This window comes from Paraburkholderia metrosideri (genome assembly GCF_904848625.1).
Classification (GTDB): Bacteria; Pseudomonadota; Gammaproteobacteria; order Burkholderiales; family Burkholderiaceae; genus Paraburkholderia; species Paraburkholderia metrosideri.
Genome location: NZ_CAJHCP010000019.1, coordinates 55456 through 104245 on the forward strand (window position 1 = coordinate 55456; position 48790 = coordinate 104245).

The window sequence follows — 48790 nt, forward strand, 5'->3', positions numbered from 1 at the left end:
GGCGGCGTCATCGGTGTCGCCAGCGCTTTTTACCTGTGCCAGCAAGGCTGCGAAGTCACGGTGATCGAGCGCGAACCCGACGTCGCGCTGTCCACCAGTTTCGGCAACGCCGGCGTGATCGCTCCGGGCTATGTGACGCCGTGGGCTGCGCCCGGCATGCCGGCAAAAATTCTCAAGTATCTGTTCAAACCCGCGTCGCCGCTCATCTTCCGGCCGACCTTCAATCCGGCGCAATGGCGCTGGATCGCGCGCTGGCTGCGCGAATGCGACCTCGACCATTTCCGCGTCAACAAGCAGCGGATGCAACGCATTGCTTACTACAGCCGCGATTGTCTGCACGAGTTTCGCGGACGCCATCCGTTCGACTACGGCCGCAGCCAGGGCTATCTGCAACTGTTCCGCAGCGACTATGACGTCGAGTTGGCGCAGCCGGCGTTGACCGTGTTGCGCGACGCCGGTATCGCGCATCGTGAGGTCACGCCGGCGCAGTGTGTCGAGATCGAACCGGGCTTGCGCTGGGCGCGTGAAACGCCGGTCGCAGGCCTTTATCTTCCCGACGACGAAGCCGGCGATTGCGCCCGCTTCACGCGCGAACTGCGCGCCGTCTGCGAGCGCAACGGCGTGCGCTTTTGCTTCGACACCACCATCACCGGGCTCGATGTGCGAGGCGCGGCGGTGCACGGCGTGCATGTCGACAGCGAGCGTGGCGCGGAGACGTGGCTCGCCGATGCCGTCGTGGTCGCGCTGGGCGTCGACAGCGCGGCGCTGCTCGCACCACTCGGCGTGAAGGTGCCGCTCTATCCGGTAAAAGGCTACTCGGCGACACTGCCCGTCACGGACGAAGAAAAAGCGCCGCGGGCCGCGTTGATGGACGAGTCGCTGAAAACCGCAATCACGCGATTCGGCAACAACCTGCGCATTGCAGGCACGGCGGAACTGGGCAACGGCCAGACAACCTTGCGCGAGCAGGCCTTGCAAACGCTGATGAAGGTGTTGCGCGACTGGTTTCCGCATGCGGCCAATCCGACTTCTGCGCATTTCTGGGTAGGGCGCAGGCCGATGACGCCCGATGGTGCGCCGTTGCTCGGACCGTCTGGCGTGGACAATCTCTGGTTGAACCTCGGGCACGGCTCGACCGGCTGGGCGATGTCGATGGGTTCGGGGCGTGTGGTCGCGGATCTGATCACGCAGCGCGACCCGGAGATCGATCTTGATGGGCTGACATTGGCGCGATACCGGAAGTAAGCATGCGCGCCGGCTCAGCGTGCAACGTCGCGTGAAGTTGCACGCCGTGCCGGCGCGCTCGCTTACGGCAACTGGCTCGGCAGCTTCTGACGTTAAAAAGCCGGGTCCACCCTCTCAGGTGGCCCGGCTTTGTTTTTTTCACCGCTTTGATGTACCGCTTTAAGTGCCGCTTTTAAAGCTGTCGCACATTGTCGTCTCCACCTCTTCCCGCAAGCAGTAGCCGGTTTCCGCTTTTGTGCTGACAGCGAAACCCGGCAATAAGACGAACGACGATTTAACGCGGCAGTTCCGAATGACCCATCAGGAACGCATCGACGGAACGCGCGCACTGACGGCCTTCGCGAATCGCCCACACCACCAGCGACTGGCCACGACGCATGTCGCCCGCCGTGAACACCTTGTCCACCGACGTGTAATACGCCTTGTCGCCTTCGGTCGCAGCACGCACGTTGCCGCGCGCATCCTTGTCGACGCCGAACGCTTCGAGCACCGGCGACACCGGCTGCGTGAAGCCCATCGCGAGCAGCACCAGATCGGCCTTCATTTCGAATTCGGAGTTCGGCACTTCCACCATCTTGCCGTCCTTCCATTCGACACGCGCCGCGATCAGCTTCTCGATCTTGCCGTTCTTGCCTTCCAGACGCTTGGTCGCCACCGCCCAATCGCGCTCGCAGCCTTCGTCATGCGACGACGACGTGCGCAGCTTGATCGGCCAGTACGGCCACACGAGCGGCTTGTTCTCTTCTTCCGGCGGCTGCGGCAGCAGTTCGAATTGCGTGACGCTCTTCGCGCCATGACGATTCGACGTACCCACGCAGTCCGAACCCGTATCGCCGCCGCCGATCACGACGACGTGCTTGCCCTTCGCGAGCAACTGGTCCGTGACCTTGTCGCCGGCGTTGACCTTGTTCTGCTGCGGCAGGAATTCCATCGCGTAATGGATACCTTCCAGCTCACGGCCCGGCACCGGCAGATCGCGCGGCGTTTCCGAACCGCCAGCGACCACGACCGCGTCGAACTGTTCTTTCAGTTCAGCCGGCGTGATGGTTTCCTTCGCCGTATTGCCGATGTATTCCGGCAGCGATCCTTCCTTGCCGATGAAAACGTTCGCGCGGAACGTCACGCCTTCGGCTTCCATCTGGCGCATGCGGCGGTCGATCAGCCACTTTTCCAGCTTGAAGTCGGGAATGCCATAACGCAGCAGGCCGCCGATGCGGTCGTTCTTTTCGAACACCGTCACATCGTGCCCCGCGCGCGCGAGTTGTTGTGCGACAGCCAGACCCGCGGGGCCAGAACCGACCACCGCGACCTTCTTGCCGGTCTTATGCTTCGGCGGCTGCGGAGCCACCCAGCCTTCGGCCCAGGCTTTGTCGATGATCGCGTGTTCGATCGACTTGATGCCGACCGGATCGTCGTTAATGCCAAGCGTGCAGGCTGCTTCGCACGGTGCCGGGCAGATGCGGCCCGTGAACTCCGGGAAATTATTCGTGGAGTGCAGCACTTCAATCGCGTTCTTCCAGTCCTGATGGAACACCAGGTCGTTGAAGTCCGGAATGATGTTGTTCACCGGGCAGCCGTTGTTGCAGAACGGAATGCCGCAGTCCATGCAACGTGCGCCTTGAATCTTCGCTTCGTCGTCGCTCAATGCGGCGACGAATTCCTTGTAGTGCTTCACACGCGTGAGCGGAGCTTCGTACGTCTCGTGGCGACGTTCGAACTCGAGAAAACCGGTTGCCTTGCCCATGTGGTTCTCTTCTCTATCTGTATCAGGTGGGGTGATCTACACCCGCCGCGCGTCGAATGATCGAGAGGCGGCGGGTACGGCTAAATGTGACGTCTGCTGTCGGCGAGGAGTTAGCGCTTCGCGCTTACTCCCGTTCCATGCAAAGCATCTTGAGCGGCAGTCTGGGCTGGCTTAAGCGGCGAGAACTTCCTTGTTCGCCTTCTTCGCTGCCATCTCGCCCAATGCGCGCTTGTATTCGGTCGGGAACACCTTCACGAATTGACGGCGCGATGCATCCCAGTTTTCGAGCAATGCTTTCGCACGCGGCGAACCGGTGAACTGGAAGTGACGCTCGATGAGGCCCTTCAGCAACGCTTCGTCAGTCGTCTCGCAATGCCACAGGCCCTTGTCGACCGTGCGTTCCTGTTCGGCCTGTTGCAAGACCGGGTCGAGCGCAACCATCGACTTGTTGCACTTGCTTGCGAACGTGCTGTCCGGATCGAACACATAGGCGACGCCGCCCGACATGCCGGCCGCGAAGTTACGGCCCGTTTCGCCGAGCACGACCACCGTGCCGCCCGTCATGTATTCGCAGCCGTGGTCGCCCGTACCTTCGACAACCGACGTCGCGCCCGAGTTACGCACGCAGAAACGCTCGCCCGCGACGCCGCGGAAGAATGACTCGCCTTCGATCGCGCCGTACATCACCGTGTTGCCGCAGATGATGTTCTCTTCCGACTTGCCGCGGAAATCGTTGGTCGGACGGATGATGATGCGGCCACCCGACAGGCCCTTGCCCACGTAGTCGTTACCGTCGCCGACCAGATCCAGCGTGACACCCTTCGCGAGGAACGCGCCGAAGCTCTGACCTGCGGTGCCCTTCAACTGGATGTGGATCGAGTCGTCAGGCAGGCCGTCGTGGCCGTACTTCTTCGCGATCACGCCGGACAGCATCGCGCCGACCGTACGGTTCACGTTGCGCACCGGCTGGATGAACGACACGTGTTCGCCCTTGTCCAGCGCGGCCTTTGCCTTCTCGATCAGCGTGTGGTCGAGTGCCTTGTCCAGACCGTGGTCCTGCACGTCGACGTGCTTGCGTGCCACTTCCGCACCGACTTGCGGCAGGTAGAACACACGCGAGAAGTCCAGACCCTTCGCCTTCCAGTGCTCGATACCCTTCTTCATGTCGAGCAGTTCGGCGTGACCGATCAGGTCGTCGAACTTGCGGATACCCAGTTGCGCCATGATTTCGCGCGCTTCTTCCGCAACGAAGAAGAAGAAGTTGACGACGTGTTCCGGCTGGCCCTGGAACTTCGCACGCAGCACCGGATCTTGCGTCGCAACGCCGACCGGGCAGGTGTTCAGATGGCACTTGCGCATCATGATGCAGCCTTCGACGACGAGCGGAGCCGTCGCGAAACCGAACTCGTCCGCGCCGAGCAGCGCGCCGATCACGATGTCGCGGCCGGTCTTCATCTGACCGTCGGCCTGCACGCGGATACGGCCGCGCAACTGGTTCAGCACCAGCGTTTGCTGCGTTTCGGCGAGACCCAGTTCCCACGGCGTACCGGCATGCTTGACCGACGACAGCGGCGACGCACCCGTGCCACCGTCATGACCGGCGATCACCACGTGGTCGGCCTTCGCCTTCGCCACACCGGCTGCAACCGTACCGACGCCCGATTCCGACACCAGCTTCACCGAGATGCTCGACGACTCGTTGACGTTCTTCAGATCGTGGATCAGTTGCGCCAGATCTTCGATCGAGTAGATGTCGTGGTGCGGCGGCGGCGAAATCAGGCCAACGCCCGGCACCGAGCAGCGCAGCTTGCCGATGTACTCAGACACCTTGTGGCCCGGCAACTGACCGCCTTCGCCCGGCTTTGCTCCCTGCGCCATCTTGATCTGGATCTGATCGGCCGACGCGAGGTATTCCGCCGTCACGCCGAACCGGCCCGACGCCACCTGCTTGATGCGCGAACGCAGCGAGTCGCCTGCCTTCAGCGGAATGTCCGCGACCACTTCGTCGCCGATGATCGACTTCATCGTGTCGCCGTTCTTGATCGGAATGCCGCGCAGTTCGTTGCGATAACGGTTCGCGTCTTCGCCACCCTCACCGGTGTTCGACTTGCCGCCGATGCGGTTCATCGCGACCGCCAGCGTGGCGTGCGCTTCGGTGCTGATCGAACCCATCGACATCGCGCCGGTCGCGAAACGCTTGACGATGTCCTTCGCCGATTCGACTTCGTCGAGCGGGATCGCCTTGGTCGGGTCGAACTTGAATTCGAACAGGCCGCGGAACGTCATGTGGCGCTTGGTCTGATCGTTGATCAGATGCGCGTATTCCTTGTACGTCTGATACGAGTTGCTGCGTGCCGAGTGTTGCAGCTTGGCGATCGCATCCGGCGTCCACATGTGTTCTTCGCCGCGCACGCGGTACGCGTACTCACCGCCCGCGTCGAGCATGTTCGCGAGGATCGGGTTGTCGCCGAACGCGTCGCGGTGCAGACGGATCGCTTCTTCCGCGACGTCGAACAGGCCGATACCGCCGACCTTCGACGACGTGCCCCGGAAGTACTTCATCACGAGGTCTTCAGCCAGGCCGACTGCTTCGAAAATCTGCGCGCCGGTGTACGACATGTAGGTCGAAATGCCCATCTTCGACATGACCTTCATCAGGCCCTTGCCGACTGCCTTCGTGAAGTTATAGACCGCCTTTTCTGCCGACAGGTCGCCCTTCAGACCGCCTGCGAGCTGGCCGAGCGTTTCCATCGCGAGGTACGGGTGAACGGCTTCAGCGCCGTAGCCCGCGAGCAACGCGAAGTGGTGCGTTTCACGCGCCGAGCCGGTTTCGACGACCAGACCCGTGCTCGTGCGCAGACCTTGCTGCACCAGGTGCGTGTGGATTGCGGCGGTAGCCAGCAGCGCCGGGATCGCGACGTTGTCGCGGTCGGTCTTGCGGTCCGACACGATCAGCATGTTGTAGCCGGACTTGACGGCATCGACCGCTTCCGCGCACAGCGACGCGAGACGCGCTTCGATACCTTCCTTGCCCCAGGCCACCGGATAGCAGATGTTCAGTTCGTACGAGCTGAACTTGCCGCCCGTGTACTGATCGATCGCGCGGATCTTCGCGATGTCCTTGAAGTCGAGCACGGGCTGCGACACTTCGAGACGCATCGGCGGGTTGATGTTGTTCGTGTCCAGCAGGTTCGGCTTCGGACCGACGAACGACACCAGCGACATCACCATGTTTTCACGGATCGGGTCGATCGGCGGGTTCGTGACTTGCGCGAACAACTGCTTGAAGTAGTGATACAGCGTCTTGTTCTTGTTGGACATGACCGCCAGCGGCGAGTCGTTGCCCATCGAGCCGACCGCTTCTTCACCGGCTTGCGCCATCGGCGCCATCAGGAACTTGAGGTCTTCCTGCGTGTAACCGAATGCCTGCTGGCGATCCAGCAAAGCAGCGGCTTCGCGGCGTTCCGTCACGACGTCTTCGGCCTTCGGCTCGATCTCGTCGAGCTTGATCCGGACCGCGTCGATCCAGCTCTTGTACGGCTTCGCGTTCGCGAGGTTGTCCTTCAGTTCCTTGTCGTCGATGATGCGGCCGTGCTCCATGTCGATCAGGAACATCTTGCCCGGCTGCAGACGCCACTTCTTGACGATCTTCGACTCGGGGATCAGCAACGTGCCCGCTTCCGACGCCATGATGACGAGGTCGTCGTCCGTGACGATGTAGCGCGCCGGACGCAGACCGTTACGGTCGAGCGTCGCGCCGATCTGACGGCCGTCGGTGAACGCGATCGCGGCGGGGCCGTCCCACGGCTCCATCATCGCGGCGTGGTATTCGTAGAACGCGCGGCGGTTGTCGTCCATCAGCGTGTGCTGTTCCCAGGCTTCCGGGATCATCATCATCATCGCGTGGACGAGCGGGTAGCCGGCCATCACCAGCAGTTCGAGGCAGTTGTCGAACGACGCGGTGTCGGATTGGCCCGGGTAGATCAGCGGCCACAGCTTCGGCAGGTCGTCGCCGAGCACGTGCGACGCGATTGCGCCGGTACGGGCGTTCAGCCAGTTGACGTTGCCCTTGACCGTGTTGATTTCGCCGTTGTGGGCGATCATCCGGTACGGGTGAGCCAGTTCCCATGCCGGGAACGTGTTGGTCGAGAAGCGTTGGTGCACCAGCGCCAGCGCCGAGACGGTGCGCTCGTCCTGCAGGTCGCGGTAGTACACGCCGACCTGACCGGCCAGCAGCAGGCCCTTGTAGACCACCGTGCGCGCCGACATGGACGGCACGAAGTATTCCTTGCCGTGCTTGAGCTTGAGCGCCTGGATGCGGTGGCTCGCGGTCTTGCGGATCACGTACAGCTTCCGCTCGAGCGCGTCCGTCACGATGATGTCCTTGCCGCGGCCGATGAAGATCTGACGGATCAGCGGCTCGCTCGCCTTCACGGTCGGCGAAATCGGCATGGTGTGGTCGACCGGCACGTCGCGCCAGCCCAGCACGACCTGGCCTTCGGCCTTCACCGTACGTTCCAGTTCCTGTTCGCAGGCGAGGCGCGATGCGTGTTCCTTCGGCAGGAACACCATACCGACGCCGTACTCGCCGTACGGCGGCAAAGTCACGCCCTGCTTGGCCATTTCCTCGCGATAGAAGCCGTCCGGGATCTGGATCAGGATGCCCGCGCCGTCGCCCATCAGCGGATCGGCGCCGACAGCGCCCCGGTGGTCGAGATTCTCGAGAATCTTCAGACCCTGCTCGATGATCTCGTGGCTTTTGTGGCCCTTGATGTGGGCAACGAAGCCGACGCCGCAGGCGTCATGCTCGTTTTGCGGGTCGTACAGACCTTGCGCGGCGGGAACCGGATGAGTCGGTTGCAGGTGGTCGTTCATGGGGACACCGTCTGTAGGGGGCCTGACAGGCCGTTAAACCATTTTTCTATTGCCGCAGTTTGCGAAGCAACTGCGACGGCGCTACCTACGCGGGGGATGCTACGCGTATCAAAAAAGCGCCGGAATTCGAAATATACGCGACGAATCAATGGAATAGCAAATAAAACCGTATGATTGAACCCCAATTATCAAATTGGTGCATCGCACTTAATTTTTAATGGTGCCACATCAAAATGGGGCAAAAGAAAACGGCATGCGCGATGCCGTTTTCATACAGCCCTTTGATGCAAAACGCTTTATTGGGTATGAGGCGTCTCGCGGACCTTGCGCGGCCGGCCTCGCGGCAGCGGCGATACGCGCCGATTTGCGGCCCGCGCGGCCCATTCGCGGTAGGTGTCGCTGCCCAGAACCCAACCTTTTAACGTGGCCTGCTGAAGTTGACTGGCTTCGCGTTCGTCGAGCGGCTGCTCACACAACTCGCGATACGCGCGCTGACGTTCGAACGGCGTATTGCCAAGCGACCAGTACAGCGGGTGATCGGTAATCAGGCTGTCGAGCGTCAGGCCGATGTGATGCCGGTAGCTGGACCACCGGTAATCCTCTGGCGCGCTCACCAGTTGCGCACGCACCGGACACATTTCGACGACGCGGCTCGCCAGCAGAAAGTATCGCTCTCCCTCAATGACCGTGGCACGATAGCGCCCCTCCCACAACGTTCCGCGACGCGCGTAACGCCGGTTGAAGTGCGCGACGTAGCGACGCCCTACCGCCTGCATTGCTTTAGGCAGGCTCGATTCCTCGGTGGGCGTGACGAGCAGTTGCACGGCGCCGGGCATCAACGCGTATGCGTGGATGGACAGGTGATGGTCGCGCGAAGCCGCCTTCAGGCAGTCGATGAAGAGTTCGTAGTCCTGGTCGTCGACGAATGCGGGCTGCTGATCGAGCCCGCGAAGGATGACGTGCTGCGGCTGGTCAGGGACATAAAGACGTGCAAGCCGTGCCATGCTGGATTATCCGATAGTCGCGTTGGTACATACCCGAAGGTCCGAAGAGCCGCATGCGCCGGAGGTTCGACGCGGCGCGGCCAGGCCAGAAAGCGCGCGGCGCTTAGGGAGAAAGCTCTAACCGCCGCGTATGGTTAGTTTCAAACGTTCTCGTCATAATGAGCGGGCCTTTTTTGGAGGAGCACATATGAAATTAAAACAGGCCGTAACGGGGATCGCAGCGTTAGCTTGCATGTCAACAGCAGCGCATGCGCAATCGGCCGGTACCCTTTACTTCACGACGGGCTGGTTCCACCTGGCACCTCAATCGAGCAGCAAGCCGCTGACGATCACAAGCCTTGGCGGAAGCCCGACTAACATCACCGAACCCAACACCGGCGCATCGCTCGATTCAGCCGATACCATCGGCTTCACCGCCGGCTACTTCGTCACCGACCACATCGCCACTGAATTTGTCTTAGGCGTCCCGCCCAAGTTCGATCTGCAAGGCACGGGTAGCTTCGAACCATTCGGCACACTGGGTTCGGCAAAACAGTGGAGCCCGACTCTGCTGTTCAAGTACTACTTCAACGAACCGACCGCCGCGTTCCGACCATATCTCGGCCTCGGTGTGAGCCGCATCTGGTTCACAGACGAAAAGATCACCAACAACGCTTTCCTGGCCAACGTTCTGCATGGTCCGACCAGCGTCTCCACGGATAGTTCGTGGGAACCCGTGTTTAATGCCGGTTTCACCTACGCGTTCGCCAAGCACTGGTTCGCTGGCCTCTCGATCTCCTATCTGCCGCTCAGTACCACCGCCAAGCTGACCACTGCGGCGACCACACCGGTCGGCGTACTGACTGCGACCTCGCAAACCAAGATCAAGCTGAACCCGATCGTTAGCTACGTCAACATCGGTTACCGTTTCTAACGCTTCGGGAAAAAATTAGGGGCCGTTGAGTTAGGTTAGTCGAATTTTCGCGAGTTGGACAACGCCGTCATTAAGCCAATGACGGCGTTTTTTATTTTGCGCGCCCACGGCGTGCACCAATTTCATGAGATGCAGCCCGCAGGCCCCGAACGTTTGTAAATTTGACCCGCACGCATGCCGCCCCGTGCAATATCTGCTGACGAAATTACGCCTTTGTCACGCTCTCAAAGGCGTTGCAGCTTTGGCACCGAAGTTGCGTTCGCATGGTGTTTCCCGCGATACGACGCGATACTGCGTCATCATGAAACGCGTGGAATCTTTTTCATCCTCATCGACGGAGCGACCATGACAGCACTTCCGAATACGAGAGACGCCCTCGGCGAATCCTGGACGAGCACGAGCCGCCGCGCGCGACGCATTGCCCGCCATAGCCGCCATGCGGCCGAAGATATTGCAGGCGAACTGCGCACGCTGATGTCCGAACTCGAGTCCACACTGGCAGACGGCACCCAGGCCGACGCGGTGGCTTTGCGCGGCAAGTTGCGCAAACAACTGGAAACCGCACGAGCCCGCCTGAACGATACCCGCGAAGCCGTGCGCGAGCGCGCGGAAGTCGCGATGTCGGATGCCGACGATTACGTGCATGAAAATCCGTGGCAGACGATTGCGATCGTCGGCGGGGTCGCGCTAATTGCAGGGGCGCTGTTTGCGTCACGGCTGCGCTGAAGTGACGGCTGACATGCAGATTGGCGCTGACGCTTGCTGAGCAAGCGCCGGTCACGCGTCGATCGCAGAGCCAGTAGCATTCAGAGTGCCGCGCCGCCCCTACGGCGGCGGCGTCGCCACACCGGAAAAGCTTCACCGACTTGTGAGCGCGTTGGGCTGCGTATGTTGCAGGCCGGCGGCGCACACCGCGTTTGCGCATTCTGCCGCCGCGGTTGGTGAAACGCGAGTTACCTGCGCGCCACCTAGTTGTCCTCGATCACGAACAGCCGCTGGTATTCCTTGACCGCGTACCGATCCGTCATGCCCGCGATGTAATGGGCGATCAGGCGCGGTTGAAGTGCCGCGTCCGCTGATTGATAGCTCGGCGGCAACAGCCGCGAGTCTTCCGTGAACGCGTCGAACAACCCGACCACGACGCGGCGCGCCTTATTGGCCATGCGCATCACACGATAGTGGCGATAAAGGTTCTTGAACAGGAAACGTTTGAGTGTGGCCGCCTGCGCGGCCATCACTTCACTGTGCGCGACGAGCGCAGGCGCGGCGCGCACCGCGTCGACTGATTGAGGCGCGTACGTCGCAAGATTCGACTGGGTCGTTTCGATCAGGTCGACGATAAGCGCGTTGATGATTCGACGCACCGTTTCGTGGATCAGCCGTCGCCCTTCAATCTGCGGATAGTCGCTGCGTGCCGTTTCGTAGTGCGCCTGCCACAACTCCACTTCGGCAAGTTGCTCCACGGTGAGCAAGCCGGAGCGCAAACCGTCATCCACATCGTGATTGTTGTAGGCGATCTCGTCGGCGACATTGGCTATTTGCGCTTCGATGGACGGCTGCCGTCCTTCGAGAAAGCGCTCACCCAACGCACCGAGCCGCCGCGCATTTTCACGTGAACAATGTTTGAGAATGCCCTCACGGGTCTCAAAGCATAGATTTAGGCCGTTAAACGCCCCGTAGTGCTCTTCCAGATCGTCGACGACCGCGAGGCTTTGCAGATTGTGCTCGAAGCCGCCATGTTCGCGCATGCACTCGTTCAGCGCGTCCTGGCCGGCATGGCCGAACGGCGTGTGGCCGAGATCGTGAGCCAGAGAAATGGCTTCGACGAGGTCCTCGTTGACGCGCAGATTCCGCGCCACCGAACGCGCGATCTGCGCAACTTCGAGGCTGTGTGTGAGACGGGTGCGAAACAGGTCGCCCTCGTGATTCACGAAGACCTGGGTTTTGTACTCGAGTCGACGGAACGCCGTGGAGTGGACGATGCGGTCGCGATCGCGCTGAAACTCCGTTCGAGCGCCAGGCGCGGATTCGGAATAGCGGCGACCGCGCGACTGGGCGGAATGCGCGGCGTACGGCGCGAGATGCGCTTCGAGTGCTTCCTGCGTTGGCACGGCGATCGCCGCCGTGCGTGTCGCGGGGTCATGCTTTACTTCGTCGCTGCGCCTGTCAGTCACCGGATTCTCCGAAACATGGGGGGCGCCTGATGAGGCGAGGTGCATGATGCCTTCGCTGAAATGCTCCGATGTCTCTAGATAGCGGCGGCCAGCGTGGCTTGCACTTCGGCGTCGGGCGCCTGGGTGATCAGCGTCTCACCGAAACGCTTCAGCAGAATGAATTTGATTGCGCCGGCTTCTGCCTTCTTGTCGATCTGCATGAGTTCGACATAACGCGCTTCGCCGAGCGCGGGCGCCTTGGTCGGCAAATGCGCGGCGACGATGACGTCGACCAGACGCTTGCGCTGCGCAGACTCGAGATAGCCCATGCGCACGGACAAATCCGCAGCCATCACCATTCCGCAGCCGACCGCCTCGCCGTGCAACCACTCGCCGTAGCCTAAACCTGCTTCAATCGCGTGGCCGAACGTGTGGCCGAAATTGAGGATGGCGCGCAGACCGCCTTCGCGTTCGTCCTGCGCTACCACCGACGCCTTGATCTCGCACGACCGCTTGACCGCCTCGGTCAGCGCGCCCGGTTCGCAGCGGTTCAATGCCTCGATATTGGCTTCGATCCAGCTGAAGAAGCCGGCATCGGCAATCGCGCCGGTCTTGATGACCTCGGCGACGCCCGCCGCCAGTTCACGCCCGGGCAGCGTGCGCAGCGCGCCGATGTCGGCGATCACGGCTTGCGGCTGGTAGAACGCGCCGATCATGTTCTTGCCAAGCGGATGATTGATACCCGTCTTGCCGCCCACCGACGAATCCACCTGCGACAGCAACGTAGTCGGCACCTGAATGAACGGCACGCCGCGCATGTAACACGCAGCCGCGAAACCGGTCATATCGCCGATCACGCCGCCGCCCAATGCGATCAGCGTGGTCTTGCGATCGGCGCGCGAACCGAGCAGCGCGTCGAAAATCAGATTCAGGGTTTCGAGGTTCTTGTTCGCCTCGCCGTCCGGCAGGACGACCGTCGACACCTGTTTGCCGAGCGGCGCCAGCGCGGCGCGCAGCTTGTCGCCGTAGAGCGGGTCGACGGTGGTGTTGGTGACGATGGTGACCGAGTTACCGGCGATATGCGGCGCGAACAACGCCGTCTGACCGATCAGATCGGCACCGATATGGATGGGATAGGCGCGCTCGCCCAGTTCGACGTTGACGGTAATCATACGGTCCATTATGAAGCAGGATGTTTGGCAACGCCGGCCATCTCGAGCTGCATCAGAACCATATTGACGAGTCCGTTGACCGAAGGCCGGCCGGTTTCAATCACGAAATGCGCGCATTCCCGGTAGAGCGGGTCGCGCACTTCATAGAGCGCTTCGAGGCGTCCTTTGGGATCTTCGGTCTGCAGAAGCGGCCGGTTCTTGTCGCGCCGGGTGCGCAGCCACAGATCGTGAGGATTGGCGCGCAGATAGATCACCACCCCGTTATTCTGCAGCGCTTCACGGTTTTCCGGCCGCAATACCGCGCCGCCGCCGGTCGCCAGCACGATATTTTCGCGCCCGGTGAGCTCGGAAATCACGCTTGCCTCGCGCTCGCGAAAGCCCGCCTCGCCCTCCAGCTCGAAGATCACAGGAATGCGCGCCCCCGTACGCACCTCGATTTCATGGTCGGAATCGAAGAACGGGCGATCGAGACGGCGCGCAATGGCCCGGCCCACGGTGGTTTTTCCTGCCCCCATGAGCCCTACGAAAATTACATTGGCGTGTGCGTCCCGCGCTTGCAACGGTGTCCTCTGGCTAATCCGGTATGGGTTCGTGCCGCAGCTTACTGGCAAAGCGGCTGCCTTGTCGAGCCTGAGCGCCGCCGCTGGCGAGCGACAGCACCCTGCCCCCTAATTTGTCTGAACGACGCGCGGCGTGATGAAAATTGCCAGTTCACTGCGCTGGTCGCGATGCGCCCGATGGCGAAAAAGCGCGCCCAAAACCGGTATTTTGCCCAGGAGCGGCACCCGCGTCACATCATCCCGGTCATCGGTCGCGTAAATTCCGCCGATCGACACCGTACCACCATCCTCGACTTCCACGCGCGTTTGCACATGTTTGGTGTTGATCGCAGGCCCGGCGTCGGTCTGTTCGCCGACGCTGTCTTTGGCGACGTCGAGGTCGAGTACGACCCGGCCGTCGGGCATGATCTGCGGCTCGACCTCCAGTTTGAGCGTAGCCCGGCGAAACTGCACGCCGGACACACCCTGTCCCACCTTCGCCTGATATGGCAGTTCGGTGCCCTGTTCGACCACCGCCTTCATCCGGTCCGCAGTGACGACACGCGGGCTCGACACGATTTCCCCGCGCCCCTCGGCTTCGAGCGCGCTCAGCTCGATGTTCAGCAACCGCGTCGCCCCGGCAGCAAATAGCGTCAATCCTGCGGTGGCGGCATCGAAGCCCGAAATCGGCCGCGCCGATAAATCGTAAACGGTACCGTCCGCGTTGCCGTTGAGCCCTTTTGCCGTGCCCTCGGCGTTCGTGGCCGCCACCGACAGCTTCACGCCGAGGTTGCGCGAAAAGCCATGCTCGCCTTCGACAATATGCGCTTCGATCAGCACCTGACGGGTTGGCCGGTCGACGGCGGCGACCAGCGCGGCGATTTGCGCGAGCCGCCCTTCGAGATCGGTGATGAACAGCAGATTGGTACGCGGATCGGCCGTCACGGCGCCCCTTTTGGACAGCACGCGCTGGGTGCCGGAGCCGGTCAGCAGACGCCGCACATCCTCGGCATGCGCGTAGTGCAGCTCGAACGTGCGGCTTGCCAGCGGTTCAAGATCGGCGGCACGGGCGTGGGCTTCGAAACGTTGCCGCTCGCGCGCGGCCAGCTCCGACTGTGACGTCACCCAGATCACATCGCCGTGACGCTCCATTGCAAGATTATTGACGTCGAGCAGGGTGTCGAACGCTCTGCGCCATGGCACCTTGTCGAGCCGCAACGAGACCGAGCCGCGCACTCGCTCGCTTGCAACGATGTTCAACCCCGTGAACTCGGCGAACGCCTTGAGCACGGCGCCCAGTTCGGCTCGCTGGAAGTTCAGCGAGATCGGCTTATTGTCGCCGGCAAGCCGGGTATCGGCGAGTGTCTTTGGCGCTCCGCTCAGGCGCTCGGGTGGCGGCAATGGCACAGGCGGCCCTTCGAGCGCGGAGGCGCTCGCGGTGTCATCGCGAGCCTGGTCGGATGATTGCCTTTTCAGCGGGACCGAGCCTTCGGCGGCGTCGGCAAAGGTGCCGGAATCAGCTGACGCACGGTTAGATGACGCGGTGCCGGTTGCCGAAGCGCCGGGGTCAGCCGCGGAACTGGCCTCATCCGCTGAATCGTCGCGGAACGGATTGGGTACTGCGATGGCGACAGCGCGTGGCCGGGTTGCCGATTCATCACCGTAGGCGGCATCGGCGGACGGAGCAGCAAAGTCGTCCACCGGCATGAAGGCCGGCAATGGCGGCAGCGGTGCGATCGACGCATGCGCAATACCGCCGCCTAGTGCTGCACTGATGCACAGGCCAACATATAACCGGGCGCCGCGCGAAGCGCACAGGTGCCGAGGAAAACCAGCGCCGCAATACGATGGCACGGCAAGACGGGGCTTAACCGGGCTCATCAGGACGCCTCCGTCAGCGCCAGCGTGCGCGTCGTGACGCCGTTGGCGAGCGTCACGCCATCCGCATCGATCTTCGTGACGCGCTCAGCGCCCACCTGCTGCCCCGACATCACGGTCGTGGACCCATCCGGCGTATCGAGCAACGCCAGTCCGCGCTTCAAATCACGCAGCAAGCCAACCAGACGTAGCGACGCATCATCGGCAAGATCGTCACCGGCGTGCATCTGCGGACGCGAAAACGGATCGAAGAACACGACGTCTTCGTCATCGTCCGGATCGAGGCTGGCGTCGTCGAACGCGTCCGCCGGGGTGGTCAATGGAGCCGGCCGCAACGCGCTGAACAACCGCCAGGTCGCGTTCACCGACAGCGCAGCGGCATCCTGTTTAACGGTGACGTCGACGGGAACCATCAGCAACGGCAAGTCCGACAGCCCGCGCAAAAACGCCATCAGATGCACGAAGTCGGCGCGGGCAGTCAGGCGCAACAGACGCCCGCTCTCAGTGGCGGCGCCGCTCGCAGCCCCCGGTTCCACCGCCAGCAACGCCACGCTATTTTGCGCGGCCAGTTCGGAGACGATGCGCACGTCGTCCGCTGAACCCCACGATGCGAGAGAAGACACAGCCGGGGCGGAAGTTGCGCTACGACGCAAGCCAGGCAATTGCGCAAGCGAACGCGATGCGTCCGCGAGACGTTGCGTGCTGGCCGCCAACGCCGCACGGCTCGCCTCGACGCCACTGAAGTCGGCGACGATCCAGCCATACGCGCCCACCCCAAACACCAGCGCAGCAATCAGCAGCATTGCGAGCCAGCGACGACGCCGGCTCCATGCATCGAGCGGCAAACGCGCCTGCGTCAATAAATACGAAAGAGAAAATGCGGCGCCAGGCGCGCCGCCGGATTCGACAAAAATCGTGCTCATCGTGGACCTCCGGATAGTTCTGACTTCAGAGGACGCGCTGCTGCTGCCGATCCCACCGCATGAGCCGCTTTCGGCACAGGGTCGTCCCAGCGCAGGCGCGCGCCAAACTCAATCGGACCGCTCACGCTTTCATCCGCAGACGCGTGGCCGCGTGACACGGGGCGATGCAGGTCGCTCATCTCGGCCCCCTTCACGCCGCGAATCGCGCTCAGACGCTTGAGCCACTCAGCCGAAGCGAGATGTCCACGCGAAGTCGCCAGCAACTCGGTGTCGTGCTCGCGCTGGCGCAACTGCCGTAGCACCACGCCGTCGCCAGGTTCGAAACTCAGCGCATCGAGCAGATCGCGCAAATGGGTCAGCGGCTCGGACAAGCTCACGGCACGCGCCATGTCTTTGCGCTGCTGGTCTTGCGCACGAGTCAATTTCGCGTGTTCGGCGAGCGGCACAGCCATCTGTGTGAGGGACCGTTCAATCGACGTACGCTCCGTGTCGATCCGCGTTTTCTCGAACGCCTGCCACGCGGCCAGACCGAGGACCGCGGCAGCGCCGGCCAATGCCGCAGCAAGCCATTCGCGCAGACAGCGCCGCCGCGCCAGTCGTGCATTGCGTTGCCGGTAAGGCAGCAGATTGAAGCCACCGAGCCACGGTTTTGCGAACGGCATCTTGCGGGTTGGCGGAGATGTTTTCGAACTCAGCAAGCGCGAAAACGGAAGCGAATGGCGCAGCCGGTGTGACAGCAAAAAGCCGCGCGTCATTCGAGCACCCCACGCAATGCAAGCCCAAACGCAACCGCGCCAGCTGGTTCGTATAACAGAGGGTCGCCGGGTTGCCGGGCGCGACTGCCGAGCGCGGCGCACTCGAACGGCAGCGTCGTGCAGCCCAATACGTCGGCGAGATCCGCAAGAGAAAAACCGACCCCGTCGAGCAGACCAATTTCGCCGCTCACCAGTGCACAGTCGAGCACAGGGCCGTGAACCAGATCACGCAACGCATCCGCGAGATCGGTATGTTCGGGCGCCGGATAACGCATTTCACCGGCAATGCTATCGTCGACAATGCGCCACCCGTACACGCCGTCCGTGCCGATCCACAACGCGACGTAGGGCTCGTGCGGATCCAGTTCGCGACTCGCCGCATACCGCATGGCGCGCAGCGCCGCGTGCGGTTCACCGTCGACAGCAGTCAGCGAAATACCCGCAATGGCAGCGCATTCCATTCGCGCTTCGAGATGCTGACGCGCGGTGGCCGCGATCGTCACGGAGCGAATCGGCAAGTGGTTTTCATCGACAAACCAGTCGACCGCAAGCGCGTGCCGCTCAAGCCCGGCCATGCGCTCCGCTTCGCTCATCACGGCGGGTTCGAGTCCGGCCAGCGCAAGGCCGCCGTCGCCGACGCAATGGCTTTGCGCGGCGAGCCGCGCAAGCGGCACGATGCTGGTCAACGTAGCCGATGCGGGCATCGCCATCGCGCATTGCAACGCGTGCGTCGCACATGCACGCGGCAAACCGGCGAACGCATCGCGCAATGCACGCGCTATGGCGTGCCGGTCCGCAATCTCGCTGCCGGCCATCACACCGGGGGCCAGCGGTACGGTGCAAAGGTACTCGAGATGCAGCGCGCCACGCGCGCGCGAACGCTGACTCACCACGACCAGACGCACCGCTTGCGAGCCAATATCAATGCCTGCGCCGAAACGCTGCCAACCTGATTTCACCGCCTGAAGCCACGAACTGTTGAACGTCATTCCGCCCTCCCTCTGACTCACGCGACGAACTATTCGAACGCGAGTAACGAGGGAGAATTGTGCGGACCAGCGCCGTTGCGCGACACTCAGCCAAACGGCCAACGTTGCATAACGCACGCCCCGCACGCTATCAAAGCGTCTACAGTGAAGTCATTCCTGCGCGGCGCGCAGACTTGCCAGGAACCATCCGTAAGCAAGACGAAAGCCAACAGGCCAGGCGGCTATAATCGCGGGACTGTTTTTTGGTGCACATATGCAATCAACGTCTCCTACGTCTCCGCCACCCGCGCCTCAGAAGCGCAAACGCCCCTGGTGGGTCAAGCTCATCATTGGCTTTTTCGGTCTGATCGTCGCGGGCATTCTGTGCGTGTTACTGGTTGTGGGCTACGCACTGGTCGTGGCAACGCCTAACCTGCCTTCGCTCGACGCGTTGACCGATTACCGTCCCAAGGTGCCGCTGCGCATCTATACGGCGGACCACGTTCTGATCGGCGAATTCGGCGAGGAACGGCGCGACATCGTTCATATTCAGGACGTGCCCGACAGTCTGAAAAAGGCAATCCTCGCCATCGAAGACGCACGCTTTTACGATCACGGCGGCGTCGACCTCACCGGCATTGCGCGAGCCGGCATCGTTGCGCTCACGAATGGCCACGCTACGCAGGGTGCGAGCACGATCACCATGCAGGTGGCGCGCAACTTTTTCCTGTCGAGCGAAAAGACCTATACGCGCAAGATCTACGAGATGCTGCTCGCGTACAAGATCGAGTCGAAGCTGACGAAAGATCAGATTCTCGAGGTGTACATGAATCAGATCTACCTCGGTCAGCGCGCGTATGGTTTCGCCAGCGCGGCACGCGTGTATTTCGGCAAGGACCTGAAAGATCTGACGCTGGCGGAATCGGCCATGCTGGCCGGTCTGCCCAAAGCGCCGTCGGCTTATAACCCGGTTGTCAATCCGAAGCGCGCGAAGATTCGTCAGGAGTACATCCTCGAACGCATGCTCGAACTGCGTTACATCACCCAGGAACAGTACGACGAGGCGAGCCACCAGGTGCTCGTCGTCAAAGGCGCGGGCAAGGAGTTCAGCGTGCACGCCGAATACGTCGCGGAGATGGTGCGGCAGATGATGTACGCGCAATACCGTGAAGAGGCGTACACGCGCGGCCTGAACGTCGTGACCACGATCGATTCGGCCGATCAGGACGTCGCTTACCGCGCGCTGCGCAAAGGTCTGATGGACTACGAACGTCGTCACGGTTATCGCGGACCGGAGGCGTTCATCGATCTGCCGTCCGATCCGGAAGATCGCGAACAGGCTATCGACGACGCGTTGCTCGAGCATCCGGATAACGGCGAAATCATCGCCGCGGTGGTGACGGCGGCGAGTCCGAAGCAGGTTCTCGCGACGTTCATCGACGGTAATGTCGCGACGATTCAGGGCGATGGGCTGCGCTATGCACAATCCGCGCTCAGTGCGCGCGCACAACCGAATCAGCGCGTGCGGCCCGGCGCGATCGTGCGGCTGATGAAGAACGACGACGGCGACTGGTCGATCACACAATTGCCGCAAGTGGAGGGCGCATTTATCTCGGTAGTGCCGCAGGACGGTGCGATTCGCGCGCTGGTGGGTGGCTTCGACTTCAACAAGAACAAGTTCAATCACGTGACGCAGGCGTGGCGTCAGCCGGGGTCGAGCTTCAAGCCGTTCATTTATTCGGCGTCGCTCGAAAAGGGACTTGGGCCGGCTACGATCATCAACGACGCGCCGCTGTTTTTTAGCGCCGCCGAGACCGGCGGTCAGGCGTGGGAACCGAAGAACTACGGGGGCGGTTTCGACGGTCCGATGACCATGCGTACCGCGCTGATGAAGTCGAAGAACCTGGTGTCGATCCGCATTCTGAACCAGATCGGCACGAAGTACGCGCAGCAGTACATCACGCGTTTCGGCTTCGACGCGGAACGTCACCCCGCTTATCTGCCGATGGCGCTCGGCGCGGGTCTCGTCACACCGTTGCAGATGGCGGGCGCGTTTTCGGTGTTTGCCAATGGCGGCTATCGGGTCAATCCGTATCTGATCGCGGAGGTCACCGATCAGCGCGGCATCGTCGTCACGCATGCGCAGCCGCTGGTGGCCGCGCAAAATGCACCGCACGCGATCGAACCTCGCAATGCGTACGTGATGAACAGTCTGCTGCAAAGTGTCGCGCAACGCGGTACGGGCGCCAAGACCAACGTGCTCAAGCGCACCGATCTCGGCGGCAAGACAGGCACGACCAACGATTCACGCGACGCGTGGTTCGCCGGCTATCAGCACACGCTCACGGCCATTGCGTGGATCGGCTACGACAACCCGCGCAGTCTCGGCGACAAGGAAACGGGCGGCGGACTCGCGCTGCCGGTATGGGTCGAGTACATGGGACGCGCGCTCAAAGGCGTGCCGGAGTACAAGATGCCTCGCCCCGACGACGTCACCGAAATCGGCTCAGAGCTTTATTTCGACGACTTCACACCGGGGAACGGTTTCGTGTCGACGGTCGGCGTGAGTCAGGCAACGCTGGATGCCCAGGCGAGTGCAGCCGCAGCCGCGCCGGAACAGGTCGGTGAACAGGAGAAGCAGGACATCATGAATCTGTTCCGCGGGCACTGACGGCACCGTCGGCGCTCGTTCTGCCCATAAAAAAACCGCCGCGCCCAATGCGCGGCGGTTCTGTTTTCAGCGTCCGGTTCCAGCGTCGCGCGTGGGCCTGGGCCCGCGCTTAAGGCGCGTTGAACAGTACCGGCTCACCGGCCTGCTGCGTCGCATACTCCGACAACGCGGAGAAAAACTCCGTGCCGCTGCGCGTATCGCGCCATTCACCGTCGATAAAACGGTAGTGAAAACCGCCCGCTTTCGCGGCGATCCAGATCTCGCGCATCGGCGGCTGAAGGTTGACGATGATCTTCGTGCGGTTCTCGAATTCGAGGGTCAACACGTTGCCGCTGCGCTCGAGTTCGATGTCGGCTTCGGTGTCGTCGAGCGCGCTCTCGATAGCGGCTAGCGCGGCTTCCGCACGGGTCAGGTAATCACTATCGGACATGCTAAACTCCATCGATTATTTATTCAGGGACAGTCATGCGAGTCGTATCTCGGATGCGCGCGGCGGCGCCCGGCCGCGCGATTGTAGCGGGTTTGGCCATTCTCGCAGGTTGTGCACTTGCCGGCTGCGGGCAACGTGGGGCGCTCTATCTGCCTAACGTTCCACCGCTACCTGCTCCGCCGGCCTCCCGCACGCAGGCACCTTCGCCAGATGATGTGAAGCCGGACACCAGCAGCGCCTCCGAAGTCGGCACCGTGCCGGATACATCAGGCACGGCACTGTCCCTGTCGCCGGAAACCGAACTTGCTGCGCCGCCCGCTTCCGCTGCATCTGCCGCGTCCGGGACTTCGGCTCCGCTGCCCGCCTCCGGCGTCACCCCCGTTCAATAAGACTTTCGCATGACTCAATCCGCATTTGACTACGTCGACGGCGTATTGCACGCCGAAGGCGTGTCCGCCGTCTCCCTCGCCGAACAATTCGGCACGCCGCTCTACGTCTACTCGCGCGCCGCACTCACTGCTGCGTGGAATGCATACGCGGGTGCCTGCGCCGGCCGTCGTGCAACCGTGCACGTGGCCGTCAAGGCGAATAGCAACCTCGCGGTGCTGAACGTGTTCGCACGGCTCGGCGCGGGCTTCGACATCGTGTCGGGCGGCGAACTGGCACGTGTGCTGGCAGCCGGCGGCAAAGCAGAAAACACCGTGTTTTCAGGCGTCGGCAAGCATGCGAGCGAAATGCGCGACGCGCTCGCGGCGGGCGTCAAATGCTTCAACGTCGAGTCGATTCCTGAGTTGGACCGGCTGAATGCGGTCGCCGCGGAAATGGGCAAAAAAGCGCCCGTGTCGTTGCGCGTGAATCCCGACGTCGACGCGAAAACGCATCCGTATATTTCCACCGGCCTGAAGTCGAACAAGTTCGGTGTCGCTTTCGAAGATGCGCGCGCCACATATCGTGCAGCCGCGGCGATGGCGAATCTCGAGGTGGTCGGTATCGACTGCCATATCGGCTCGCAGATCACCGAAGTCGCGCCCTATCTCGACGCGGTCGACAAGGTGCTGGAACTCGTCGAACAGATCGAGCAGGACGGCGTGAAGATTCACCATATCGACGTAGGCGGCGGTCTGGGCATTACGTACGACGACGAAACGCCGCCGGACATTGGCGACTTCGTGCGCACCGTGCTCGATCGTATCGAAGCGCGTGGCCATGGTCATCGCGAAGTGTATTTCGAGCCAGGCCGCTCACTGGTCGGCAACGCAGGCATTCTGCTCACGCGTGTCGAGTTTCTGAAGCCGGGTGCGGAAAAGAACTTCGCGATCGTCGACGCAGCCATGACCGACCTCGCGCGTCCCGCGATGTACGAGGCGTATCACGCGATCGAGGCCGTCGTTCAGCGTGGCACGCCGGCGCACGTGTACGACGTAGTCGGCCCGGTTTGCGAAAGCGGCGACTGGCTTGGTCGTGAACGTCTACTGGCCGTCGAACCCGGCGACTTGCTGGCAATTCGCTCGGCCGGTGCATACGGCTTCGTGATGAGCTCCAACTACAACACGCGTCCGCGTGCGGCCGAGGTGATGGTCGATGGTACACAGGCACACGTGGTTCGCGCACGTGAAGAGGTTCAGCAGCTGTTTGCGGGCGAAGCAATTTTGCCGGCGTAAACGTTACGCGCTTGCCTTAGCGACCTGAAAAAAGGCGATGCCAGATGCGGCATCGCCTTTTTTTCGTGCAGTGGTTGTTAGATCGATAAGCGAGCGCTCAACGCGTCTTCAACCTGCTGCCACGTAGCCACACGATCAACCGCCAACCCAGCAGCGCGATCATGATCGCGCCATAAATCTTCGGCAAGAACAGATCGTGCTTGCCGGCCTTCATCCACCAGAAGTGCAAGATCGCGAGCACGCCAATCAGATAGATCGCGCGATGCAGCGTCTGCCAGCGCCGTCCGAGTTTGCGCACCATTGCCCGCGGCGATGTTGCAGCGAGAGCAATCAGCAGCACGAACGCGGCAAAGCCGACGGTGATGAACGGCCGCTTGCCGATGTCCTTCAGAATGGCCGCCACGTCGAACCACTTGTCGAACCAGAGATAAGTGGTGAAATGCAGCGTCGCGTAAAAGAACGCGTAGAGGCCAAGCATCCGGCGAAAACGGACGAATGCAGCGACGCCGGTAAGCCGACGCAACGGCGTCACGGCCAGCGTGATGCAGAGAAAAACGAGCGTCCAGAGGCCGGTCGAACGCGTGATGAACTCGATCGGATTCGCGCCGAGCCGATCGGTCATCCCGAACAGCACGATGCGCGCGAGTGGGTACCAGGCGGCGATGAACACCACCACTTTCGCCGGCAATATCCAGCGCGCGCCGCCTGCGGGCCGCTTCGGCGCTTGCGCCCGCGACGAAACCGAAGCAGGTGCCGCAGAAGCGGTAAAACCCGCCGTTTGCTTCCGCGGCGTTTTACGTTCGGCATCGGTAGCGGGTTGCGTATCGGAAGCCATCATCGCGCCTTAGAAATTCTTCTTCAGGTCCATGCCCTGATAGAGCGATGCGACCTGATCGCCGTAGCCGTTGAACATCAGCGTCTTGCGCTTCGGTGTGAAAAAGCCATCGCCGATGCGCCGTTCGGTCGCCTGACTCCAGCGCGGATGATCCACATTCGGATTCACGTTCGAATAAAAGCCATACTCATTCGATGCATACGTGTTCCAGCTGGTAGGCGGCTGCTTGTCGAGAAAGCGAATCTTCACCAGCGACTTCGCGCTCTTGAAGCCGTACTTCCATGGCACCACGACACGCACCGGCGCACCGTTCTGATTCGGCAGCACCTGGCCGTAGAGTCCCATCGTCAGCAGGGTCAGCGGATTCATCGCTTCGTCCATCCGCAGGCCCTCGGAATACGGCCAGTCGAGCACAGGTGTCGATAGACCGGGCATCTGCGACGGATCGGCCAGCGTGACGAACTGCACGTACTTCGCATTGCCGGTCGGCTGCACGCGCCTGATCAATTCCGACAACGGTATGCCGATCCATGGAATCACCATCGACCACCCTTCCACGCAGCGCAACCGGTACACGCGTTCCTCGAGTGGCGCGAGCTTCAACAATTCGTCGATGTCATACACCTTTGGGTTTTTGATCTCACCCTCGACGCTCACCTTCCACGGATGCGACCGCAACGTCCCCGCGTTCTGCGCAGCATCGGCTTTATCGGTACCGAATTCGTAGAAGTTGTTGTACGTGGTGATGTCCTTGAACGGTGTGACCTGATCGAGCGCGACGAAGCGCGTGTTGGTCTTTGCGGCCAGCTTGCCTGCCTTTGGATCGGGCGACGTGTACGCCGCTCGCGCCACCTCGCCATGCGTGCCGATCAGGCCACCGAGCGCAGCCGCGCCAGCCGCCTGCAACACGCGCCGCCGGTTCTCGAAAACCCGCTGCGGCGTGATTTCGCTACGCGCGATGTCGTCGCCGGTCAGTTTTGTTCTGTCGCTGCGTTTGATCCACATCCTGCTGCTCCTTGGCGGCCCATCGGTCTGCACATCTTACGGGGCCAGTTTGATGATTGCCGGCGCGGTCGTCGGCCTGCTCATCCATCTGTACTCGAACAGCGAACACAATGGATGCAGCGAATATTCCGGAAGTCATAAAAAAACCGCCGGGTGCAAAACACGCGGCGGTTTTTAGAACGTCTGAAGGCGGCAGTTCTTACAGCTTGCCGTAACTATGCAAGCCCGACAGGAACATGTTCACGCCGAGGAACGCGAAGGTCGTGACCAGCAGCCCGGTCAGCGCCCACCATGCGGCGACGCCGCCGCGCAGACCCTTCATCAGACGCATGTGCAGCCACGCCGCGTAGTTCAGCCAGACGATCAGCGCCCACGTTTCCTTCGGATCCCAACTCCAGTAGCCACCCCAGGCTTCTGCGGCCCACAGCGCACCGAGAATCGTCGCGATCGTGAAGAACGCAAAGCCGACGGCGATCGACTTGTACATCAGGTCGTCGAGCACGTCGAGCGCGGGCAGGCGGTCCGCCAGCACGCCGCGCTCTTTCGCCAGATACGCGACGCCGACCATCGCCGACAACGCGAAACTGCCATAGCCGATGAAGTTCGCCGGCACGTGGATCTTCATCCACCAGCTTTGCAGCGCCGGAACCAGCGGCTGGATCTGCTGCGCGTCGCGAGCGACCGAGTACCACATCAGGAAGCCGACGGCTGCGCTGATCACCAGCAGCACGAACGCGCCGAGCGCGCGGGTGTTGTAGTGCTGCTCGTAGTACAGATAGAACAGCGCGGTGATCAGGCTGAACAGCACGAACACTTCGTACAGGTTCGAAATGGGAATATGGCCGACGTCAGCGCCGATCAGGTACGACTCGTACCAGCGCACCATCAGGCCGACAAAGCCCATCACCACCGCTGCCCACGTCATCTTCGAGCCGATTGCCGCGCCGGTCGGCGAGCGCGACAGCAGGCCGATCCAGTAGAACACGGTGGCGAATACGAAGAGCGCGCTCATCCACAGAATCGCGGACTGGCTCGACAGGAAATACTTGAGGAAGAAGGCGTTATCCGCACGGCTCAGATCGCCGTGATAGATCTGGATGGCCAGCAACGACAGCGCCGCAATCGTCACCATCAGCGGACGCACCGGCTTCCAGCGCCAGCCGAGCGTGATGAACACCGGCACCGCGCACACCAGCACCAGCTTGTCGTAGTAATTCATGAACGGGTGATAGCGCGACAGCGCGAAACCCGCGCCCGCCACCATCACCACGGTGAACAGCCAGTCGACCACGCCGAGTCGTTTCAGGAACGGCCGGTCGTCGTACTGCGCGACGTTGAGCGTCTCGCCCGTGAACGTCTTGTCGGGCCGCGATGCGGAAGAAGAGGATGAGGAAACCTGAGTCAAGTCCATGATCTTACCGGGTTGAATCTTGTGAACTGGCGGACGGCGCGCCGGCCTGGCCGGGCTTGATGGGGGCGCTGTCGGCGTCGGATGCTACGGTGAGTTTCGCGCCGAGCGCTGCGCCTACGGCGTCGCGGGTTTGCACGAACTCTTTTTCGAAGTCGAGTGTTTTGCGTGCGCTCGACATCGCCATCACGACATTAGTGCCGTGTTCGGTGTCTCTGAGCCAGAACCACAGGCGCCGTTCGCGGACGTAGAACATCGAGAAGATGCCTAACACGAGGAGCAGGCTGCCAAGATACACGACTTTTTTGCCCGGTGCGCGCGTCAACTGAAATACCGAAGCTTGCACCTGCTTAAATGAGTCAAGTTGTAAATAGACCGGCGATCCATACAGAAAGCTGTCAGATATCGCGTTGATCGAGCTTTGAACGAAGCGGCTGGCGTCCGCGTTAGCCTGCGTATCGGGCTCACCCTGGTGTTCGCGGGACAGTTGCCACAGGTCCCACGTCGCGCCTTCGAGCATGCGCAGCAGCAGCCCGGCGGCCTTTTCCTGCTCGCCCTTCGGCACCGAATGGTCGATAAATCCGGCGATTGCCTGGAAGCCGCCGACCGGCTGTCCGTCCGGCATCTTGATGCCATTGTCCGCGCCCGCAAAAAGGGTCAGCACGCGCAGCGCGCTTTCTTCCAGATGCTGTTGCAACTCGGGGTTCGAACCGGGCACCGAGCGCTGCGCGAAGCGATGGGCGGCCGTCGCACGCATGGCAGGATCTTCGAGCGTCGCGCGCAGATTCATCCATTCCTTGACCGTGCCGCCGGTGTCGGCGGGAATGCGCAGGTAGCGGAACGGGTCGTCCGGATTCACGCGCATGCCGGCGAGGAACATCTTTTCGCCCGACACGTCTACCGGCAGCATGTAGTTGTTGTACTCGCGCGCCTGGCCGTCCTTGTCGCGCACCTTGTATTGCACCGACGGACCGACGTTATGCAGATCGAGTGGCTTCGACGTTTTGGCGCCGGAGCCGAGGCGTTCGTCGAACGCTTCTTTCAACGTTTGATGCGAAGCGACGCCGCGCGCATCGTTCTGGCCGCTGCCATTCGAAATGTTTTCGACGTTGATCGCGCGGAAATCGGTGAACTCGACCGTTTGCCCATCGGCAAGCGGCGTCGCGGTACTCAACGGCGCATTGCCGCCGATCGTGCCGCCAAACGGCGCGGTGTTCGCGCTCGCGCCGGTCATTGGGTACGCCGTCATCTGCATCTGCGAGCCGCCGTCCTGGAAGCTCGACTGATAGATCGACACGCCGTCGTAAGTGAACGGCTTGTTCACCTCGACGCGCGCCGGGATGCGCGCGCCCGTCTGATGATCGACCACGACGATATCGCTCGCAAACAGCTTCGGCATGCCGGTCGAGTAGTAATCGACGATGAACTTGTTCAATTCGATCGAGAACGGCAGGTCCTGGATCAGCGAGCCATCGGGCTGATTCAGGATCGCCGTCGACACATGCTGTCCTTCCGGCACCCACGCATAACCACGGAACGTGGGGTTCGATTGCGACAGACGGTGGTCCGGCGTGATGTCGTTAATGACCGTGTTCGCGCGGATCGGCGACTTGTCGAACAGCCACATTTGCAGCTTGATCGGCAGATTGCTGTCGAGCAGACCGCCGAGACAGATCACGACGATTGCAACGTGAGCGGAGATGTAGCCGAATTTGGTCAACGCGCCGCGCTTCGCAGCGATCAAGGTCGCACCTTCCGACTCACGCGTGACGAACTTGTAGCCGAGCTTCGAAGAAAGTCTGGCGAGCACGGCCGAGGTCTGCGCCCGCGTGCCGTTCACCGCGAACTCGCCCTTGTGATGGAACGCGCGCAGGCTGTTTTCGCGGACCTTGTCTTTCCAGCTCTTCGCGTCGGCGACCATTTTCGGCGCATTGCGGATCACGCACAGCGACACGGACACCATCAGGAAACCGAGGATCGTCATGAACCACCACGAGCTGTACACCGTGTACAAACTCAGCGAGCGGAAGATGTCCGCCCAGAACGGGCCGAACTGATTGACGTAGTTGGGATACGGATCGTCCTGCGTGAGGACGGTGCCGATGATGCTGGCGATCGACAGGATCACGAGCAGTGCAATTGCAAAGCGCATCGAACTCATCACCTCGATGACGCTGCGCGTAATGCGATTGCCCGACTTCGACTGCAAACCCGACGTGGTGACGCTCATTCATACTCCGACTGAACAGCAAAAAAGGGTGAAAGGCTGTCGCAGATACGACGCCTCCACCCTTTTCTTGTTTTGTACCGACCTTGCGAGGGCGGTTGCACTTGCGTGCGGACTCTTAATGCAAGCCCGCGATGTAATCGGCCACAGCCTTGATTTCACTGTCCGACAGACGCGATGCTATCGTATGCATCGCGTCGTTGTTATTACGGGCGCCAGGCCCCTGCGTGAACGCGAGCAACTGGGCAACCGAGTATTCCGCCCACTGGCCTGACAAACGCGGGAACTGCGACGGAATTCCCTGGCCGGTCGGCCCGTGGCAACTCGCACAGGCCGGCACACCTTTGTCGGCCACCCCGCCACGATAAATCCTTTCGCCTAATGCAACGGTATCTTTGTTGTGCGCGTAGCCCGGCTTCGGGGTTTGCGTCGAGAAATAGGCAGCTACATTGACCATGTCCTGATCGGATAGCGCTGCGGCCATGCCCGCCATGATCGCATTGTTGCGCGCGGCCTGTTTGGCGCCCGGCTGAATCTTGAAGTCTTTGAGCTGCTTGACGAGGTACTCAGGATGCTGGCCCGCCAGCTTCGGATATGCGCCGCCGGCACTATTGCCGTCTGCACCATGACATGACGCGCATACCTGCACTGCGATTGCCTGCCCCCGATTGACGTCCGGCTTGACCGGATCTGCTGCTCGTGCCTGAATTGCCAAACCTGAAAGACCTGCCGCTACATGAAGCACCATCAGAGTCTTGCTCAGTCGATTCATTCGCACACCCTGTCTCGTCTTGTGGGATTTTAGAGGTTTTGCAAAATACGACGGCGACCGAGTGACCACCAGGAACGCGCCAAGGCACGCGGGCTGGCCTCCTCAGGTTTTCAGTAAACCATCGTATTGTACAATAACTCGCTAATCGCTAAGACGCCAGTCGGGCTTGACCCGTCCCCACTCCGGGTTCCCCGGCGTCTCGAATCCTGGCCTGATCATGTCCTTCCTGCTCCACCAATCGCGCTTTTTCACGACCGTCAATCACCTGCGTGATCTGCCGGCCACGCCGCAACCCGAGATCTGCTTTGCCGGGCGCTCGAATGCGGGCAAGTCGACGGCTATCAACATTCTGTGCAATCAGAAGCGGTTGGCCTTCGCCAGCAAGACGCCCGGGCGCACCCAGCACATCAACTATTTTTCGGTCGGCAAGGAAGACGAGCCGACCGCGCATCTGGTCGACTTGCCTGGCTACGGTTATGCGGAAGTGCCTGGTGCAGCAAAGGCTCATTGGGAAGCGCTGCTGTCCACGTACCTGCAATCGCGCTCGCAACTGCGCGGCATGATTCTGATGATGGACTCGCGCCGTCCGCTGACCGATCTGGACCGGCGCATGATCGAGTGGTTCGCGCCGACCGGCAAGCCAATCCACACGCTCCTGACCAAGTGCGACAAATTGACCCGCCAGGAAAGCGTGAACGCGTTGCGTGCGACTCAAAAAGGTCTGGCCGAATATCGCGCTGCGGGCTATCGCGGCGAACTGACGGCGCAACTGTTCTCGGCGCTCAAGCGCGTCGGGATCGACGAAGCGCATGAGCTGGTTGAAAGCTGGCTGATCCCTTCTGCGAAGGGCGAAGCGGACGCTGCCGAGTAAGTGGCGAGCGCGGGTCTCAGATGGCGTGAACCGCCATTTCCGAGCGCCCATAAAAAAACCCGCCGCTTAAACGGCGGGTCAAACAGCCTAATCGAAAAAACGACAGGCACCCGCTCAGGGAGGAGAAGCGGGGAGGTCAGCGCCAGGCGCCTTGCTCGATCGGTATGATATACCATTGTCTCGAAAAGTTTCCGGGAGCGGAGGCAGGCGTGATTTGTCCACTCCATTCATCCACGATCTTCGATTCGATATGAGCTTCTACCCGCACTATCGTCCGCGCCGCATGCGCCGTGACGACTTCTCGCGTCGCATGATGCGGGAAAACATCCTCACCACCAACGATCTGATTTACCCCGTGTTCATCGTCGAAGGCACCAACGTGCGGCAAGCCGTACCGTCGATGCCGGGCGTGGAGCGCGTGTCGGTCGATCTGCTGATGGGCGTCGCCGAGCAATGCGTCCAACTGGGCGTGCCGGTGCTGTCGCTGTTCCCCGCGATCGAGCCGTCGCTCAAGACGCCCGATGGCCGCGAAGCGACCAACCCGGCCGGCCTGATCCCTCGCGCGGTTCGCGAGTTGAAGAAGAACTTCCCCGAGTTGGGCGTGCTCACCGATGTCGCGCTCGATCCGTACACAAGCCACGGCCAGGACGGCGTGCTCGACGAAGCCGGTTACGTGATCAACGACGAAACCGTCGAGATCCTCGTCGAACAGGCGCGTGCGCAAGCTGAGGCGGGTGTCGACATCGTCGCGCCGTCGGACATGATGGACGGCCGGATTGGTGCAATCCGCGAGATGCTGGAAAGCGAGGACCACGTCCATACGCGCATCATGGCTTATGCGGCCAAGTTTGCGTCGGCGTTTTACGGCCCGTTCCGCGATGCGGTGGGTTCTGCGACGAACCTCGGCAAAAGCAACAAGATGACGTACCAGATGGACCCGGCCAATTCGAATGAAGCGCTGCGCGAAGTGCAGGCGGACATCAACGAAGGCGCGGACATGGTGATGGTCAAGCCGGGCATGCCGTATCTGGATATCGTGCGCCGCGTGAAGGATGAATTCCAGTTCCCGACCTACGTGTATCAGGTGAGCGGCGAGTACGCGATGCTCAAGGCGGCGGCGCAGAACGGCTGGCTCGATCACGACAAGGCGATGATGGAATCGCTGCTGGCGTTCAAGCGTGCGGGTGCAGATGGCGTGTTGACGTATTTCGCGCTGGATGCAGCGCGGATTTTGCGGGCGCAGAAGTAAGTCGAGGTGCTGCTTTTTTAAGCGGGATTGAGGCTGGCTTGGGCTTTGGCTTTGCAAAAACGGAGGCGGACCTTTGGGTCGTGCCTCCGTTTTTTATTGAGCCTTCCGCCGTCACCGTCGCCGACTAAACCCCAGCCCCAGCCGCTTTATCCAGCGAGCGCAAGAATTTGTCCGCAGATTCGTAACCTACGACGCGCAGCACTTCCTTGCCCGCTGGATCGAAGAAAATAATGCCCGGCGGCCCGAACAGGTCAAAGCGCTTTAGCAGCGCTTGATCGTCGGTATTGTTTGCGGTGACGTCGGCGCGGAGCAGATTCATCTGCTTCAATTTGGCCTGAACGCGTGCGTCGCTAAAGGTGAATTTCTCCATTTCCTTGCAGCTGACGCACCAGTCCGCATAAAAATCGAGCATGGCAGGCTGAGAAGCCGTTTTGACGGCCTGGTCCAACTCATTCGATGAACGAACCGGAGCGAACGTCAGATCGCTCTGAGAGGCTGCAGGCGCGTTATTGGACGCATTGCTGACAGCCACAGGGCCACCTCTTGCGGCCAACACTGCCAGCGGCCGCAGAGGATCGGACGATCCCGCCGCCAGCCCCACCAGCAACACCGCGGCCCAGATTGCGAGTGCCGCGCCAATGCCCCGGCCAAGCCGGCGCCAAACGGACCCCTCAACAACAGCCGCAGAGAACAACCCGAGCGACGCCGCCGCTACCAGCAACCAAAGCGCGCTCAACAGCATCTGCGCCGTTGCGCTGAGCACTGGCCACACGATCCACAACGCCGCCGCCAGCAGCACGACGCCGAAGAACACCTTAACGCCATCCATCCACGCACCCGCGCGCGGAAGGAGTGTTCCGGCGCCGAGACCGATGATCAGAAGCGGTACGCCAAGCCCCAGGCCCATAGCAAACAGCGCAGCTCCGCCGAGAAAGGCGTTGCCGGTGTGCGCGATGAACGCGAGCACGGCAAACAGCGGAGCAGTCATACAGGCGCCGACCACCAGCGCAGACAGCGCGCCCATCACCGCGACGGCGGCGAATTTGCCACCCGAACGCCCGGTCGATGCTCGCGAAACCCCGTCTTGCCAGCGCTGAGGCAGCGCAAGGTCGAATCCTGCAATTAGCGTCAGCGCGAAAATGGTCAGCAGGACACCGAACGCGCCCAGTACCCATGGATTTTGCAACCACGCCCCGAGGCTTTGCCCGACAAGTGCCGCCGCGACCCCGAGCGCCGTATAGACGAGCGCCATACCGATCACATACGCCAGTGACAAAGCAAAGCCGCGCGCGCGCGTGACTCGTGCGCCTTCGCCAATAATGATTGCCGACAGGATTGGAATCATCGGATACGAACACGGCAGCAGGCTAAGCACTGCGCCGGCGACAAAATAGAGCCCGATGATCGCAAGGAAGCCGCCACCTTGTAGCAACGACTGCGCGTAGTCGGCGCTGGTGGCGCGTTCGTACCAGGGTTCGTCGTCCGCGGCGGCATGTTGCCTGGTCGCAACCGCGGTCGTTCCCGTAGCCGCGACCGTTGGGGCCGCTGCGCTGCCCGCCGGTTGCAATGCCGCGCCGCTCACGTGGTACACGCGGTCCATCGGCGGATAGCAGATTCCGGCATCCGCGCACCCTTGCGACGTCACTACCAGATCGAAAGGGCCAGCCGCCTGTTTGACCGGAATGCGGATCGTCAACTCGTTACGGTAGGTCTCGACGTTCTTGTTGAAAGTCTCGTCGAACTTCACGTGACCGGATGGCAATTGCGGATCGCCGAGTGTCGCCGTGCCGTTGCGGGTCGCGAACGCAAAGCGTTCCCGATACATGTAGTAGCCTTCTGCGATCTTGTACGTCACCTGGATTTCGCCGGGCTTTTCGGTCGCACTGAATTTGAACGCGACGGCGGGGTCCAGGAAGTTATCGTCGGCACGTGCCAGCGTGCCGAACTGCGCAAGAATCACGCAGGCGAGCAGGATAAATACAGTGCGCAGCGCGTGACGCGCGCGTCGGTCGAGACCGTTAAACATGGAAAGGACGTTGGGTTTCAGCAGTGATCCACTGGCCGTACGCGGCTGACGCCGACGCTTGCCACATAAGGATTTCTGGCGTGTCGTAGGGATGGTGAGCCTGAAGGTACTGCTCCAGCTCTAGCGCGCGAGCGACGCTGGTTTTGAACAACAACTGGATTTCCTGCGCAGTTTCGATCGTGCCCTGCCAGTGATAGCTCGACTGGACGCTGCCAAGCTGCGTGACACAGGCGCAAAGTCGCGCGGCGAGCGCATCCGCAGCGAGTTTCTGAGCAACGGATGCGTCCGGCACCGTAGTCAGAAGCAAGGTCACATTTACGCTCACACACACTCCAGTGACGCACGATTCAGGTGCCGGTATCGTATCACCAGCCTCACACTGACGCTGGCAGCGGGAGGCACGCTGTGGTGCTGTGGTGCTGTGGTGCTGTGGGTGCTGTGGGTGCTGTGGGTGCTGTGGTGCCGTGGTGCACCAGAAACACGCTTGCGCGGCGAACGCCGGGTCGCAAAAAAAAAGCCAGGCGAATTGCCTAGCTTTTTCTGATGCTAAAAGCTTACTCAGCTTCTTGCACTTCAACTTCTTCAACTTCCGGACGGTCGAGCAGTTCGACGAGTGCCATCGGTGCGTTGTCGCCGACGCGGAAACCGAACTTCAGGACGCGCAGGTAGCCGCCCGGACGGGTAGCGTAACGCGGGCCCAGAACTTCAAACAGCTTCGTGACCGAGTCACGATCGCGCAGGCGGTTGAACGCCAGACGACGATTTGCCAGCGACGGCTTTTTGCCGAGCGTGATCAGCGGCTCGACAACTTTACGGAGTTCTTTTGCTTTCGGCAGCGTGGTCTTGATGACTTCGTGCGCGATCAGCGAGTTAGACATATTACGGAGCATTGCCAGACGGTGGCTGCTCGTGCGGTTCAGTTTCCGCAAACCATGACGGTGACGCATGTTAATTCCTTCGATTCAAAGTTTTGGTCCAGCTCTTCTATCGCGCCCAACTCCCCGAGGGTGATGAGTGCACGGGCCGGTAGTGAAAAAGACAAGACGCGGATTTTAAAGGAAAATCCGCGTCTCTGCCAGTAAAGCGATGGGCTTCTGTCCCGGGATTACTTGTCGAGACCAGCCGGCGGCCAGTTTTCGAGCTTCATACCGAGCGTCAAACCACGCGACGCCAAGACTTCCTTGATTTCGTTCAACGACTTGCGGCCCAGATTCGGCGTCTTGAGCAACTCGTTTTCCGTACGCTGGATCAGGTCGCCGATGTAGTAAATGTTCTCGGCCTTCAGGCAGTTCGCGGAACGAACCGTCAGTTCGAGATCATCGACCGGACGCAGCAAGATCGGATCGATCTGCGGCGCACGCGACGGCGCTTCAGCCGTTGCTTCGGTACCTTCCAGTGCAGCAAACACCGACAGTTGATCAACCAGAATACGAGCCGATTGACGGATCGCTTCTTCCGGCGAAATCACACCGTTGGTTTCGATGTTCATCACGAGCTTGTCGAGGTCGGTACGCTGTTCGACACGAGCGCTTTCAACGGCGTAACTCACACGGCGTACCGGCGAGAACGACGCATCCAGCACGATACGGCCGATAATCTTGGCCGACTCTTCGCCGTAACGACGCACGTTGCCCGGCACATAGCCGCGGCCCTTTTCAATCTTGATCTGCACGTCGAGCTTGCCGCCCTTCGACAGATGCGCGATCACGTGATCCGGGTTGATCACTTCGCAGTCGTGCGCGAGTTCGATGTCGCCAGCGGTGACAACGCCTTCGCCGTCCTTGCGCAGCGTAACCGTCACTTCGTCACGGTTATGCAGCTTGAACACGACACCCTTCAGGTTCAACAACAGGTTGACCACATCCTCTTGCACACCGTCGAGCGTCGAATATTCATGTACGACGCCTGCGATCGTCACTTCGGTCGGCGCATAGCCGATCATCGACGACAGCAGCACGCGCCGAAGCGCGTTACCCAAGGTGTGGCCGTAACCGCGTTCAAACGGTTCCATGACCACTTTCGCGTGGCTTTCGCCAAGCGATTCAACAGCGATGATCTTGGGCTTCAACAAACTGGTTTGCATAGGTTTTCCTTTTCAATACCCTCGGCTCGTTACACCGATAAGGCTGACCGGTAACAACCTGAAAATAAACAGCCGGGACGCCCCCTTGCATATCGCAATCAGGGTGCCCCGGCCGTTAATCCGATTACCGCGAATACAATTCGACGATCAGGCTTTCGTTGATATCGCCAGCGATGTCGCTGCGTTCCGGCTTCGACTTGAACGTGCCTTCGAACTTCTTCGAATCGACAGCGACCCAGCTCGGCAGACCGCCTTGCTCAGCCAGCGACAGCGCTTCGAGAATACGCGCTTGCTTCTTCTTCTGTTCGCGCACTGCGACGACGTCGCCTGCCTTCACTTGCATCGACGGGATGTTCGACACAACGCCGTTCACCGTGATCGCCTTGTGGCTCACGAGTTGACGTGCTTCAGCGCGCGTCGAACCGAAACCCATGCGATACACGACGTTATCCAGACGCGATTCGAGCAATTGCAGCAGGTTTTCACCCGTGTTGCCCTTCAGGCGGTCGGCTTCAGCGAAGTAACGACGGAATTGACGCTCGAGAACACCGTAGATACGCTTAACTTTTTGCTTTTCGCGCAGCTGCGTGCCGTAGTCGGACGTACGTGCACCCGAGGTGCGGCCATGTTGGCCGGGCTTGCTGTCAAGCTTGCACTTGTCAGCCAGCGAACGACGGGCGCTCTTCAGGAAGAGGTCAGTGCCTTCACGGCGGGACAGCTTGGCCTTAGGGCCGATATAACGTGCCACGTTGATTCCTTCGTTGATTAATCACGCGAGTGCATGCATTCGCGCTAGTCCGAGCCCTTTGGGTCGAACGGTGGGCTTAGTCAATTCAATAGCGCAAGCAGCCTGCCGCCGCGCAGGGCGGCAACAGGCGCAAGCAATACAAGCGTCTTAGATACGACGACGCTTCGGCGGACGGCAGCCGTTGTGCGGGACCGGGGTCACGTCGGAGATCGCCGTGATCTTGATACCAAGACCATGCAACGCGCGCACCGCCGATTCACGGCCAGGACCGGGGCCCTTGATCCGCACTTCGAGGTTCTTCACGCCGTATTCCATCGCCACGCGGCCAGCCGATTCGGCTGCCACCTGGGCTGCAAACGGGGTCGATTTACGCGAACCCTTGAAGCCCTGACCACCCGAAGTCGCCCAAGCAAGTGCATTGCCTTGACGATCGGTGATCGTGATGATGGTGTTGTTGAACGACGCGTGAACGTGAACCACGCCCTCGGCGACGTTCTTCTTGACCTTCTTGCGAACGCGTTGCGCCGCGGAGTTGTTCGAAGCCTTAGCCATTACGTTTTCCTGTAACTGTCAGTTCCGCTTACTTCTTCAGCGATTGCGCTGCACGACGCGGACCCTTGCGCGTACGGGCATTCGTACGCGTGCGTTGGCCGCGCAGGGGCAAGCCCTTACGATGCCGCACGCCACGGTAGCAGCCGAGATCCATCAGGCGCTTGATGTTCATCGTCGTTTCACGGCGCAGATCGCCTTCAACGATGAACTTGCCGACTTCTTCACGCAGCTTTTCGAGGTCTGCGTCGTTCAGGTCTTTGACCTTCTTCGAAAATGCCACACCAGCAGCGACGCAGATGTCGCGCGAGCGCGTGCGGCCGACACCGTAAATAGCCGTCAGGCCGATTTCGGTATGCTGGTGATTCGGGATGTTAACCCCTGCGATACGAGCCATTGTTTTTCCTCAAACAAAAAGCGCAGCAAAAAGCGCGGCGTTCAGCCTTGACGCTGTTTGTGGCGCGGATCAGAGCTGCAAATCACGCGCACAACGCCTTTGCGCTTGATGATCTTGCAATTGCGGCAAATGCGCTTAACCGATGCCATCACTTTCATGATATTACCCTTTTTTCAAATCACTTCGCCCGGAACACGATCCGCGCACGCGACAGATCGTAAGGCGTCAATTCAACCGTTACCTTGTCGCCCGGCAAGATTCGGATGTAATGCATCCGCATCTTGCCGGATATGTGTCCCAATACGACATGGCCGTTTTCCAGCTTCACCCTGAAGGTAGCGTTAGGCAGGTTTTCGATGACTTCACCCTGCATCTGGATAACATCGTCTTTGGCCATAAGTCCTTTCAACGCATCGGGACGCCGCCGCCTTTGAAATTAGCTTTCTTCAGCAGCGATTCATACTGTTGCGACATAACGTACGACTGCACCTGCGCCATGAAATCCATTGTGACGACGACAATGATCAGCAGCGACGTTCCACCAAAATAAAACGGCACGTTCCAGCGCAGCACCAGAAATTCGGGCAGCAGACAAACGAACACGATATAGATCGCACCGGCCAGCGTCAGACGCGTGAGGATGCGGTCAATGTATCGCGCCGTTTGATCGCCCGGACGGATGCCTGGGACGAAAGCGCCACTCTTTTTCAGGTTGTCGGCCGTTTCCCTGCTGTTAAACACCAGTGCGGTGTAGAAGAAGCAGAAGAAAACGATCGCCAACGCGTACAGCAACACGTACACGGGTTGACCGGGCTTAAGGGCTTCGGCCACGTTGTGCAACGTGTCTGCGAACCAGCTGGTACGCGACCCCGAACTAAACCAGTTCAGGATAGTTGCCGGGAAGAGAATGATCGACGATGCAAAGATCGGCGGAATCACGCCCGACATGTTCAGCTTCAGCGGCAGATGCGAAGACTGTCCGCCGTAAATCTTGTTACCGACTTGCCGCTTGGCGTAATTCACAAGAATCTTGCGCTGGCCGCGTTCAATGAACACCACCAGATACGTCACAGCAGCAATCAGCGCGACCACGATAATCGCCGAGATGATGCTCATCGAGCCGGTTCGCACCAGTTCAAAGAGACCACCGATTGCATTCGGGAAACCCGCCGCAATACCGCCGAAAATGATGATCGAGATACCGTTACCAAGCCCACGTTCCGTGATCTGCTCACCCAGCCACATCAGGAACATCGTGCCGGTCACCAGCGTCACGACCGTCGTCAAACGAAACACCATCCCCGGATCGATCACCAAGCCCGGCTGATTTTCCAGAGCAACGGCAATGCCGAATGCCTGGAACGTCGCCAGCAGGACCGTAAAGACACGCGTGTACTGCGTAATCTTCCGTTGACCCGCCTGCCCTTCCTTTTTCAGCGCTTCGAGCTGCGGCGACACAATCGCCAGCAACTGCATGATGATCGACGCCGAAATGTACGGCATGATCCCCAGCGCAAAAATCGTGAACCGCGAAAGTGCACCACCCGAAAACATGTTGAACATGCCAAGGATGCCGCCCGACTGGCTTTGGAACAACTTTGCCAGCTGGTCCGGGTCAATACCCGGCACCGGAATGTGCGCGCCGATACGGTAGACGATCAACGCCAGCAGCAGGAATACTGCACGCCGACGCAGATCGCCAAACTTCGCCGCGCTGCGACCGGGTTTTGCGAGACTCGGGCTGTTAGCCAAGTACCTTCTCCGATGCAAATGCTAGTGACGGCAAATAACTTGCGCGTTACTCGGCAAAAGAGCCGCCGGCTGCTTCAATAGCAGCGCGCGCACCCTTCGTCGCACCCAGACCCTTCACAACGACCTTGCGCTTGAGCTCGCCCGTCGCGATGATCTTGGCGCTCTTGATCAGCTCGCCGACCAGGCCGGCTTGCTTCAGAGCCAGCAAGTCGATTTCGTCGACCGGCAGCTTTTCCAGATCAGAGAGACGCACTTCACCGACGAATTCCTTCGTCAGCGAGGTGAAGCCACGCTTCGGCAGGCGACGTTGCAGCGGCATTTGACCGCCTTCGAAGCCAACCTTGTGAAAGCCGCCCGAACGCGACTTCTGACCCTTGTGACCACGGCCAGCAGTCTTGCCGAGGCCGGAGCCGATGCCGCGACCAACGCGACGCTTTGCGTGCTTCGCGCCTTCAGCCGGCTTCAGGTTATTCAATTCCATTATCAACTCCTTGAGTCCTGGTCAGCCGCTTAGCTGATGACCTTAACGAGGTACGAAACCTTGTTGATCATGCCGCGCACAGCCGGCGTGTCCTGCAACTCGCTAACCGAGTTGAGTCGGCGCAGCCCCAAGCCACGCACCGTAGCACGGTGCGTTTCACGGGTGCCGATCAGGCTCTTGACGAGCTGGACCTTGACAGTTTTATCAGACATGGTGTCCACCTTAGCCCAGAATATCTTCGACGGACTTGCCGCGCTTCGCCGCGATGTCGCTCGGCGTGGACTGCTTACGCAGACCGTCGAGCGTTGCACGAACGAGGTTGTACGGGTTCGTCGAACCGTGGCTCTTGGCCACAACGTTCTGCACGCCCATCACGTCGAACACTGCGCGCATCGGACCGCCGGCGATCACACCGGTACCGTCCTTGGCCGGAGCCAGGAGGACCATCGATGCGCCGTGCTTACCGTGCACTTCGTGTTGCAGGGTACCGTTCTTAAGCGGCACCTTGAACATGTTGCGGCGAGCCTGTTCCATCGCCTTCTGAACAGCGACCGGCACTTCCTTTGCCTTGCCCTTGCCCATACCGACGCGGCCATCACCGTCGCCAACCACGGTCAGTGCGGCAAAACCGAGAATCCGGCCGCCCTTCACAACCTTGGTCACGCGGTTGACCGAAATCATCTTTTCGCGCAGGCCGTCGTCGCGTTCGTCAGCCTGAACTTTCGCTTGCATCTTTGCCATGACGAATTCTTCCCTTAGAACTTGAGTCCGGCTTCGCGCGCCGCATCAGCCAGCGCTTTCACGCGGCCGTGGTAACGGAAACCCGAACGGTCGAAGGCGACGGATTCGATGCCGGCAGCCTTAGCCTTTTCTGCAATGCGCTTACCGATCAGGGTCGCAGCATTGACGTTGCCGCCCTTGCCAGTCTGATCAGCCAGTTGCGCACGCACTTCGGCTTCGAGCGTCGACGCGCTGGCGAGCACCTTGGTGCCGCACGGCGAGAACACTTGCGCATAGATGTGCGTGTTCGTGCGATGCACGGCGAGACGCGCGACCTGCAGCTCAGCGATCTTGATACGCGTCTGACGAGCGCGGCGCAGGCGAGATTGAGTCTTATCCATGATTGCGCACCCTTACTTCTTCTTCGTTTCTTTGAGGATCACAACCTCATTGGCGTAACGCACACCCTTGCCCTTGTAGGGCTCCGGCGGGCGATAGCCGCGCACTTCTGCAGCGACTTGGCCAACTTGTTGCTTATTGATCCCCTTGATCACGATTTCGGTTTGCGTCGGGGTTTCAGCCTTGACGCCTTCCGGCATCTGGTGCACCACGGGGTGCGAGAAACCCAGCGACAGATTCAGCTTGTCGCCTTGCGCTTGTGCGCGGTAACCGACGCCAACCAGCGTCAGCTTGCGCTCGAAACCCTTCGTCACGCCGTTCACCATGTTCGCAACCAGTGCGCGCATCGTGCCCGACATCGCATTCGCTTCGCGGCTTTCGTCAGCCGGCTCGAAATTCAGCGTGCCGTTGTCGTTCACCACTTTAACGAGGCGGTTTGCCGCCTGCGTAATCGTACCCAGCGGGCCCTTGACGGTGATGCGATCGTCGCTCAGGGCCACTTCTGCGCCTTGCAGCGCGACCGGGCTTTTACCTACTCGAGACATGTTTCTCTCCTTTCGGCCTTAAGCGACGTAGCAGATGACTTCGCCGCCAACGCCCGTTGCACGCGCCTTGCGGTCCGTCATCACGCCCTTCGGCGTCGACACGATTGCCACGCCGAGGCCATTCATGACCACGGGGATGTCGTTACGGCCGCGGTACACACGCAGACCAGGCTTCGAAACGCGTTCAATGCGTTCGATGACCGGACGGCCAGCGTAGTACTTCAACACGATGTTCAATTCAGATTTCGCACCTTCGGACTTCACTGCGAAATCATCGATATAGCCTTCGTCCTTCAGGACCTGCGCAATCGCAACCTTGACCTTCGACGAGGGCATATTCACCGAAACTTTCTCAACCATCTGCGCATTGCGGATGCGAGTCAGCATATCGGCGATAGGATCACTCATACTCATTTACGTTTCTCCTATTACCAGCTCGCCTTGGTCAGGCCAGGGATCTCGCCGCGGAACGCGATTTCGCGAATCTTGTTACGCGCCAGCCCGAATTTACGGAACGTGCCACGCGGGCGACCGGTAATTGCGCAACGGTTGCGCTTACGGGTCGGGTTAGAGTTGCGCGGCAGTTGTTGCAGTTCCAGACGTGCTGCGTAGTGCTCTTCGTCCGACTTGCTCATATCGCCAATGATCGCCTTCAACTCTGCACGCTTGGGAGCGTACTTAGCAGCGAGGCGAGCACGCTTCTTTTCACGTTCGATCAGTGCCAGTTTAGCCACGGTAACCTCAGTTTCTGAACGGGAACTTGAAGCTGGCGAGCAGAGCCTTTGCTTCGTCGTCGGTCTTCGCAGTCGTCGTGATGCTGATGTTCAGCCCACGAAGTGCGTCGATCTTGTCGTAGTCGATTTCGGGGAAAATGATCTGCTCTTTCACACCGATGTTGTAGTTGCCGCGACCATCGAACGCACGACCCGACACGCCACGGAAGTCACGCACACGGGGGAGCGCAACCGTCACGAAACGGTCCAGAAATTCGTACATTGCCTGACCACGCAACGTGACCATTGCACCGATCGGATAGCCCTGACGGATCTTGAAGCCAGCGATTGCCTTGCGTGCCTTCGTGATCACCGGCTTCTGGCCTGCGATCTTCGTCAGGTCGCCAACGGCGTTTTCGATGATCTTCTTGTCAGCAACCGCTTCGCCAAGGCCCATGTTCAGGGTGATCTTGGTGATGCGCGGCACTTCCATCACGGACTTGTAACCGAACTTCTCGATGAGGCCGGGTACAACGTTCTCTTTGTAAAACTCTTGCAAACGAGCCATTTTTTTACTCCGCAGCGTCAAGCGCTCAGCTCGGCACCGGTCGTCTTAAGGAAACGGACCTTCCTGTCTCCTTCGACCTTGATGCCTACACGCGATGCCTTGCCATTCGCGTCGACCAATGCGACGTTCGAAATTTGCAGCGGCATCGTCTTGGCTTCCACACCGCCCGTCGTACCCTTCATCGGGTTCGGCTTGACGTGCTTCTTGACGAGGTTGATACCCTCGACAATAACTTTGTCTTCGCCAACGGACAGCACGACGCCGCGCTTGCCTTTATCTTTGCCGGTGATGACGATAACTTCGTCACCTTTGCGAATCTTGTTCATCGCGACTCCTTACAGCACTTCAGGTGCCAACGAAACGATCTTCATGAATCGTTCGCTGCGCAGCTCGCGCGTAACAGGCCCGAAAATACGGGTGCCAATAGGTTCGAGCTTGGCATTCAACAACACTGCGGCGTTGCCATCGAACTTGATCAGCGAGCCGTCTTGACGACGAACGCCCTTGGCGGTGCGAACCACCACGGCGTTATAAATTTCGCCTTTCTTCACGCGCCCGCGCGGCGTTGCTTCTTTGACGGTCACCTTGATGATGTCGCCAATGCTGGCATAACGACGCTTCGAGCCGCCGAGCACCTTGATGCACATGACTTCACGTGCACCCGTGTTGTCGGCCACTTCAAGCCGAGTTTCGGTCTGGATCATGGTTTATCTTTCCCAACTTAATCCGGCCACACCACCATGGCGTACCCGGTCAGTCTTGGTCCCGTCAGCCAATCGGCTGCTTGGGTATGAACAGCAGCGACGGCAAACGAAACCCGCCATCGCAATCCGGTGAATCCTTCGGAACAGGCTGGCGCCCGAACCGCTTCCCCCACCAACTTCGCCCGCGACGGGGCTCCCATAAAAGAGGGAAGACCGAGATCATATCACATAACCCCGGTCTTGCAAGCGAAACTTACTGCGATTTCAATTACTTCTACAACTTTGCGGCGTCAGATGACGCGAGCAGCCTCGACCAGGCGAGCCACAACCCAAGCCTTCGTCTTCGAAATCGGACGAGTTTCCTGGATTTCAACGAGGTCACCCTCGTTGTACGTGTTCGCATCGTCGTGCGCGTGGTACTTCTTCGAACGCACAACGTACTTGCCGTAGATCGGGTGCTTCACGCGGTGCTCGACCAGCACGGTGACCGTCTTGTCCATCTTGTTGCTGACGACCTTGCCGACCAGCGTCCGCTTGAGCGAGGTTTTTACGCTATCGTTCATTTCTGGTTCGCCTTCTCAGTCAGGACGGTCCGCACACGTGCGATGTCGCGACGGACCTTCTTCAGCTGGCTCGTGTTCGTAAGCTGCTGGGTCGCGAGTTGCATGCGCAGGCCGAATTGCGCCTTCAACAGGTCCGACAGCTCCTTGTTGAGCGCGGCCTGATCTTTCTGGTGAAGTTCGGAAGCCTTCATCATTTGCTCCTTAGGCGCCGAGCTGACGCACGATAAACGTCGTCTTGAGCGGCAGCTTAGCTGCAGCCAGACGGAACGCTTCGCGTGCCAGCTCTTCGGTTACGCCGTCCATTTCGTACAGCATCTTGCCCGGTTGAATCTCTGCGACGTAGTACTCAGGGTTACCCTTACCGTTACCCATACGTACTTCAGCCGGCTTGTGCGAGATTGGCTTGTCCGGGAAAATCCGGATCCAGATGCGGCCGCCACGCTTGATGTGACGCGTCATTGCACGACGTGCCGCTTCAATCTGACGCGCGGTCAAGCGACCACGACCGACAGCCTTCAGGCCGAACTCACCGAACGACACCGCGTTGCCGCGGGTAGCGATACCGGTGTTACGACCCTTCTGCTCTTTGCGATACTTTCTGCGTTTCGGTTGCAGCATCGTTATTCTCCAGTCTTCCCGTCGCCACCAGCACGACGAGGAGCGCCACGGCGTGCACCTGCCGGGCCACCACCTTCACCATCGCGACGCGGACGGCGATCGCCACCCGGACGTGCGTTGCGGCGCGGACGCTTTTCTTCGGCGACTTCTTCAACCACCGGAGCGTCGTTACGGCCGAGCGTGTCGCCCTTATAGACCCACACCTTCACGCCGATGATGCCGTACGTCGTCTTCGCTTCCGAAGTTGCGTAGTCGATATCAGCACGCAGCGTATGAAGCGGCACGCGACCTTCGCGATACCATTCCGTACGAGCGATTTCGATACCGTTCAGACGGCCCGCGCTCATGATCTTGATGCCTTGAGCACCCAGACGCATTGCGTTTTGCATCGCACGCTTCATCGCACGGCGGAACATGATCCGACGTTCGAGTTGTTGCGTGATCGAATCAGCGATCAGTTGCGCATCGGTTTCCGGCTTGCGGATTTCTTCGATGTTAACGTGAACCGGAACGCCCATACGCTTTTGCAGCTCGGACTTCAGCAGTTCAATGTCTTCACCCTTCTTACCGATCACGACACCCGGACGCGAGCTGAAAATCGTGATACGCGCGTTCTTTGCAGGACGCTCGATCACAACGCGGCCGACGGACGCGTTCTTCAGCTTCTTCTTCAGGTATTCACGAACACCGATGTCTTCCTGCAACATCGCCGCGAAATTGTTGTTGTTCGCGTACCAACGCGACGCCCAATTGCGGCTGACGGCCAAACGGAAGCCAGTCGGATGAATTTTCTGTCCCATCGTATGACCCCTTAATTCCCGACCGTCACAGTGATGTGACAGGATTGCTTCTCGATGCGGTTACCACGGCCTTTAGCGCGCGCAGTAAAACGCTTGAGCGATGCAGCCTTGTCGACCATGATGCTCGTTACTTTGAGCTCGTCGATATCGGCGCCTTCGTTATGCTCCGCATTCGCGATCGCCGACAGGACAACCTTTTTCACGATTCCCGCAGCCTTCTTCGGCGAAAACGTCAGAACGTTCAGCGCCTTGTCGACCGGCAAACCGCGGATCTGGTCAGCCACAAGGCGCGTTTTCTGCGCCGAGATGCGGGCACCGCGATGAATTGCTTTCACTTCCATCATGAGCCCCTTATTTCTTAGCCTTCTTGTCGGCTGCATGACCCTTGAACGTCCGGGTCAATGCAAACTCGCCAAGCTTGTGGCCGACCATGTTTTCCGAGATGTACACCGGAACGTGTTGACGGCCGTTGTGCACAGCAATCGTCAAACCGATGAAATCCGGCAGAATCGTCGAACGACGCGACCAGGTTTTGATCGGCTTCTTGTCACGCGCAGCGGCTGCCGACTCAACTTTCTTCAGCAAATGGGCGTCGCAGAACGGACCTTTTTTTACAGAACGTGCCATTGCCTACTCCTTAACGCTTGTGACGGCGCTGGACGATCATGCTCGTCGTGCGCTTGTTGCTGCGGGTGCGATAACCCTTAGCAGGCGTGCCCCACGGGCTCACCGGATCGCGACCTGCAGCCGTCTTGCCTTCACCACCGCCGTGCGGGTGATCGACCGGGTTCATTGCAACGCCACGCACCGTCGGGCGGATACCGCGCCAGCGATTCGCGCCAGCCTTACCGATTTGACGGAGGCTATGCTCTTCGTTGCCAACTTCACCAATCGTCGCGCGGCATTCAACGTGAACGCGGCGGATTTCACCCGAGCGCAGGCGGACCTGTGCGTAGATGCCTTCACGAGCCAGCAACATCGCCGACGTACCAGCCGAACGCGCCATTTGCGCGCCCTTGCCCGGCAGCATTTCGATGCAGTGGATCGTCGTACCGACCGGAATGTTGCGGATCGGCAGCGTGTTACCAGCGCGGATCGGAGCTTCCGAACCCGACATCAATTGCTGACCGACGGTGAGACCCTTCGGAGCGATGATGTAGCGGCGCTCGCCGTCTGCGTACAGAACCAGCGCGATGTTCGCGCTACGGTTCGGATCGTACTCAAGACGTTCGACCTTCGCTGCGATACCGTCCTTATTGCGACGGAAATCGACGACACGGTAGTGGTGCTTATGACCACCACCCTTGTGACGCGTGGTGATGTGACCATTGTTGTTACGGCCGGCGGTCGAGGATTGCGAATCGAGCAGCGGTGCGAACGGCTTGCCCTTATGCAATTCCTTGTTGACCACCTTGACCATCGCGCGGCGACCCGGCGAAGTCGGCTTAACTTTAACGATTGCCATGATTACTTGGCCTCCGCTTCAAAGTTGATTTCCTGGCCGGGCTTCAGACAGACGTACGCCTTCTTCACGTCCTTGCGCTTGCCCATAAAACGACCAAAGCGCTTGGCTTTGCCCTTGGACACCAGCACGTTGACGGAATTGACTTCCACCTTGAACAGCAGCTCGACTGCAGCTTTCACTTCCTGCTTCGTGGCATCGGGCGCGACTTCGAACACAACTTGCTCGTTCTTGTCGGCCACCAGCGTCGCCTTTTCGGAGATCACCGGCGCGAGCAGGACCTGCATCAAACGATGATCGTTTTTGCGAATCTCGCTCATGACAGCAACTCCTCGATCTGGGCGACCGCAGCCTTCGTGATCAGGATCTTCTTGAAGTAGATCAGCGACAGTGGGTCGGCGTAACGCGGCTCGACAACTGCCACATGGGCGAGGTTGCGCGACGCGAGGTACAGGTTTTCGTCAACCGTATCGGTAATCACCAGAACGGAGTCGAGACCCATCGCCTTGAATTTTTCGGCCAGCAGCTTCGTCTTCGGCGCTTCGAGCGTCAGCTCGTCGACCACCGAGATGCGGCCTTCGCGGGCCAGCTGCGAGAAGATCGAGCAGAGACCTGCGCGATGCATCTTCTTGTTAACCTTGTGCGAAAAGTTTTCTTCCGGCGAATTCGGGAAGATCCGGCCACCGCCGCGCCACAACGGGCTCGACGACATACCGGCACGGGCGCGGCCCGTACCCTTTTGGCGCCACGGCTTCTTGGTCGTGTGCTTAACTTGCTCACGGTCCTTCTGCGCGCGGTTGCCGCTACGGGCATTCGCTTGATACGCCACCACGACCTGGTGAATCAGGGCTTCGTTGTAATCGCGACCGAACACTACGTCCGACGCGCTAACGCCTGCACCTTCCTGACCATTGGCATTCAGGAGCTTAAGTTCCATTATTTCGCTCCTTTCACGGCACGCGTCTTCACGGCCGGCGTAACGAATACTTTGCCACCCTTCGCACCCGGAACGGCGCCCTTGACCAGCAACAACTTGCGGTCAGCGTCGATACGAGCGATTTCGAGGTTTTGCACCGTTACCGTGTCGTCACCCATGTGACCGGTCATGCGCTTACCCGGGAAAACACGACCCGGATCTTGCGCCATACCGATCGAACCCGGCACGTTGTGCGAGCGCGAATTACCGTGCGATGCACGGCCGGATGCGAAGTTGTAACGCTTGATGGTACCGGCGTAGCCCTTACCGATCGACACGCCTTGCACGTCGACTTTCTGGCCCACTTCGAACAGGTCGGGACCGACCACGGTGCCGTTCGACAACTCGGCAGCCTTAGCGGCATCGATCTGGAATTCTTTGAGGATTTCACCGGCTTGAACACCGGCTTTGGCGAGATGACCGGCCAAAGGCTTCGTCACACGCGATGCTCGGCGCGTACCGAATGCAACCTGCACGGCCGTGTAGCCGTCGGTTTCAACAGTCTTGATCTGCGTCACGCGGTTGTCGGACACGTCCAGCACGGTAACGGGAATCGAATCCCCTTCTGCCGTGAAGATACGGGTCATGCCAACCTTGCGACCTACGAGTCCAAGGCTCATCGTTTTCTCCATTCCCGACTGCGATTGGTCGGGGCTAATTTACAAATGCCGGCGCCGTTTCGGGCATGAATGCATGCTGCAGCACACCGACTTTTTTGCGCGAATGCGCGAAAAGCCCACCATTATAGCGAGGCTTTTCGTTTTCCGCAAGCAATCAAAGACTTAGCGCCGTTCGGCATGCCGAACAACCTCTGGAAGCCTTATTGCAGCTTGATTTCGACGTCCACACCAGCCGGCAAATCCAGCTTCATCAGTGCGTCGACGGTCTTGTCCGTCGGATCGACGATGTCCATCAGGCGTTGATGCGTACGAATTTCGAGCTGATCGCGCGACGTCTTGTTGACGTGGGGCGAACGCAGGATGTCGAAACGTTGAATGCGGGTCGGCAGGGGCACCGGGCCACGAACGATTGCGCCAGTCCGCTTTGCCGTGTCGACGATTTCAGCTGCCGATTGATCGATCAAGCGATAGTCGAAAGCCTTCAGGCGAATGCGGATTTTCTGGTTTTGCATGACAATTCCTTGGAAAGAGCGAGGCGGTATTGCGCCGCCAGATAGTAAAAGAACGTAGAGCCGGGCACCCGCCTTAGGGCAGCGCCCGGCTCCGGGCACTACTTACTGCATGTACTGCAAGGTCAATCCTCGATTTTACTCGAGAATCTTGGCAACCACACCAGCGCCGACCGTACGGCCACCTTCGCGGATAGCGAAGCGCAGACCTTCTTCCATCGCGATCGGGTTGATCAGCTTCACCGTGATCGACACATTG

56 protein-coding genes (1 of these 56 cut by a window edge) are annotated in these 48790 nt (G+C 60.4%); 8 read left to right on the top strand and 48 right to left on the bottom strand.

Annotated features, from left to right (window positions below; translation table 11 throughout):
- Positions 1–1245, top strand: the 3' portion of a protein-coding gene (locus LMG28727_RS30925) for a D-amino acid dehydrogenase (protein ID WP_201646131.1). It extends 21 nt beyond the left edge of the window; only the last 1245 of its 1266 coding nucleotides appear in the window; its start codon lies beyond the left edge, outside the window; it ends in the stop codon at positions 1243–1245.
- A gap of 274 nt (positions 1246–1519) precedes the next feature.
- Here LMG28727_RS30925 and LMG28727_RS30930 read toward each other — a convergent pair whose 3' ends face one another.
- From LMG28727_RS30930 to LMG28727_RS30940, 3 genes are all read right to left on the bottom strand, one after another.
- Positions 1520–2989, bottom strand: coding sequence for a glutamate synthase subunit beta (locus tag LMG28727_RS30930; RefSeq protein WP_201646132.1), 1470 nt, complete (start codon positions 2987–2989; stop codon positions 1520–1522).
- Positions 2990–3160: 171 nt separating this feature from the next.
- The gene (locus LMG28727_RS30935; protein ID WP_201646133.1) at positions 3161–7864 is read right to left on the bottom strand and encodes a glutamate synthase-related protein; all 4704 of its coding nucleotides are present in this window, start codon (positions 7862–7864) and stop codon (positions 3161–3163) included.
- A 296-nt stretch (positions 7865–8160) separates the two neighbouring features.
- Positions 8161–8868 (bottom strand): transposase, encoded by a 708-nt coding sequence (locus tag LMG28727_RS30940; protein WP_042329221.1) that lies wholly within the window; start codon positions 8866–8868, stop codon positions 8161–8163.
- A 187-nt stretch (positions 8869–9055) separates the two neighbouring features.
- Here LMG28727_RS30940 and LMG28727_RS30945 point away from each other — a divergent pair, with 187 nt between their 5' ends.
- Together LMG28727_RS30945 and LMG28727_RS30950 are read left to right on the top strand one after the other, a co-directional pair.
- Positions 9056–9781: an OmpW/AlkL family protein gene (locus LMG28727_RS30945; RefSeq protein ID WP_201646161.1), complete on the top strand. Its 726-nt coding sequence runs from the start codon at positions 9056–9058 to the stop codon at positions 9779–9781.
- A 345-nt stretch (positions 9782–10126) separates the two neighbouring features.
- Complete coding sequence (locus LMG28727_RS30950; RefSeq protein WP_201646134.1) at positions 10127–10507, top strand: DUF883 family protein; 381 nt, start codon at positions 10127–10129, stop codon at positions 10505–10507.
- 242 nt (positions 10508–10749) lie between these two features.
- Here the strand turns inward: LMG28727_RS30950 and LMG28727_RS30955 are convergent, their stop codons facing one another.
- The 7 genes from LMG28727_RS30955 to pilM all read right to left on the bottom strand — a co-directional run bounded on the left by LMG28727_RS30955 (position 10750) and on the right by pilM (position 18190).
- Positions 10750–11955: a deoxyguanosinetriphosphate triphosphohydrolase gene (locus LMG28727_RS30955; RefSeq protein ID WP_201646135.1), complete on the bottom strand. Its 1206-nt coding sequence runs from the start codon at positions 11953–11955 to the stop codon at positions 10750–10752.
- A gap of 74 nt (positions 11956–12029) precedes the next feature.
- Positions 12030–13115 carry a 3-dehydroquinate synthase gene (gene aroB, locus LMG28727_RS30960; protein ID WP_201646136.1) on the bottom strand — a complete coding sequence of 362 codons (1086 nt, stop codon included), beginning with the start codon at positions 13113–13115 and terminating at the stop codon, positions 12030–12032.
- A complete protein-coding gene (locus tag LMG28727_RS30965; RefSeq protein ID WP_201646137.1) occupies positions 13115–13666 on the bottom strand; it encodes a shikimate kinase in 552 nt (183 codons plus the stop codon). Before LMG28727_RS30965 ends, aroB begins: the two co-directional genes overlap by 1 nt.
- Before the next feature lie 108 nt (positions 13667–13774).
- Entirely contained in the window at positions 13775–15526 is a 1752-nt protein-coding gene (pilQ, locus tag LMG28727_RS30970; RefSeq protein WP_201646138.1) for a type IV pilus secretin PilQ, read from the bottom strand.
- Positions 15526–16446 carry a hypothetical protein gene (locus tag LMG28727_RS30975; RefSeq protein WP_201646139.1) on the bottom strand — a complete coding sequence of 307 codons (921 nt, stop codon included), beginning with the start codon at positions 16444–16446 and terminating at the stop codon, positions 15526–15528. Before LMG28727_RS30975 ends, pilQ begins: the two co-directional genes overlap by 1 nt.
- The gene (locus LMG28727_RS30980; RefSeq protein WP_236592503.1) at positions 16443–17108 is read right to left on the bottom strand and encodes a fimbrial assembly protein; all 666 of its coding nucleotides are present in this window, start codon (positions 17106–17108) and stop codon (positions 16443–16445) included. The genes LMG28727_RS30975 and LMG28727_RS30980 overlap by 4 nt, the downstream gene beginning before the upstream one ends.
- Positions 17109–17197: 89 nt before the next feature.
- Positions 17198–18190, bottom strand: a complete 993-nt coding sequence (gene pilM, locus LMG28727_RS30985) for a type IV pilus biogenesis protein PilM (protein ID WP_201646140.1) — start codon at positions 18188–18190, stop codon at positions 17198–17200.
- A gap of 253 nt (positions 18191–18443) precedes the next feature.
- Between pilM and LMG28727_RS30990 the strand changes: the two genes are divergently transcribed.
- Complete coding sequence (locus tag LMG28727_RS30990) at positions 18444–20840, top strand: penicillin-binding protein 1A (RefSeq protein ID WP_201646141.1); 2397 nt, start codon at positions 18444–18446, stop codon at positions 20838–20840.
- Between the two features lie 109 nt (positions 20841–20949).
- On the opposite strand, the gene cyaY is transcribed toward LMG28727_RS30990, so the two are convergent.
- Positions 20950–21270, bottom strand: a complete 321-nt coding sequence (gene cyaY / locus LMG28727_RS30995; RefSeq protein WP_201646142.1) for an iron donor protein CyaY — start codon at positions 21268–21270, stop codon at positions 20950–20952.
- A 35-nt stretch (positions 21271–21305) separates the two neighbouring features.
- On the opposite strand from cyaY, the gene lptM reads away from it, so the two are divergent.
- Positions 21306–21659: an LPS translocon maturation chaperone LptM gene (gene lptM, locus LMG28727_RS31000; protein WP_201646143.1), complete on the top strand. Its 354-nt coding sequence runs from the start codon at positions 21306–21308 to the stop codon at positions 21657–21659.
- Between the two features lie 9 nt (positions 21660–21668).
- Positions 21669–22931, top strand: coding sequence for a diaminopimelate decarboxylase (lysA, locus tag LMG28727_RS31005; RefSeq protein ID WP_201646144.1), 1263 nt, complete (start codon positions 21669–21671; stop codon positions 22929–22931).
- A 97-nt stretch (positions 22932–23028) separates the two neighbouring features.
- Here lysA and msrQ read toward each other — a convergent pair whose 3' ends face one another.
- The 5 genes from msrQ to LMG28727_RS31030 form a co-directional block, all read right to left on the bottom strand.
- Positions 23029–23766, bottom strand: coding sequence for a protein-methionine-sulfoxide reductase heme-binding subunit MsrQ (gene msrQ, locus LMG28727_RS31010; RefSeq protein WP_201646163.1), 738 nt, complete (start codon positions 23764–23766; stop codon positions 23029–23031).
- A 9-nt stretch (positions 23767–23775) separates the two neighbouring features.
- Positions 23776–24771, bottom strand: coding sequence for a protein-methionine-sulfoxide reductase catalytic subunit MsrP (gene msrP, locus LMG28727_RS31015; RefSeq protein WP_201646145.1), 996 nt, complete (start codon positions 24769–24771; stop codon positions 23776–23778).
- Between the two features lie 199 nt (positions 24772–24970).
- Positions 24971–26182, bottom strand: a complete 1212-nt coding sequence (gene ccsB, locus LMG28727_RS31020; protein WP_201646146.1) for a c-type cytochrome biogenesis protein CcsB — start codon at positions 26180–26182, stop codon at positions 24971–24973.
- Positions 26183–26186: 4 nt separating this feature from the next.
- A complete protein-coding gene (locus LMG28727_RS31025; RefSeq protein ID WP_201646147.1) occupies positions 26187–28409 on the bottom strand; it encodes a cytochrome c biogenesis protein ResB in 2223 nt (740 codons plus the stop codon).
- Between the two features lie 115 nt (positions 28410–28524).
- Entirely contained in the window at positions 28525–29178 is a 654-nt protein-coding gene (locus LMG28727_RS31030; protein ID WP_201646148.1) for a c-type cytochrome, read from the bottom strand.
- Between the two features lie 217 nt (positions 29179–29395).
- Here LMG28727_RS31030 and yihA point away from each other — a divergent pair, with 217 nt between their 5' ends.
- Positions 29396–30049 (top strand): ribosome biogenesis GTP-binding protein YihA/YsxC, encoded by a 654-nt coding sequence (yihA, locus tag LMG28727_RS31035; RefSeq protein WP_201646149.1) that lies wholly within the window; start codon positions 29396–29398, stop codon positions 30047–30049.
- Between the two features lie 250 nt (positions 30050–30299).
- Positions 30300–31298, top strand: a complete 999-nt coding sequence (hemB, locus tag LMG28727_RS31040; protein WP_201646150.1) for a porphobilinogen synthase — start codon at positions 30300–30302, stop codon at positions 31296–31298.
- A gap of 124 nt (positions 31299–31422) precedes the next feature.
- On the opposite strand, the gene dsbD is transcribed toward hemB, so the two are convergent.
- From dsbD to LMG28727_RS31200, 32 genes are all read right to left on the bottom strand, one after another.
- Positions 31423–33324, bottom strand: a complete 1902-nt coding sequence (gene dsbD, locus LMG28727_RS31045) for a protein-disulfide reductase DsbD (RefSeq protein WP_201646151.1) — start codon at positions 33322–33324, stop codon at positions 31423–31425.
- A complete protein-coding gene (gene cutA, locus LMG28727_RS31050; protein WP_201646152.1) occupies positions 33317–33649 on the bottom strand; it encodes a divalent-cation tolerance protein CutA in 333 nt (110 codons plus the stop codon). The genes dsbD and cutA overlap by 8 nt, the downstream gene beginning before the upstream one ends.
- Positions 33650–33878: 229 nt before the next feature.
- Entirely contained in the window at positions 33879–34271 is a 393-nt protein-coding gene (rplQ, locus tag LMG28727_RS31055) for a 50S ribosomal protein L17 (RefSeq protein WP_074766150.1), read from the bottom strand.
- A gap of 158 nt (positions 34272–34429) precedes the next feature.
- The gene (locus LMG28727_RS31060) at positions 34430–35407 is read right to left on the bottom strand and encodes a DNA-directed RNA polymerase subunit alpha (RefSeq protein ID WP_201646153.1); all 978 of its coding nucleotides are present in this window, start codon (positions 35405–35407) and stop codon (positions 34430–34432) included.
- A gap of 124 nt (positions 35408–35531) precedes the next feature.
- The gene (rpsD, locus tag LMG28727_RS31065) at positions 35532–36155 is read right to left on the bottom strand and encodes a 30S ribosomal protein S4 (protein WP_027800372.1); all 624 of its coding nucleotides are present in this window, start codon (positions 36153–36155) and stop codon (positions 35532–35534) included.
- Between the two features lie 147 nt (positions 36156–36302).
- The gene (rpsK, locus tag LMG28727_RS31070; protein WP_006052224.1) at positions 36303–36707 is read right to left on the bottom strand and encodes a 30S ribosomal protein S11; all 405 of its coding nucleotides are present in this window, start codon (positions 36705–36707) and stop codon (positions 36303–36305) included.
- Positions 36708–36735: 28 nt separating this feature from the next.
- Entirely contained in the window at positions 36736–37101 is a 366-nt protein-coding gene (gene rpsM / locus LMG28727_RS31075; protein WP_012434566.1) for a 30S ribosomal protein S13, read from the bottom strand.
- 41 nt (positions 37102–37142) lie between these two features.
- Complete coding sequence (gene rpmJ / locus LMG28727_RS31080; protein ID WP_004199844.1) at positions 37143–37259, bottom strand: 50S ribosomal protein L36; 117 nt, start codon at positions 37257–37259, stop codon at positions 37143–37145.
- A gap of 20 nt (positions 37260–37279) precedes the next feature.
- Entirely contained in the window at positions 37280–37498 is a 219-nt protein-coding gene (gene infA, locus LMG28727_RS31085) for a translation initiation factor IF-1 (protein ID WP_004521905.1), read from the bottom strand.
- Positions 37499–37506: 8 nt separating this feature from the next.
- A complete protein-coding gene (gene secY / locus LMG28727_RS31090) occupies positions 37507–38853 on the bottom strand; it encodes a preprotein translocase subunit SecY (protein WP_028199573.1) in 1347 nt (448 codons plus the stop codon).
- Positions 38854–38899: 46 nt separating this feature from the next.
- Positions 38900–39334: a 50S ribosomal protein L15 gene (gene rplO / locus LMG28727_RS31095; RefSeq protein WP_011490050.1), complete on the bottom strand. Its 435-nt coding sequence runs from the start codon at positions 39332–39334 to the stop codon at positions 38900–38902.
- Between the two features lie 29 nt (positions 39335–39363).
- Positions 39364–39546 carry a 50S ribosomal protein L30 gene (rpmD, locus tag LMG28727_RS31100; protein WP_007180126.1) on the bottom strand — a complete coding sequence of 61 codons (183 nt, stop codon included), beginning with the start codon at positions 39544–39546 and terminating at the stop codon, positions 39364–39366.
- A gap of 10 nt (positions 39547–39556) precedes the next feature.
- Positions 39557–40075 (bottom strand): 30S ribosomal protein S5, encoded by a 519-nt coding sequence (gene rpsE, locus LMG28727_RS31105; protein WP_013340735.1) that lies wholly within the window; start codon positions 40073–40075, stop codon positions 39557–39559.
- 14 nt (positions 40076–40089) lie between these two features.
- Positions 40090–40455, bottom strand: a complete 366-nt coding sequence (gene rplR / locus LMG28727_RS31110; RefSeq protein WP_012434568.1) for a 50S ribosomal protein L18 — start codon at positions 40453–40455, stop codon at positions 40090–40092.
- Between the two features lie 12 nt (positions 40456–40467).
- Positions 40468–40998: a 50S ribosomal protein L6 gene (rplF, locus tag LMG28727_RS31115; RefSeq protein WP_201646154.1), complete on the bottom strand. Its 531-nt coding sequence runs from the start codon at positions 40996–40998 to the stop codon at positions 40468–40470.
- Positions 40999–41016: 18 nt separating this feature from the next.
- Entirely contained in the window at positions 41017–41412 is a 396-nt protein-coding gene (gene rpsH, locus LMG28727_RS31120) for a 30S ribosomal protein S8 (protein WP_201646155.1), read from the bottom strand.
- 14 nt (positions 41413–41426) lie between these two features.
- Positions 41427–41732, bottom strand: a complete 306-nt coding sequence (rpsN, locus tag LMG28727_RS31125; protein WP_006052215.1) for a 30S ribosomal protein S14 — start codon at positions 41730–41732, stop codon at positions 41427–41429.
- A gap of 7 nt (positions 41733–41739) precedes the next feature.
- Positions 41740–42279 carry a 50S ribosomal protein L5 gene (rplE, locus tag LMG28727_RS31130; RefSeq protein ID WP_201646156.1) on the bottom strand — a complete coding sequence of 180 codons (540 nt, stop codon included), beginning with the start codon at positions 42277–42279 and terminating at the stop codon, positions 41740–41742.
- A 17-nt stretch (positions 42280–42296) separates the two neighbouring features.
- Positions 42297–42605: a 50S ribosomal protein L24 gene (rplX, locus tag LMG28727_RS31135; protein ID WP_201646157.1), complete on the bottom strand. Its 309-nt coding sequence runs from the start codon at positions 42603–42605 to the stop codon at positions 42297–42299.
- Between the two features lie 9 nt (positions 42606–42614).
- Positions 42615–42983 (bottom strand): 50S ribosomal protein L14, encoded by a 369-nt coding sequence (gene rplN / locus LMG28727_RS31140; protein WP_006052212.1) that lies wholly within the window; start codon positions 42981–42983, stop codon positions 42615–42617.
- Positions 42984–43273: 290 nt separating this feature from the next.
- Positions 43274–43546, bottom strand: a complete 273-nt coding sequence (gene rpsQ / locus LMG28727_RS31145) for a 30S ribosomal protein S17 (RefSeq protein WP_007180129.1) — start codon at positions 43544–43546, stop codon at positions 43274–43276.
- Positions 43543–43737: a 50S ribosomal protein L29 gene (gene rpmC, locus LMG28727_RS31150; protein WP_007180130.1), complete on the bottom strand. Its 195-nt coding sequence runs from the start codon at positions 43735–43737 to the stop codon at positions 43543–43545. The genes rpsQ and rpmC overlap by 4 nt, the downstream gene beginning before the upstream one ends.
- 10 nt (positions 43738–43747) lie before the next feature.
- A complete protein-coding gene (rplP, locus tag LMG28727_RS31155; protein ID WP_042329259.1) occupies positions 43748–44164 on the bottom strand; it encodes a 50S ribosomal protein L16 in 417 nt (138 codons plus the stop codon).
- Between the two features lie 2 nt (positions 44165–44166).
- Positions 44167–44964 (bottom strand): 30S ribosomal protein S3, encoded by a 798-nt coding sequence (rpsC, locus tag LMG28727_RS31160; RefSeq protein WP_074766158.1) that lies wholly within the window; start codon positions 44962–44964, stop codon positions 44167–44169.
- 11 nt (positions 44965–44975) lie between these two features.
- Positions 44976–45308, bottom strand: a complete 333-nt coding sequence (gene rplV / locus LMG28727_RS31165; RefSeq protein ID WP_197070230.1) for a 50S ribosomal protein L22 — start codon at positions 45306–45308, stop codon at positions 44976–44978.
- Positions 45309–45315: 7 nt separating this feature from the next.
- The gene (rpsS, locus tag LMG28727_RS31170; protein WP_054036552.1) at positions 45316–45591 is read right to left on the bottom strand and encodes a 30S ribosomal protein S19; all 276 of its coding nucleotides are present in this window, start codon (positions 45589–45591) and stop codon (positions 45316–45318) included.
- A 10-nt stretch (positions 45592–45601) separates the two neighbouring features.
- On the bottom strand, positions 45602–46429 hold the full coding sequence (rplB, locus tag LMG28727_RS31175; protein WP_201646158.1) for a 50S ribosomal protein L2: 828 nt from the start codon (positions 46427–46429) through the stop codon (positions 45602–45604).
- 2 nt (positions 46430–46431) lie between these two features.
- Positions 46432–46746 carry a 50S ribosomal protein L23 gene (rplW, locus tag LMG28727_RS31180; protein WP_007180135.1) on the bottom strand — a complete coding sequence of 105 codons (315 nt, stop codon included), beginning with the start codon at positions 46744–46746 and terminating at the stop codon, positions 46432–46434.
- Complete coding sequence (rplD, locus tag LMG28727_RS31185; protein ID WP_007180136.1) at positions 46743–47363, bottom strand: 50S ribosomal protein L4; 621 nt, start codon at positions 47361–47363, stop codon at positions 46743–46745. The genes rplW and rplD overlap by 4 nt, the downstream gene beginning before the upstream one ends.
- Entirely contained in the window at positions 47363–48022 is a 660-nt protein-coding gene (gene rplC, locus LMG28727_RS31190; protein WP_007180137.1) for a 50S ribosomal protein L3, read from the bottom strand. The genes rplD and rplC overlap by 1 nt, the downstream gene beginning before the upstream one ends.
- 200 nt (positions 48023–48222) lie before the next feature.
- Entirely contained in the window at positions 48223–48534 is a 312-nt protein-coding gene (rpsJ, locus tag LMG28727_RS31195; protein WP_006998489.1) for a 30S ribosomal protein S10, read from the bottom strand.
- A 135-nt stretch (positions 48535–48669) separates the two neighbouring features.
- The coding region (locus tag LMG28727_RS31200; protein WP_456238550.1) for an EF-Tu C-terminal domain-related protein at positions 48670–48790 on the bottom strand (121 nt) is incomplete at its 5' end.

Coding starts and splice junctions, on each gene's coding strand:
- cyaY (WP_201646142.1), bottom strand. CDS start 21,270: ATGTCCGATAGTGATTACCTGACCCGTGCGGAAGCCGCGCTAGCCGCT.
- rplE (WP_201646156.1), bottom strand. CDS start 42,279: ATGGCTCGTTTGCAAGAGTTTTACAAAGAGAACGTTGTACCCGGCCTC.
- rpsH (WP_201646155.1), bottom strand. CDS start 41,412: ATGAGTATGAGTGATCCTATCGCCGATATGCTGACTCGCATCCGCAAT.
- lysA (WP_201646144.1), top strand. CDS start 21,669: ATGACTCAATCCGCATTTGACTACGTCGACGGCGTATTGCACGCCGAA.
- LMG28727_RS30930 (WP_201646132.1), bottom strand. CDS start 2,989: ATGGGCAAGGCAACCGGTTTTCTCGAGTTCGAACGTCGCCACGAGACG.
- rpsE (WP_013340735.1), bottom strand. CDS start 40,075: ATGGCAAAGATGCAAGCGAAAGTTCAGGCTGACGAACGCGACGACGGC.
- rplR (WP_012434568.1), bottom strand. CDS start 40,455: ATGGATAAGACTCAATCTCGCCTGCGCCGCGCTCGTCAGACGCGTATC.
- rpsJ (WP_006998489.1), bottom strand. CDS start 48,534: ATGCAAAACCAGAAAATCCGCATTCGCCTGAAGGCTTTCGACTATCGC.
- infA (WP_004521905.1), bottom strand. CDS start 37,498: ATGGCCAAAGACGATGTTATCCAGATGCAGGGTGAAGTCATCGAAAAC.
- rplC (WP_007180137.1), bottom strand. CDS start 48,022: ATGAGCCTTGGACTCGTAGGTCGCAAGGTTGGCATGACCCGTATCTTC.
- rpmC (WP_007180130.1), bottom strand. CDS start 43,737: ATGAAGGCTTCCGAACTTCACCAGAAAGATCAGGCCGCGCTCAACAAG.
- rpmD (WP_007180126.1), bottom strand. CDS start 39,546: ATGTCTGATAAAACTGTCAAGGTCCAGCTCGTCAAGAGCCTGATCGGC.
- LMG28727_RS30950 (WP_201646134.1), top strand. CDS start 10,127: ATGACAGCACTTCCGAATACGAGAGACGCCCTCGGCGAATCCTGGACG.
- rpmJ (WP_004199844.1), bottom strand. CDS start 37,259: ATGAAAGTGATGGCATCGGTTAAGCGCATTTGCCGCAATTGCAAGATC.
- msrQ (WP_201646163.1), bottom strand. CDS start 23,766: ATGGCTTCCGATACGCAACCCGCTACCGATGCCGAACGTAAAACGCCG.
- rplW (WP_007180135.1), bottom strand. CDS start 46,746: ATGAGCGAGATTCGCAAAAACGATCATCGTTTGATGCAGGTCCTGCTC.
- LMG28727_RS30980 (WP_236592503.1), bottom strand. CDS start 17,108: ATGCCGTTCGCAAAACCGTGGCTCGGTGGCTTCAATCTGCTGCCTTAC.
- LMG28727_RS30990 (WP_201646141.1), top strand. CDS start 18,444: ATGCAATCAACGTCTCCTACGTCTCCGCCACCCGCGCCTCAGAAGCGC.
- hemB (WP_201646150.1), top strand. CDS start 30,300: ATGAGCTTCTACCCGCACTATCGTCCGCGCCGCATGCGCCGTGACGAC.
- rplV (WP_197070230.1), bottom strand. CDS start 45,308: ATGATGGAAGTGAAAGCAATTCATCGCGGTGCCCGCATCTCGGCGCAG.
- rplB (WP_201646158.1), bottom strand. CDS start 46,429: ATGGCAATCGTTAAAGTTAAGCCGACTTCGCCGGGTCGCCGCGCGATG.
- pilQ (WP_201646138.1), bottom strand. CDS start 15,526: ATGAGCCCGGTTAAGCCCCGTCTTGCCGTGCCATCGTATTGCGGCGCT.
- rplN (WP_006052212.1), bottom strand. CDS start 42,983: ATGATCCAGACCGAAACTCGGCTTGAAGTGGCCGACAACACGGGTGCA.
- rplO (WP_011490050.1), bottom strand. CDS start 39,334: ATGGAATTGAATAACCTGAAGCCGGCTGAAGGCGCGAAGCACGCAAAG.
- ccsB (WP_201646146.1), bottom strand. CDS start 26,182: ATGGACTTGACTCAGGTTTCCTCATCCTCTTCTTCCGCATCGCGGCCC.
- lptM (WP_201646143.1), top strand. CDS start 21,306: ATGCGAGTCGTATCTCGGATGCGCGCGGCGGCGCCCGGCCGCGCGATT.
- rpsK (WP_006052224.1), bottom strand. CDS start 36,707: ATGGCTAAGGCTTCGAACAACTCCGCGGCGCAACGCGTTCGCAAGAAG.
- LMG28727_RS30940 (WP_042329221.1), bottom strand. CDS start 8,868: ATGGCACGGCTTGCACGTCTTTATGTCCCTGACCAGCCGCAGCACGTC.
- LMG28727_RS30935 (WP_201646133.1), bottom strand. CDS start 7,864: ATGAACGACCACCTGCAACCGACTCATCCGGTTCCCGCCGCGCAAGGT.
- rplD (WP_007180136.1), bottom strand. CDS start 47,363: ATGGAACTTAAGCTCCTGAATGCCAATGGTCAGGAAGGTGCAGGCGTT.
- rplP (WP_042329259.1), bottom strand. CDS start 44,164: ATGCTGCAACCGAAACGCAGAAAGTATCGCAAAGAGCAGAAGGGTCGT.
- rpsS (WP_054036552.1), bottom strand. CDS start 45,591: ATGGCACGTTCTGTAAAAAAAGGTCCGTTCTGCGACGCCCATTTGCTG.
- rpsQ (WP_007180129.1), bottom strand. CDS start 43,546: ATGAACGATAGCGTAAAAACCTCGCTCAAGCGGACGCTGGTCGGCAAG.
- LMG28727_RS31060 (WP_201646153.1), bottom strand. CDS start 35,407: ATGCAAACCAGTTTGTTGAAGCCCAAGATCATCGCTGTTGAATCGCTT.
- dsbD (WP_201646151.1), bottom strand. CDS start 33,324: ATGTTTAACGGTCTCGACCGACGCGCGCGTCACGCGCTGCGCACTGTA.
- LMG28727_RS30945 (WP_201646161.1), top strand. CDS start 9,056: ATGAAATTAAAACAGGCCGTAACGGGGATCGCAGCGTTAGCTTGCATG.
- rplQ (WP_074766150.1), bottom strand. CDS start 34,271: ATGCGTCACCGTCATGGTTTGCGGAAACTGAACCGCACGAGCAGCCAC.
- rpsC (WP_074766158.1), bottom strand. CDS start 44,964: ATGGGACAGAAAATTCATCCGACTGGCTTCCGTTTGGCCGTCAGCCGC.
- msrP (WP_201646145.1), bottom strand. CDS start 24,771: ATGTGGATCAAACGCAGCGACAGAACAAAACTGACCGGCGACGACATC.
- rplX (WP_201646157.1), bottom strand. CDS start 42,605: ATGAACAAGATTCGCAAAGGTGACGAAGTTATCGTCATCACCGGCAAA.
- LMG28727_RS31030 (WP_201646148.1), bottom strand. CDS start 29,178: ATGAATCGACTGAGCAAGACTCTGATGGTGCTTCATGTAGCGGCAGGT.
- yihA (WP_201646149.1), top strand. CDS start 29,396: ATGTCCTTCCTGCTCCACCAATCGCGCTTTTTCACGACCGTCAATCAC.
- LMG28727_RS30975 (WP_201646139.1), bottom strand. CDS start 16,446: ATGAGCACGATTTTTGTCGAATCCGGCGGCGCGCCTGGCGCCGCATTT.
- aroB (WP_201646136.1), bottom strand. CDS start 13,115: ATGGACCGTATGATTACCGTCAACGTCGAACTGGGCGAGCGCGCCTAT.
- LMG28727_RS31025 (WP_201646147.1), bottom strand. CDS start 28,409: ATGAGCGTCACCACGTCGGGTTTGCAGTCGAAGTCGGGCAATCGCATT.
- pilM (WP_201646140.1), bottom strand. CDS start 18,190: ATGACGTTCAACAGTTCGTGGCTTCAGGCGGTGAAATCAGGTTGGCAG.
- rplF (WP_201646154.1), bottom strand. CDS start 40,998: ATGTCTCGAGTAGGTAAAAGCCCGGTCGCGCTGCAAGGCGCAGAAGTG.
- rpsM (WP_012434566.1), bottom strand. CDS start 37,101: ATGGCTCGTATCGCAGGGGTTAACATCCCGAATCACCAGCATACCGAA.